This is a genomic window from Cupriavidus sp. Met-2, assembly GCF_049843575.1.
Classification (GTDB): domain Bacteria; phylum Pseudomonadota; class Gammaproteobacteria; order Burkholderiales; family Burkholderiaceae; genus Cupriavidus; species Cupriavidus metallidurans.
The window spans coordinates 228,774-285,870 of the sequence record NZ_JBBHZL010000004.1; the positions used below are offsets into that span (position 1 = coordinate 228,774).

Consider the following 57,097-nt stretch of genomic DNA (forward strand, 5'->3'; position numbering starts at 1 on the left):
CGTGCCGTTCCACCCGGGCCTGGGCAGCTTTGTCTCCTGCGACGACCTCAAGTGGGAATTCGGCGACTGGCATAGCGTGCAGACCGTGGGCCTGCATGCTGGCCTGAAGCGCCCGGGCAGCCCTACGTACGAGAAGTGGCACGAGGCTGTGTTGCGCTTCAACAACGGGCAACTGCCGAAGCACGGCGCGATCTGGCTGACCTACTTCCCCAACATCATGGTGGAGTGGTACCCGAATGTGCTGTGCATTTCGACGCTGCACCCGTTGGGCCCGCGCAAGACGCGCAATATCGTCGAGTTCTACTACCCCGAGGAAATCGCGCTGTTCGAACGCGAGTTCGTCGAGGCCGAGCGCGCTGCCTATATGGAAACGTGCATCGAGGACGACGAGATCGCCGAGCGAATGGACGCCGGCCGCCTGGCGCTGATGAAGCGCGGTATCAGCGAGACCGGCCCCTACCAGTCTCCGATGGAAGACGGCATGCAGCACTTCCACGAGTGGTACCGCCGCGTGATGGACTACAGCAGATAACAGGCGTGCGCTGATCGCCCGTTATCGGTGGATGCCAGCAAACGGACCGCGAGAGCGGTCCGTTTTGCATTGGTGCGGCCGCCGGAGCACTGCTAGAATCCGTCTCTTATTCGTTGCTTTTACAACGGTTTGCCCGCCTTTGGCGCCGTGTCGACACCGGCACACGCCTCCGTTCCGCCCCCTCGCCCTCACCCGCCATCATGCAATCGCTCTGGATGTTGTTCGCCGCCTTCTCGTTCTCGTTGATGGGGGTGGGTGTCAAGCTGGCGGCCGAGTTCTACACCACGGGCGAGATCGTCTTCTATCGCAGCCTCATCGGCGTGACGATCATGTGGATCATGCTGGCCTCGCGCGGAGTGCCGGTGAGCACGCCGCACATGACCACTCACATCAAGCGCAGCGTGTTCGGCGTGACTGCGCTGCTGCTCTGGTTCACCTCGATCTCGATGCTGCCGCTGGCCACGGCCATGACGCTCAATTACATGTCGCCGGTCTGGATCGCGCTGATCCTCGGCGCCAGCGCCGCGCTTGCCGGCACGGCCGGGGCGGCGGACCGCAAGCTGATCGGCGCGATCCTGCTGTCGTTTGCCGGCGTGATCTGTCTGCTGCAACCCTCGGTTGGCCAGGACCAACTCACTGGCGGCCTGATTGGTTTGATCTCGGGCGTGTTCACGGCGCTGGCCTATGTCGAAGTGCGCCAACTCGGCCAACTGGGCGAGCCGGAAGGCCGCATCGTGTTCTATTTCTCGGCCGTGGGGCTGGTGTGCGGCCTGGTCTGGATGCTGTTTACCGGCGTGAGCCCGCACACGTGGCATAGCGCGGGCCTGCTCCTGGCGATCGGCATCCTCGCCACGCTTGGCCAGACGTCGATGACGCGCGCCTACAAGCGCGGCAACACGTTGCTGACCGCCAACCTGCAGTACGCGGGCATCGTGTTTTCCAGCCTGTGGGGCATCCTGGTGTGGAGCGACAAGCTCAACTGGATCTCGTGGCTGGGCATGGCACTGATCGTGGCCAGCGGCATCGCCACCACGCTCACGCGCGCACGCGCCACAGACAAACACCCCACGCCGGCCACCCCGGTCAAGTCACTCGAGGCCGAGGTGCATCCGGAGGTGTAGGCCGGTGTAGCATTGGCGGCATGTTCCGACACGTAACGCAGACAGGACTTTCATGCCGACTCCGCTGATCACCGCCACCGAACTCGACCAACTGCGCGCCGCCGGCAAGCCGCGCGTGGTCGTCTTCGACTGCTCGTTCGACCTGACCAACCCCGCCGCCGGCCGCGATAGCTATCAACAAGGCCATATCCCCGGCGCGTATTACCTCCACCTCGACAACGAACTCTCCGGACCGAAGACGGGCCTCAGCGGTCGCCACCCGCTGCCTGATGCCGAACTGTTCGCAGCGCGCCTGCGCGTGCTGGGCGTCGATGACGATACGCTGGTCGTGGCCTATGACGGACAAGGCAGCATGTATGCCGCACGGCTCTGGTGGATGCTGCGCTGGATCGGCCATGCCGCGGCGCTCGTGCTCGATGGCGGACGCAATGCGTGGGTGGCGGCCGGGTTGCCGCTGGAGCATGGCGCAACGGCCGAGCCGGAGATCGGCGGTAACCTGATGCGCCGTGCGTCGCTGGTGAAGACCGTGGATGCCGACGCGCTGGTGGCGAACCTGAGCCAGCCTTCGCTGCTGGTCGTCGATGCCCGCGCCGCCGACCGCTTCCGTGGCGAAAACGAAACGCTCGACCCGGTGGGCGGCCATATTCCCGGCGCCGCCAATCGCTTCTTCAAGGACAACCTGACGGCTGACGGCTACTTCAAGCCGGCCGATCAATTGCGCGCCGACTTCGGACAGGTGTTCGCGGGCAAGGCCCCGGCGCAGACGGTGATGCAGTGCGGCTCGGGCGTCACGGCCTGCCACAATCTTCTGGCATTGGAAGTCGCCGGCCTGACCGGCGCGGCGCTCTATCCGGGCTCATGGAGCGAGTGGTGCGCTGACCCGAAGCGGCCAGTCGCCACCGGCAGCTAAGCCGGAATTCCCGCCAGCGACATCAGTTCGATGTCACGCCAGCAGCGGTGCGCGAGTGGCGATGCCCGTGTTGCTCGTGCACGCCATTCGTGATGAAAACGATGGCCGCAATGCCGGCCGCCACCAACACCACCTGCACCGCCGACTCCTTGAGTCGCGGCTTGCGCTGCATCTGCGGCATCAGATCGCTCACGGCAATGTAGAGGAAGCTGCTCGACGCGATCACCAGCACGTACGGAATCCAGCCCGTGAGCTGGTCGAGCAGAAAATATCCGACCAGCCCGCCGATGATGGCCGCCAGGCTCGACAGCAGGTTGAACGCAAACGCGCGCGCCTTCGAGAACCCGGCATTCAGCAGCACGATGAAGTCGCCCACTTCCTGCGGGATTTCGTGCGCGGCAATCGCCAGCGCGGTGACGATGCCGATATGCGGATTGGCAAGGAACGCGGCAGCAATCACGATGCCATCGGCAAAGTTGTGGAAGGTATCGCCCACCAGGATCGTCAGGCCGCTACGCCCTGCTTCCTCGCGGTCATGCCCGTGATGGTGATGATGCCCGTCGCCCTCGTGGTGATGCGAATGACGCAGCAGCGAGATCTTCTCCAGCAGGAAGAAGCCGAGAAGTCCCGCCAGCAATGTGCCGAACAGCGCACGCGTATCAGCACCGGATTCGAAGGCCTCGGGCAGCGAATGCAGCAGCGCGGTGGCCAGCAGCACCCCGACTGAAAAGCTCACCATGCGCTCCACCACGCGCGACGCGACGGTCAGCGAGAGCAGCGCCGCGCCAAAAATGCTGCCGACGCCCGAGATCGTCGCGGCCAGCAGGATGTACAGAAGCGTGGAATGGATGATGGGCTCCCCGGAACCGGTGTCCGCCCGGAGTCGGGCAGGCGCCACCGATTAACGCAACAATGTTGCAAAAACGTGAAAGCGGCATTGTACGTACGTCCGCACAGTCTTTGCAATGACCGTAACGCCGGAAGGGCCAGATGGACATGATGGCCCTTCCGGCGAGTCAGGTCAGGCGACCTTGTGTTGACGGAGCCAGTCGAGGCAGCGTTGCCAGCCGTCCTTGGCAGCCGACTCGACATAGCTGGCGCGATAGTCGGCGTTGAACGCGTGCCCGGCTTCCGGGTAGACCACGAACCGCGACGCCTTGGCGTTCGGATTGGAAGAGGCGGCCAGCGCAGCCTTCATCCGTTCCACTTGCTCCTGCGTAATGCCAGTGTCCTTGCCGCCATACAGACCCAGCACCGGCGCATCGAGTTCGTTGACGATATCGACCGAATTGCGCGGCTTGAGCGCTGTCGGCTCGCCTACAAGCTGCCCGTACCACGCCACACCGGCCTTCACGCGATTGTTGTGTGCCGTGTAAAGCCACGTAATGCGACCTCCCCAGCAGAACCCGGTAATGGCCAGACGGCTCAGGTCGCCACCGTTGGCGCCGGCCCAGGTCACGCAGGCGTCGAGATCGCCCATCACTTGGGCGTCGGGCACCTTCTGGATGATATTGGCCTGCAACTCCTGGATCGTGCCGTAGCTGCTCGGGTCGCCCTGACGCGCGAACAGCTCGGGCGCGATCGCCAGATAGCCCAGCTTGGCGAAGCGGCGGCAGATATCCGCGATGTGTTCGTGCACACCGAAGATCTCGCTGATCACCAGCACCACCGGCAGGTTTGTCTTGCCTTCGGGCTGTGCGCGGTAGACCGGCATCTTGAAACCATTCGACTCGACCGTAACCTCGCCAGCCGTCAGGCCCTTGAAATCAGTCTTGATGGTCGTGGCGTGGACCGGCAGCACGGCGGCCGCGAAAGCCGATCCGAGTGCGGTCTTGACGAAACTGCGGCGGTCGAACGTCTGACCGGGAACGAGGCTTTCGACTTCGGGCTTCAGCATGGGGCGGTCTCCTTGATCACGGGAAATCAGGTAAGTGATGCAGACATCGCCGCCAATTCTAAGCAATCCTGGACCAAGTGGGGCCGGCGGCACGCATCCCGCGCGGCGCCGGCCTCCGCCCGCTGCGCCTAGTGCAGCTTCACGCGCGGGCTGGTCTTGCTGCGCAGCCAGTGCGTGATGGTGTCCAGCCCCATGCCAATGGCCCCATGCAGCGCCAGTACATGCATCCGGTACAGCGACGTGTACATGAAGCGCGCGAACAGCCCCTCGATGAACATCGAACCACCGATCAGGCCACCCATCAGACTGCCCACGGCGCTGAAGTGGCCCAACGACACCAGCGAGCCGAAGTCCTTGAAGCCGAACGTCGGCAGCGGCTTGCCAGCCAGCCGCGCACGAATCGCGTCATAGAGGAATGTTGCCTGCTGGTGCGCGGCCTGAGCGCGCGGCGGCACTGTGGTCTGCTTCTCGGGCCACGGCGCGGCAGCGCAATCGCCGAACGCGAAGATGTCCGGATCCGTCTCGCACTGCAGCGTCGGGCCCACGACGATCTGGCCCATCTTGCTGACCGGCAGGCCGAGCGTGCGCAGCACACCCGGCGCGGTAATACCCGCCGCCCACACCGTCAGATCGGCATCGACATGCTTGCCGCTGGCAGTCAGCACGGCGTCCTTCGTGACTTCGGTCACGCGCTCCGAAGTGAACACGTCGACATCGAGCTTGCGCAGCAGCTTGGTTGTCTCGGCCGATACACGCTCCGACAGCGCCGGCAGGATGCGCGGGCCCGCCTCGACGATATGGATGCGTACGTCGCGACGCGGATCGAGCTGGTGCAGCCCGTACGCATTGAGCACGTGCGCTGTATTGCGCAACTCCGCTGACAGTTCCACCCCCGTCGCGCCGGCGCCGATGATCGCCACGTCGACCCGTGGGCGGCCATCCTCCCCGACTCGGCCCCGGCCGTTCTGCGCGCGCACGCACGCGGCAATCAGCTTGCGCCGGAAGCGCTCTGCCTGATCGACCGTATCGAGCGCGATCGCGTTCTCGGCTGCTCCAGGCACACCGAAGAAATGCGTGACGCAACCGATGGCGAGCACGAGCGTGTCATACGGCAATTCCCGGGCAGGCAGCAATTCCGCGCCATCCTGATCGAGGCACGCCGCCACCTTGACAAGCTTGCGCTCCCGGTCGATGCCGGTCAGTTCACCTTGCTGGAATTCGAAGTAGTGCCAACGCGCCTGGGCCACGTACTCGAGCTGGTGCGTGTTCGGGTCCATGCTGCCCGCCGCCACCTCGTGCAGCAGCGGCTTCCAGATGTGCGTGGGCGAGCGGTCGACCAGCGTCACCTGCGCCGTGCCGGACTTGCCAAGCTTGTCGCCCAACCGCGTGACAAGCTCGAGCCCGCCGGCTCCGCCACCGACCACGATGATCCGGTGTGCCTGCTTCTCCGATCGTGCCACCGTGCTGGGCTGAGTACTTACGGTTGCCGCCTCCCTCTGCGTGCTGTCCTCTTTGTCGTATGCGTGACTCATGGTCTACCCGATGTTTTCAATTTGAAAACCGGCAGGCCTCGTCGGCGACTTTCTATTGTCGTCTTGCGCCGCGAAGCCGATGTTCTTGCAGCATTTCTTGATGTACCGCAAATGCGTTCATTGTTGCCAGTGTGCTGCAGAGCAGCACCCCTGACAAGCCTTCCGCAGTCGCTTCAATCAGTACTCTTATGCATACATCGGCATCGCGTTGAGGACATCCTCTTCGCGAGGATCAGTGGGCCTCTTCCCAGTTCGCGCCACTACCCACTTCGGCAACCAGCGGCACATTGAGGGTGGCCACCGCGCACATCAGCTCGGGCAGCTTCACGCGGACAAGTTCGAGTTCGGCCTGCGGCACTTCGAGCACCAGTTCATCATGCACCTGCATGATCTGGCGCGTGCCGAGACGCTCGCCTTCGAGCCAGTCCTGCACGGCGATCATCGACAGCTTGATCAGATCGGCCGCGGTGCCCTGCATCGGCGCGTTGATGGCCGCGCGTTCTGCGGCCTGACGGCGCGGGCCATTGCCGCCGTTGATGTCCGGCAGCCAGAGGCGGCGGCCGAACACAGTCTCGACATAGCCCTGCTCGCGCGCCGTCTGGCGCGTCTGCTCCATGTAGTGCGCCACGCCGGGGTAACGCATGAAGTAGCGGTCGATATAGTGCTTGGCCGCCTCGCGCTCGATGCCAAGGTTACTGGCCAGCCCGAACGCGCTCATGCCATAGATCAGACCGAAGTTGATCACCTTCGCATAGCGGCGCTGCTCGCTGCTGACGGCTTCGCGCTCGACGCCAAAGATTTCGCCAGCCGTGGCACGGTGAATATCCTCGCCATTGGCGAACGCGCGCAGCAGGTTCTCGTCGCCCGAGATATGCGCCATGATGCGCAGTTCAATCTGCGAATAGTCGGCCGAGACGATCACGTTGCCGGGCGCGGCGATGAACGCCTCGCGAATGCGGCGACCTTCCTCGGTGCGCACCGGAATGTTCTGCAGGTTCGGATCGGTCGATGCCAGGCGCCCCGTCACCGCAGTGGCCTGCCCGTAGCTCGTATGCACGCGCCCGGTATTCGGGTTGACCATCTTCGGCAGCTTGTCCGTGTAGGTGGACTTCAGCTTCGACAGGCCCCGGTAGTCCAGCAGCAGCTTGGGCAGCGGATAGTCGTCCGCCAGCTTCTGCAGCACCTCTTCATCGGTCGACGGCGCGCCGCTGGCGGTCTTCTTGACCACCGGCAGCTTCATCTGGTTGAACAGGATCTCGCCGATCTGCTTCGGCGATCCGAGATTGAACGGCTGGCCCGCCGCATCGTGCGCGGCACGCTCGAGGTCCATCATGCGTAGACCCAGCTCGGCGCTCTGCGCGGCCAGGCGGTCGGCATCGATCAGCACGCCGTTGCGCTCGATCTTCTGCAGCACCACCGAGACCGGGATCTCAATCTGTTCGTAGACGTACTTCAGCCCTTCCGATGCCTCGAGCTGCGGCAGCATCTTGCGATGCAGGCGCAGTGTCACGTCGGCATCCTCGGCCGCATATTCGGTGGCGCGCGGCAGGTCGATCTGGTCGAAGCCGATCTGGTTCGCGCCCTTGCCACAAACTTCCTCGTACGTGATCGTCTTCAGGCTCAGCAGGCGCTCGGCCAGGCTGTCCATGCCGTGATTGCGGTACGAAGCCAGCACGTAGCTTTCCAGCATCGTGTCATGCGCGATGCCGCGCAGCGCTACGCCGTGGTTGGCAAACACGTGCGAGTCGTACTTCAGGTGCTGACCGAGCTTCGGACGCGTCGGATCCTCGAGCCATCCGCGCATACGCTCGAGCACGTACTCGCGCGAGAGCTGACCATGGTTCTCGAGACCCGCGACGTCCGGGCCGCGATGCGCCACGGGAATATAGGCAGCCGCGCCCGGCTCGACGGACAGCGAGATGCCGACGAGCTGCGCCAGCATCGGATCGAGCGAGGTCGTTTCGGTGTCGATGGCGACGATCGGCGCATCGGCGATCTTGCGCAGCCATTCATCGAGCGCGGCCTCGGTGGTCACGGTCTCGTAGCTGATCTCGGCCGGGGGCACATCTTCGGCCGGGGCGTCGGCCTGCGCCGGCGCATCGAACAGCCCGCCCTGCGCCGGCGCGGCCTTCGGCACCGCGCGCGCTGCCGCGCGTGCGTTCGGCAGCGACTCACCGGTTGCCTCGCGCAGCCACGACTTGAATCCGTAGCGCTGGAAGAACGCGATCAGCTTTTCCTTGTCTTCGCCAAGGTCGTGCAGCGCCTGGAAATCGGCAACGGCACCGCTCAGGTCGCAATCGGTCTTGACCGTGACCAGTTCCCGCGCGCGCGGGAGCCATTCGAGCGTGTTGCGCAGATTCTCGCCTACCACGCCCTTGATCTTCTCGGCGTTACCCATGATGTCGTCCAGCGTGCCGTATTCGGTCAGCCATTTGACCGCGGTCTTCGGACCGACCTTCGGCACGCCGGGCACGTTGTCCACGGCGTCACCGATCAGCGACAGGTAGTCGACGATGCGCTCGGGCGGCACGCCAAACTTCGCCACCACGCCCGGCGGGTCGAGAACCTCGCCGCTCATGGTGTTGACCAACGTGACGGTGTCATTGACGAGCTGCGCAAGATCCTTGTCGCCCGTAGAAACGACCGTGTTCACGCCCTGCTGCGACGCCTGGAGCGCGAGCGTGCCGATCACGTCGTCGGCCTCCACGCCTTCCACGACCACGATCGGCCAGCCAAGCGCGCGCACGGCCTCGTGGATCGGCTCGATCTGCTTCGCGAGGTCCTCGGGCATCGACGGGCGATGCTCCTTGTATGCCGGATACATGTCATCCCGGAACGTCTTGCCCTTGGCGTCGAACACACAGGCGATATACTGTGCCGGGTAATCATTGCGCAGCTTGCGCAGCATATTGATCATGCCGTAGATTGCCCCCGTGGGCAGACCTTCGCCATTCCTCAGGTCCGGCAGAGCGTGATACGCGCGATATAGATAGCTCGATCCATCGACGAGCAAGAGTGTTTTTGGACTATCCGACATTCCCATGGACTCAAAATTGACTGGTGCCCCCGCAGGCGGTGCTGACGCCGCCCCCCTTGCCGCTACAGACACTGCTGACGTTGCCGGTAACAAGGCAGACCAGCGGGCCGAGAAAACGGCCGCACATGCTGCTGCCATTGCCGCCATGGCCGATGCCGCCGAGGCAGGCAAAGGCCCCGACGAGCAGGAGGCTGCCGCACGCGATGCGGCAGCGCGCTCGAATCCGCGCAAGATGATTCCAAGCCTGCGCGCGCTGGCCGACGAAGACCGCGCCACTGCGAAAAAGGCGCGCGCCTCGTGGCAAATGTTCACGATTATGGCAGAGTTCATCGAGGCGACCGAGTACCTTTCGGAGATCCGCCCGGCCGTCTCGATCTACGGCAGCGCGCGCCTGCGCGAGGACTCGCCTTACTACCAGAAGACCATCGAAATCGCCCGTCTGTTCTCGGATGCCGGCTTTGCCGTCATCTCCGGCGGCGGCCCCGGCATCATGGAAGCGGCCAACAAGGGCGCGCACGCGGGCAAGTCCGCCAGTGTCGGCCTGAATATCGAATTGCCCCACGAGCAGCAGGGCAATCCGTACCAGGACATCGCCATGCGGTTCCGCCACTTCTTCACGCGCAAGGTCACGTTCGTGAAGAATTCGGATGCATTCATCGTTATGCCGGGCGGCTTCGGCACCCTGGACGAACTGGCCGAAGTGCTGACGCTGGTACAAACCGGCAAGTCTCGTTCCGTGCCCGTGGTGATGTACGGCAGCCGCTTCTGGAAGGGCCTGCTCGACTGGTTCCGTTTCACGCTGCTGCCGATGGGCCTGATCGCCGAGCACGACCTGGACCTGATGAAGATCGTCGACGAGCCACAGGAAGTGCTCGAAGCCGTCTACGAGTACTACGAAAAGCGCGGCGGAGAGCATCCGATTCCGCCCAAGGAAGAAATGTTCTATCTGTAAGGCATGGACGCCCGTCGGCGAAGCTGGCGGGTGGACGCTAGGGCACGAGAGCGGCCCGGAACCGACAGGAATTGCTAGAATGGAAGCATTCTCCTGCCGGATCCGGCACCGTCGGGTCCTTGCAGGCCAAATCCGCGTCGCTGGGCTGCCGGCCCGCACGCACAGGAGCCCCAGATGACTTCCCCTTCGCATACGGGTGCCAGGCTCGCCAATGTCCCGACGGCCATTGGCCGTCATGGCTACCTTCTTGCGCTTGCCGCAGCCGCGCTTGCACTGACTGTGACCACCCATGCCGTGGCCCAGGACAACGCGGAAAGCAATGCGCTGACCCAGCAGGAACTGAACGAAATCAACAACCAACCGATCGCCCCTGCCGCGAAGAGCGAGATCAACAAACCGCGCGAGCCGAGCTTCGTGCTGCGCGAGCGCGATGGCACGCAGGTGACCGAGTACCGCAACAAGGGTCGGGCCACCGATATCCAGGTTCAGTCCGGTTTCGGCACCAAGTACGAAATGAGCAAGCCCGAAGACAGCTCGCCCAAGATTCGTGACCATGACGTGAACCGCGTGCCGTCCGTGAACCTGAAGTTCTGATACGGCAGCCTTTCCCGTTATCCTGATTGTCTTTTTACCCACGATCCTCGCCGGGCGCCCGCGCCTGGCGAAGGTCGCGCCGGCCCTCCGGCAGTGATGCCGCGGCGGCGAACCGCCATTGCCATCCGCCCTCGGTTCGTCGCGTCCCGAATTGCACCAACAGAACAGTATGGCCGTTTTCACCACGGTCTCGCAGGACGAGATCGCCCGCTGGCTGCTTGACTATGACCTTGGCGAAGTGCGCGCGCTGCGCGGCATTGCCTCGGGCATCGAGAACAGCAACTTTTTCCTGACCATGGAGCAGGATGGCGTCACACGTGAGTACGTACTGACGATCTTTGAACGGCTGCAATTCGACCAGCTGCCGTATTACCTGCACCTGATGGACCATCTGGCACGACACGGCATCTGCGTGCCGGCGCCGATGCCAGCCCGCGACGGCGAGATCCTGCGCGAACTGAAGGGCAAGCCGGCGACCATCGTCACGCGCCTGCCCGGCGCCTCGCAACTTGCGCCGCAGCCCGACCATTGCGCCGAAGTCGGCGCAATGCTGGCGCGCATGCATATCGCCGGTCAGGACTATCCACGCAAGCAGCCGAATCTGCGCAGCCTGGCGTGGTGGCAGCAAACCACCCCGGAAATCGCACCTTTCCTCGACGCCGCGCAGCGCAAGCTGCTGACTGAGGAAATCGCGCACCAGACCGCGTTTTTCGGCAGCGGTGACTACGCCGCGCTGCAGGGTGGCCCTTGCCACTGCGACCTGTTCCGCGACAACGCGCTGTTCGACACCGACAGCGCCGGCAACCACCGGCTCGGCGGCTTCTTCGATTTCTACTTTGCCGGCGACGACAAATGGCTGTTCGACCTGGCCGTCACCGTCAACGACTGGTGCATCGACCTCGCGACCGGCACCATCGACATGGAACGTGCGCAGGCTATGCTGCGGGCTTATCATGCAGTCAGGCCCCTGACGGCAGTGGAGGCGGCGCACTGGCAAGATATGCTGCGCGCTGGCGCACTGCGCTTCTGGGTATCGCGCCTGTGGGACTTCTACCTGCCGCGCGAGGCCGATATGCTCCAGCCGCACGATCCGACCCACTTCGAACGCATCCTGCGCCGCCGCATCGACGACGCCGCAGCGCTCCCCTGGATCTGATTCGCCATGCAACTACTGGAAGTTTCCGCCAAGGAAGGCTACGTCTGGTTCCGCCAGGGCATCTGGCTGTTCCGCAAGAACCCGCTGGCATTCCTGATGCTGTTGTTCATCTATCTGATTGCCGCGCAATTGGCGATCTTCGTGCCGCTGTTCGGCATCATCGCGCTGCTGGTGTTCACCCCGGGCCTGTCCGTGGGCGTGATGACCGCCTGCCGCGACGTCATCCAGAACAAGCGCGTGTTGCCCACGGTATTGCTGTCGGGCTTCCGCACGAACGGGAAACAGGCCACCCGCAACCTGCTGGTGCTGGGTGGTATCTACGCGGTGCTGGTGTTCGCGCTGAGCTTCATCGCCACGGCCGTGGTCGACATCAGCGCACTGGCGCCGATGGTGCTCAAGGGCGAGGAGCCCTCCGGCGAAGCGGTACGGCAACTGTATTACGCGCTGCTGATCGGCGCGCTGCTGTACACGCCGGTGGCAATGATGTTCTGGTTCGCGCCGATGCTTGCCGCCTGGCATGGCGTGCCGCCCGTCAAGGCGCTGTTCTTCAGCTGGACCGCCTGCTGGCGCAACCGTGGCGCGTTCTTCACCTACGCCCTGCTGTTCGCGCTGCTGCTGGTGGTGGTGCCACTGTTCCTCGAGGCAGTGTTCGCCTCGATCGGCGCGGATACCGTACTGTCGTTCCTGATCACGCCGTACTCGCTGCTGATGCTGGCGATCCTCTACTGCTCGTTCTACGCGACGTACCGCGGCTGCTTCAACATCGCGCCGCCGGGTGAGACGGCAAACGATAGCGTAGCGCAGTCCTGACCCTCTTTTCTCCCCGCTTCCATATGCGGAAGTGGGGAGAAAATCCCCTCCTCAATCAATCGCGTCCAGCTTCGCCACCGACAGCGCCAGCCACTTGGTGCCGTGACGCTTGAAGTCGATGTTCGCGCGCGCATCGGCGCCCTCACCTTCCAGCGCCTTGATCTTGCCTTCCCCGAACTTGTTGTGGAACACGCTCTGGCCCACGCGGAATCCAGTGGCCGCGGCGCGCTTCTCTTCGGCGTAGTTCTTGCCGGTGTCCATGCCGCCGGTCGGCTTGACGCCGGTATAGGGCACGTCCTCGGCACGCTTGAACCAGTCACGGCCCCAAGCGCTTTCGCGCTCAGATGACTGGCGTCCGCTACCTGAGCCATAGGCACCATAGGCCTGGCCCTGCGGAGTGATCCACTTCAGCGAAGCCTCGGGAAGCTCCTCGAAGAAGCGCGACCGCACGTGATAGCGCATCTGGCCGTGCAGCACGCGGCTTTGGGCGAACGACAGATAGAGCCGTGCCCGCGCGCGCGTGATGGCCACATACATCAGGCGGCGTTCTTCCTCCAGACCGTCGGCTTCCATCGCGCTGTTCTCGTGCGGGAACAGGCCTTCCTCGAGCCCGGTGATAAACACCACATTGAACTCGAGCCCCTTGGCCGCGTGCACGGTCATCATTTGCACCGCATCCTGGCCGGCCTGCGCCTGGTTGTCCCCCGCCTCCAGTGATGCATGGGTCAGGAACGCCACCAGCGGCGTCATCACCACCGGCAACTGTTCGGGGTCCAGCACCTGCTGGTCCTGTTCGCCCTGCGCCAGCGCCGGCATGGCATCGCGGTTCGCCGGCAGCATGCGGCCCAGCGCCTCGAGCCCGTAGCCTTCCTCGACCACGAATGCCTGCGCGGCCGTCACCAGTTCCTGCAAGTTCTCGATGCGGTCCTGGCCTTCCTTCTCGGTCTGGTAATGCGTCATCAGGCCGCTGGTGTTGGTCACGTACTCGACCGTTTGCGCCAGCGTCATCCGGCTGGTCTCGGCACGCATCTGCTCGATCAGCCGGATAAAGGCGCCCAACGAGCTGCCGGCCTTGCCAGGCACGTAGGCCACGGCTTCGGCCAGTGAACAGTTGTACTGCCGCGCTGCGTCCTGCAGCACTTCGAGCGACTTCGCGCCGATGCCGCGCGTGGGGAAATTGACCACCCGCCCGAATGCGGCGTCATTGCGAGGGTTCTCGATCAACTGCAGGTAGGCCAGCGCGTGCTTCACTTCGGCGCGCTCGAAGAAGCGCAGGCCGCCGTACACCCGGTACGGGATACCCGACGAGAACAGCGCGTGTTCGATGACCCGCGACTGCGCATTGCTGCGATAGAGGATCGCGATCTCCGAGCGCGACATGCCCTGCGCGATCTGGTCGCGGATTTCCTCGACGATCCACGAGGCTTCCTGGCCGTCCGAACCTGCCTGGAACACGCGCACCGGCTCGCCGTGCCCGGCGTCGGTGCGCAGGTTCTTGCCCAGTCGGCGCGCATTGTGCGAGATCAGGTGGTTGGCCGAATCGAGAATATGCCCGTGCGAGCGGTAGTTCTGCTCGAGCTTGATCAGGTGGCGAACGCGGAATTCCTGCTCGAAGTCGCGCATATTGCCGACGTTGGCGCCACGGAACGCGTAGATGCTCTGGTCATCGTCGCCCACGGCGAACACTGCCGCGGCATTGCCCGAGCCGTAGCCGGCAAGCAGCTTGAGCCACTGGTACTGCAGCACGTTGGTGTCCTGGAACTCGTCGACGAGCACATGGCGGAAACGGTGCTGGTAGTGCTGGCGGATCGCGTCGTTGTAACGCAGCAGTTCGTAGCAGCGCAGCAACAGTTCGGCGAAGTCGACCACGCCCTCGCGCTGGCACTGCTCGTCGTAGGCCGCGTACAGGTCGACGAAGCGACGATTGAAATCGTCATTGGCTTCGACGTCGGCCGGGCGCAGGCCCTGCTCCTTGGCGTTGTTGATGAAGTACTGGAGATTCTTGGGTGGGTACTTCTCGTCGTCGACATTCAGCCCCTTGAGCAGCCGCTTGATCGCCGAAAGCTGGTCCTGGGAGTCCAGGATGGCAAATGTCTGGGGCAAGCCGGCGTCACGGAAATGCGCACGCAGCATCCGGTTGCAGAGGCCATGGAACGTGCCGATCCACATGCCCCGGGTGTTGATCGGCAACATCGACGACAGCCGGGTCTGCATCTCCTTGGCGGCCTTGTTCGTGAAGGTCACCGCCAGGATGCCGGCCGGGGACACACGGCCGTTCTGGATCAGCCACGCGATCCGCGTGGTCAGCACACGGGTCTTGCCACTGCCCGCACCGGCCAGGATCAGGGCCGGCTCGTCAGGTAATGTGACGGCGGCGAGTTGTTCAGCGTTGAGATTGGCGAGCAGACTGGACATCGGAGCGGGGCCGGAAGGATAGGCCGCAATTATACCGATGGCCCCCGTCGCGTCCTGGCAGCAACGACAGCATCCACTCGCCCGGACCACCTTCCGGCGCCGAAATGCGCACCGGGACCCCGCCTCCCCTATAATTTGATGTTTTCCCGGCCCAATGCCGCGGCGCGCCGATCCGCCTGCCGGCCAGAGCCCTGACCCGCACACCTCGACATCCCAGCATGACCGCAGAAGACCAGTCCCTAGCCAAGAGCTTCGAACCCGCCGCCATCGAGGCGAAATGGGGCCCAGAATGGGAGCGGCGCGGCATTGCCCAGCCCACGTTCGACGCCAATCGCCCCGATTTCGCCATCCAGCTGCCGCCGCCCAATGTGACCGGCACGCTGCACATGGGCCATGCGTTCAACCAGACGATCATGGACGGCCTGACCCGCCATGCACGTATGCGCGGCGCCAACACGCTGTGGGTGCCGGGCACCGACCACGCCGGCATCGCCACGCAGATCGTCGTGGAACGCCAGCTCGAGGCGCAAGGTGTATCGCGCCACGACCTGGGCCGCGCCAAGTTCACCGAGAAGGTCTGGGAGTGGAAGGAAGAATCGGGCTCGACGATCACGCGCCAGGTGCGCCGCATGGGCGCGTCGATCGACTGGACGCGCGAGTACTTCACGATGTCGCCCGAGATGTCGAAGGCCGTGACCGAGGTGTTCGTCCGCCTGCATGAGCAAGGCCTGATCTACCGTGGCAAGCGGCTGGTGAACTGGGATCCGGTGCTTGGCACTGCCGTGTCCGACCTGGAAGTCGACAGCGTCGAGGAAGACGGTTCGCTGTGGCACATCCATTACCCGCTGGCCGAGCCGGACACCGTACGCGGCTTGACCCACCTGACCGTAGCTACCACCCGTCCCGAGACGATGCTCGGCGACACGGCGGTGATGGTGCACCCAGAGGATGAGCGCTACGCCCACCTGATCGGCAAATTCGTACATCTGCCGCTGACCGATCGCAAGATCCCGGTCATCGCCGACGAATACGTGGACCGCGAGTTCGGCACCGGTGTGGTCAAGGTGACCCCGGGCCACGACTTCAACGACTACGCCGTGGGTCAGCGCCACAACCTGCCGCAACTGTCGATCCTGACGCTCGACGCGAAGATCGTCGCCGATGCGCCGGCCGCCTACGCCGGCATGGATCGCTTCGACGCGCGCAAGAAGATGGTGGCAGACCTTGAGGCGCAGGGCCTGCTGGGCGAGGTCAAGAAGCACAAGCTGATGGTGCCGCGCAGCGAGCGCACCAGCAGCGTGATCGAACCGATGCTGACGGACCAGTGGTTCGTGGCCATGAGCAAGCCGGCCCCGGAAGGCACATTCAACCCGGGTCGCTCGATCGCCGAAGTCGCGCTCGAGGCCGTGCAGAGCGGCGAGATCAAGCTCGTGCCGGAAAACTGGATCAGCACGTACAACCAGTGGCTGTCGAACATCCAGGACTGGTGTATCAGCCGCCAACTCTGGTGGGGCCACCAGATTCCCGCCTGGTACGACGATGCCGGCAACTGTTTCGTGGCGCGCACCGAAGAGGAAGCATGCGCGAAGGCCCAGGCCGCCGGCAGCACCGGCGCGCTGCGCCGCGAGGAAGACGTGCTCGACACGTGGTTCTCGTCCGCGCTGGTTCCGTTCTCGTCGCTGGGCTGGCCCGAGAACACGCCCGAGATCCAGCACTTCCTGCCGTCGTCGGTGCTCGTGACCGGCTACGACATCATCTTCTTCTGGGTGGCGCGCATGGTCATGATGACCAAGCACTTCACCGGCAAGGTGCCGTTCCACACCGTGTACGTGCACGGCCTGGTGCGGGACTCCGAAGGCAAGAAGATGAGCAAGTCCGAGGGCAACACGCTCGATCCGGTGGACCTGATCGACGGTATCGCGCTCGAACCGCTGCTCAAGAAGCGCACTACCGGCCTGCGTCGTCCGAAGGATGCGCCGAAGATCGAATCGAAGACGAAGAAGGAATTCCCGGACGGCATTCCCGCATTCGGCGCCGACGCGCTGCGCTTCACGTTTGCGTCGCTGGCCACGCTGGGTCGCAACATCAACTTCGACACCGGCCGTTGCGAGGGCTATCGCAACTTCTGCAACAAGCTCTGGAACGCCACGCGTTTCGTGCTGATGAACACCGAGGGCCATGACTGCGGCATGGGCCCGTGCAACAACGATTGCGGCCCGGACGGCTACCTGCACTTCTCGCAGGCCGACCGCTGGATCGTATCGCTGCTGCAGCGCGTGGAAGCGGAAGTCGAGAAGGGCTTCGCCGAGTACCGCTTCGACAACATCGCCAGTGCGATCTACAAGTTCGTCTGGGACGAATACTGCGACTGGTACCTGGAGATGGCCAAGGTCCAGATCCAGACCGGGACCGAAGCCCAGCAACGCGCCACGCGCCGCACGCTGCTGCGCGTGCTGGAAACGGTGCTGCGCCTGGCCCACCCGATCATCCCGTTCATCACCGAGGAACTGTGGCAGAAGGTGGCCCCGCTGGCCGGCCGTGCCAAGGGCGATGGCAGCGAGTCGATCGCCACGCAGGATTACCCGCTGAGCGCCGCGGCCAAGATCGACGAAGCCGCCGAAGCCTGGGTGGCCCGCCTCAAGTCGGTGGTCGACGCCTGCCGCAACCTGCGCGGCGAGATGAATATCTCGCCGGCCCAGCGCATCCCGCTCTATGCTCAAGGAGACAGCGCGTTCCTGAAGGAAGCGGCGGCGCAAATCCAGGCGCTGGCGAAACTTTCCGAGGTCAAGGTGTTCGAAGACGAGGCCACGCTGCAGAAGGAAGGCGCCGGCGCCCCTGTGGCGATCGCCGACGGCAACCACCTGCTTCTCAAGATCGAGATCGACGTGGCTGCCGAACGCGTGCGCCTGGGCAAGGAGATCGACCGTATCTCCGGCGAAATCGGCAAATGCCGCGGCAAGCTGTCCAACGAGAGCTTCGTCGCCAAGGCACCGCCGGCCGTCGTGGCTCAGGAAACGCAGCGTTTGTCCGATTTCGAACAGACGCTGGTCAAGCTTCAGGATCAACTACAGCGATTGCCTGCCTGAGCGCAAAAAGTGCTTCCCCGGTTTCGTGCCGACTGCAGCGTCGGACGGAACCGGACAGACGGCACCCCTACCGTTACGGCACGGTATCACTCCGGATAAACAAGGAAGGCTGAAATGGAAAACCGCGTCACCAAGGCCGTCTTTCCCGTTGCAGGGCTAGGCACCCGGTTTCTGCCCGCCACCAAGGCGAGCCCCAAGGAAATGCTGCCCGTGGTCGACAAGCCACTGATCCAGTACGCCGTGGAAGAAGCCATGGCCGCAGGCATTACCGAGATGATCTTCGTCACCGGGCGCTCCAAGCGCGCCATCGAGGATCACTTCGACAAGGCTTACGAACTGGAAGCGGAACTCGAGGCCAAGAACAAACAGGCACTGCTCGATGTGGTGCGTTCGATCAAGCCAGCGAACGTCGAGTGCTATTACGTGCGCCAGCCCGAGGCACTGGGTCTGGGCCACGCGGTGCTTTGCGCCGCCAAGCTCGTGGGCGACACGCCGTTTGCCGTGATGCTCGCCGACGACTTGCTCGACGGTGGCAAGGACCTGCCCGTGATGAAGCAGATGGTGGATATCTACAACCACTACAACTGCTCGGTACTCGGCGTGGAAGAGATCGCGCCCGAGCAAAGCCGCTCGTATGGCGTGATCGACGGCCGCGAGTGGGACGACCGCGTGATCAAGATGTCCGCCATCGTCGAGAAGCCGGCACCCGAGAAGGCACCGTCGAACCTGGGCGTGGTGGGTCGCTACATTCTCACCCCGCGCATCTTCGACCATATCCGCGAGCTTAAGCCGGGCGCCGGCGGCGAGATCCAGCTCACCGACGCCATCCAGTCGATGCTCGACCAGGAACAGGTGCTGGCCTATCGCTACAAAGGCGTGCGGTACGACTGCGGCAGCAAGCTCGGCTATCTGAAGGCGACCGTCGAATTCGCCCTCAGGCACCCCGAGGTGCGCGACGAGTTCAGCGCCTATCTGTCGCAGCGCTGCACCAGCCCGTCAAGCGTACCCGCCTGACATCCGCCTGAAAAAACGAAGCCGCCCCGGAAGAGGCGGCTTCGGCAGGAAGGCAGAAAAAAACCCCGCTTTGTTACCGAAGCGGGGTTTTTCTTTATTCCGGGGCGGTCAGAAACCGATCGCCGCGCTGCCGACATCCACACGCACCTTGTCGCGATCTAGCAGCCGGCCGGCGTGCCGGGCATAGTCCTGCGCCCATTCCGGATGGGTGGCAAAGCGATTCTCGCCAGAGAACTTCGCCACGTTCAGGATCTTGTCGATCACCAGAACCTTGCCGACCGGACTCGACGCCTGGCAATCCAGCTCGGCGTATTCGCGGTCAAACCAGCGCCAGGCGGCATCCTCGGTCACCGCGGCGAGTTCACTGTCGCCCAGCGTGAATTCAAATTCCTTGCCACTGCCGAACACTACGGTCAGGGTACGCGCCATTGCCGGTTCTCCGAAAATCTCCGAGGATGAGGCCCCTATTGTAGTGACTTGCCGCCGGATCGGGGCGGGCGGAAGAACTAGGCCGTTGGAACAAACCGTTGCCGACCGTTGCCTTGTACACACACCCCTACTGGCATCTGTGGTTTCCTTGCGACGCATCAATGCGCTTTGGATTATGCTGTCAGACATGGCCATTACACGACAGGACCTCGAATCGGACAGGCTGCGCACATCATTGTGCAGCACGCCGGTCGCGTCCTCGTTGTTGCCAGAAGCCGATGTGGAGCGTTCGCTCTGCGACGCGCTCGGCGCCCGGCCCGAGACACCCGGCCTGAACGGCGATGTCTGGCTGTTTGGCTATGGTTCCCTGATCTGGAATCCGATGGTGGTCCATACGGATCGCAGGCTGGCCACCGTGCATGGCTACCATCGCGGCTTCTATCTCTATTCCCGCATCAATCGGGGCACGTGGGACAATCCGGGCCTCGTGCTCGGCCTGGATCGTGGCGGTTGCTGCACCGGTATGGTATTCCGCATCCCCGGGCACGTGATCGAGCAGGAATTCCGCGTGCTGTGGCGCCGCGAGATGCTGACCGGCGCCTATCATCCGCGCTGGCTGCGCGTGAGGGTCGGCAACGCGCCGGATGCACCCGAGCAGCGGGCGCTGGCCTTTGTCATGAACCGCGAGCATTCGGCCTACGCTGGCCGCCTGCCAGACGAGCGCGTGGTGGCCTGCCTGCGCCATGCCTGTGGCCTGTATGGCCCGGCGCGCGAGTATCTCCAGCAAACCCTGCTTGGCCTGACAACGAATGGCGTGGACGATCCGTACCTGGGACGCCTGTGGCGCCAGCTCCAGGAAAGCGATGCCGCCGAAACCAACGGCGCCGCAACGCGGGCGAGTGTCGCCAGCGCTGACGCTGCCGAGTCTATTATCCAGCCGCACGAAACTGTCTGATCGATCCTGTCACCTGCCAACATGACGCGCTCCCAGACCCGTCCCCGCCGCCAGGCACTTGCCGAGATACTCGGGCTGATGGGATTACTGGTCGCTGGGGGGTTGCTGGCCGGCCAGGGCGGGCAGACGCTGGCCCGCTCGGTGGGTGGACTGGGCGGCGCATCCGCGCCGATGCCTTCTCGCCCGTGGCACGGCAGCAATCACACACCCCTGCCGTCGCGCGGGGACGGCATGGCCGCCCTCGACCACAACCTGATCACGGCAGCCAGTATCGGCGACCTCGACCTGGTCAATCGGCTGCTCAAGGCCGGCGCATCAGCCCAGGCCACGGACGAACGCGGACGTACCGCTCTGCTCGCGGCGGTCTACAACCGTCGGGGCGATGTCATGCGGGTGCTGATTCAGGCTGGGGCGGACGTCAACCGCAAGGACGATGAAGGCAACAGCCCATTCCTGCTGGCCGCGGCCACCAACCAGATCGACGTGGTACGGCTGGCCCTGTCGCACGGCGCGGATCTGAACAGCACCGATCGCTACGATGGCACGGCGCTGATCGCCGCCAGTCAGCACGGCAATGTGGAAATCGTGAAGCTGCTGATTAGCGCAGGCGTGCCGGTGGACCGGGTGAACCAGCTGGGTTGGACGGCACTGCTGGAAGCCATCATCCTCGGCGACGGCAGTTCGCGCTATGAGGACATCGTCCAGGCATTGCTGGACGCCGGGGCCGATGCCAACCTGGCCGACCGCGAAGGCGTCACGCCCTCGCGCCATGCGCGGGAGCGTGGCTACAAGACGATGGTGCGGATGCTGATGCGGGCCCGCGGCCACTGAGTTTCCAGTGCCGCGGGGTGTAACGCCTCACCGGCTCAGCCAGCCTGACGCGCGTTTTCCGTTTCCTGCAGCTGGCGCCACATCACCTTGCCGGTGCCGGACTTCGGCAGGGCATCGACGAACTCGACCACGCGCGGATACTTGTACGCGGCCATGTGCTCCTTGGCCCATTCGATGATGTCTTCCGGCTGGGTCTTGCCCTTGGCATCCGCGCGCAGCACCACCACCGCCTTCACCGTTTCGCCGCGATAGGCATCGCGCGTGCCGATGATGCAGGCTTCCTGCACGGCCGGATGCTTGTACAGCAGGTTTTCCACTTCCGCCGGCCACACCTTGAAGCCAGAGGCATTGATCATGCGCTTCAGACGATCGGTGATGAAGAAGTAGCCTTCCTCGTCCATGCGGCCGAGGTCGCCGGTGCGGAAGTACGTCTGGCCCTCGAACTCGATGAACGCATCGCGCGTAGCGTCAGGCTTGCCCCAGTAACCCTTGAACACCTGCGGACCGCGCACGATGATCTCGCCCACCTCGTTCGGCGCCAGTTCCTTCAGCGTGACCGGATCGACCACGCGCGCGTCGGTGTTGAACGTCGGCACGCCCAGGCATTGCAGCTTCGGCCGGTCGGCCGGGTTGCTGTGCGTCGGCGCCATCGTTTCCGACAGGCCGTAACCTTCCAGATAGTTCAGGCCGAACTGAGTCTTCAGGCGCTCCGCCACGGCCTGCGGCATCGCCGCGCCGCCTCCGCCGATATAGCGCAGGCTGCTCATGTCGAACGACGCCAGGTTCGGGCTGCCCAGGAAGTCGATCACCATCGTCGGGATATTGGTCCAGTGCGTGACCTGGTAGCGGGAGATCAGGTGGCCAGCCACTTCGCGATCCCAACGCGGCAGCATCACCACCGTCGCGCCGCTGTAGATCGGACCATTCATGCCGTACTGCATCCCCGTCACGTGGAACAGCGGCAGCACCGACAGGATCACCGATTCCGCGCCGCTGCCCGACCACGTCGAGCCGCCGACGATGTTGTGCATCACCGAGCGATGGGTATGAATACAACCTTTCGGGAAGCCGGTGGTGCCAGAGGTGTACGGCATCACGGCCATGTCATCCGGTCCGGCGGTATGCGGGCCTGGCTTCAGGCCGGCGGCAAGCGCCTTGGCCCACGGCGTGGCGTTGTCCGGCAGCGGATGCTCGGCGGTGAGCCAAGCCGGCGGTGCGTCCTCCGGATGCACGTGGGTCGGCGGCAGGGCATCGGTGTATTGGGTCACGAGCAGATGCTGGAGGCGCTCATCGGCTGACAGTTCGGCATCGGCCTGCATCACGCCAGCGGCCAGATCCGCCGTACAGATGGCCACGCGCGCCTGGCCGTCGGTCACGTAATGCTTGAACTCCTCGGACCGGTTCATCGGATTGACCGGTACCACCACGGCATCGGCACGCAGGATCGCGTAGTAGCTGATGATGAACTGCGGGCAGTTCTGCATGTAGAGCAACACACGATCGCCCTTCTTCACCCCTGCCTTCTGCTGCAGCCAGCCTGCCAGCGCGGTGGCTTGCGCCTCCAGTTCACGGAACGTGATCGCATTGCCAAAATAGCGGATCGCCGCCTTGTCCGCATAACGGTGCGCCGAGACTTCGAGGTTGTACCAGAGCGAAGTCTCCGGCAGCACGATGCTCGTCGGCACCCGTTTGGGCCAGAACTGGAAATGGGGGCGAACGGACGGCGTTGTGGTCATGGTGTCTCCTGCGGACGGTCGGGCGTCGACCGGATTTCTGGAATCGCTAGCGTCGCGAGGTAGGCCTCGCGTATCGGTCAAGCAATATAACTGAACGACCGTTCTATTTTCAACAGGATGTTTTCCCGCCCCTCCCGTACGTGGGGTTGCTGAGGTTGTTTTCGGCGCTTACGCCCTCACAATAAGAAGGTCAGGCCGTACCCGACGGCCCTTTCAATTCCGAGGTGCAGAACAATGAGCGACGTCACCCTGCAGAACTTTGAAGCCGATGTCATTGAGATGTCGCGCCAGGTCCCCGTGCTGGTCGACTTCTGGGCGCCGTGGTGCGGCCCGTGCCGCACGTTGGGACCGATGCTGGAAAAGCTGGAGGCGGAATCTGGCGGCAAGTGGCGGCTGGCAAAGGTCAACGTCGACGAGAACCAGGAACTCGCCGCCCATTTCGGCGTGCGCAGCATTCCGCATGTGGTGGCATTTGCCGACGGGCAGGCCGTCGACCAGTTCATCGGCGTGCTACCGGAATCGCAACTACGGGAATTCCTGGATCGCCTGACGCCGAATCCGGGCGAGTTGGCGCTGCGCGAAGCCGTCGAACTGGCCGCCGCTGGCGACCGCGAAGCCGCGCAGGCATCGTTCCAGGCCGCACTGGCCTACGATCCGGGCGCAGACACCGCACGCCTGACGTACATCGGGTTCCTGCTGGACGGCAACAAGATCGCCGATGCGGAAACCGAGTTCGGCCTGCTCTCTCCGCGCGCCGCGCAGGAAGATGCGTATGCCGCGCTGCAAACGCGCCTTGAAGCCATGAAGGGAGTGGGCGATCTGCCCGATGGCGCCGATCTGAAGGCGCGGGTGGCGGCGAATCCGGCCGATCTGCCAGCGCGACTGGATCTGGCGCATGTACTGATCGCCCGTCGCGAGTACGAAGCCGCGCTTGAGCAACTGCTGGAAATCGTGCGGAGCGACCGCGGGTTCGAAGACGACGTTGGCCGCAAGACCATGCTCTCGGTGTTCGAGCTCATGGGCGACGACCCGGCGGTATCACGGTGGCGCCGCCAACTCGCCACCGTCCTGAACTGAATTTGAGGTAGCTGACGGTCCAGTCGGACCGTCAGGCCGCAGGTGCCTCGACCAGCGAGAAGCCGTTGGCTTTCATGTGCTCGACCATCATCGTATCCATCGACTTCACGTGATTGTCGAACCAACCCGACAACTCACCCGTCAGGCGTCGACCCAGCGACAGCGCGCCCTTGCCCGGACCCTCTGGGTCAGCCCGTTCCTCCACGATCTTGTCGCGCACGGCCTTGGCCACGGACATCACGCCCTGATGCTCGTTGGTGTGGCAGAAGCGCGGGCCGAACTGCATCGCTTCCATCCACTGCTCCTCCTGCTCGAAGTGGTGGCGCGTATGCTCGATCCACTCCTCGAAAGCGGCCAGGAAACCGGCATCGTCGGCTTTTTCCATGGCCGCGAGCAACTGGAGGAATTCGGCGTGCGTGGCATCGGTGACGGGCTCGCCAAGGCGCAGATCGTCGGGCAGGCCCTCGGCCGAGAGGCCGGCGTAGGGGTCGGCGTAGGAGTCGGTATTGGTCATGGAACCGCAGGATAAGGAAGCCGTGAACAGTCGGCAAGCATACCCATTCCGCACCAGTCTGGTCTGATTTCCCGCAAACGGCGCTACAAATGACGTTATCCTTGCGACTCATGCCTCACGCTGGACACGTGCAATGCCACGATTGATTTTCTTCTGCGGCCATGCCGGTACCGGTAAGACCACCCTCGCCCACAAGCTGATCGGCCCGCTGATGCAGGCCACCGGCGAACCCTTCTGCCTGCTGGACAAGGACACGCTCTACGGCCGCTACAGCGCCGCCGCGATGCGGGCGATCACTGGCGATCCGAACGATCGCGACAGCCCCGCCTATCTCGACAACCTGCGGGACCCCGAATACGAAGGCCTGCTCGATACCGCTCGTGAAAACCTGATGCTCGGTATCAGCGTGATCGTGGTCGGCCCGCTCTCGCGCGAAATCCGTGCACATCAGCTCACCGACCCCTCGTGGCTGCGTGTACCCGAAGGCACGCAGACCCATGTCGTCTGGGTGCACCTGCCCGAAAGCGAAGCCCAGGCCCGGATCGTCCGGCGCGGCAACCCTAACGACGCCTACAAGCTTGCCCACTGGGACGCCTATCGCACGCGCCGCTTCCTGCCCGAGCCGGCCGAATATCCCGAATTGATCTACTTCGACAACGTCGCGCCCCAAGAGGCGGACGTCAATCGGCTGCTCGCGGCATTAGCCGCCTGAGGCAATTGCCCCGATCACAGCCGAAGCGGCCACAAAGCCGAACACGGCAGTCACTGCCACCGAGGAGCCAAAACCCGCGCAGGCCAGCCCCTGCGGGCCCTGGCGTGGCGCGGGCGGCACCTCGTCGATCTCGCACGCCTGCTGTTCGGGTTCGGGGTAGCGCAGCGGTTCGTCCGAGTAGACCGCCTGGATGCCGAACTTCTTCTTCGGATCACGCGGAAAGCCCCACTGGCGGCGCAGGTTGCCACGAACCTTGGCCAGCAGCGGGTCCTGGATCGTACGGGCCAGGTCCTCGATGCGCACGCGCGTCGGGTCGAGCTGGCCGCCCGCCCCGCCACACGTGATCACGCGAGCGCCCTCACGGCGCGCCCACCCAAGGATCGCGGTCTTGACCTTCACGGCGTCAATAGCGTCGATCACGTAGTCAAACCCCGACAACAGGGCCTGCACGTTGTCCTCGGTCACGAAGTCGTCCACGGCCGTCACGCGGCAGCGCGGATTGATCGCCACGATACGTTCGGCCATCGCGTCCACCTTGGAACGGCCATAGGCGTCGCCCAGTGCATGGATCTGTCGGTTGGTATTCGATGCCGCGATATGGTCCAGGTCGATCAGCGTCAGGCGGCCCACGGCGTTTCGGGCCAATGCCTCCGCTGCCCAGCTTCCCACCCCGCCGATGCCGATCACGCAGACGTTGGCCGTTTCGAGCCGCGCCAGGCCTTCGGCGCCATACAGGCGCGCGACGCCGCCAAAGCGGCGATGATAATCATCGTCCTCGGGGCTTTCGTGAGACAACGGCGCAGGCAAGTCCTGCGCCGCGAGAGGCGTGGGGGTAAGGGTCATGCGTTCTTGTTGCTGTGTCTGCCGGCACCGGCTGCCGACGAACCGTGCCGGCATTTTATGCCAGCCGCCGCCTCCGGGTCGGCGCCAGGATTCTGAAAGTCAGTCAAAGGCGGACAAACGCATTGGCATTGCCTCCCTACAATAGGCATAGTGGTTGATCCGCCGCATGGCTGACACCAGGAGATAACGTTCCCATGCCCGCCTCGCACCGCCGCCGCAAGATTGCTCTCTGGAGCCTGTTCACGCCACTGGCGCTGATCGCGCTGGTGGTCGTCGTCGTCCTGACCTTCGACTGGAACCGCGTCAAGCCGTGGCTCAACGACAAGGTCACACAGGCCATCGGCCGGCCATTCGCCATCAACGGTGACCTGACGGTGACCTGGAGACGTGCCGAGGGCGAGGCCGGCTGGCGCGCGCTGGTGCCGTGGCCCCGCCTGTCGGCCAAGGACATCACGGTCGGCAACCCGGACTGGGCCAAGCAGCCGAGCCTCGCCACCATCCGCGAGCTGATCTTTATCCTGCGGCCAGCCCCGCTGCTGACGCACGAGATCAGCGTGCCTACGATCGTGGTGGACAGCCCCGCGGTCTGGCTCGAACGCCTGGCCGACCGCCGTAACAACTGGACATTCGATACCGGACCGGAAACCGGCGAGTCGCCGTGGCATCTCGATGTTGGCGAAATCGTGCTGGAACGCGGCAACCTGTCCCTGAACGATGGCGCGGAGAAGATCGAGTTGCAGGCCACACTCGACACGATCGGCGACCAGCCACTCTACGATCAGGAACGCGACGGCGCGCTCGCCCCGTCCGCTGACGCCTCGGCGGCTTCCGCGCCCGCGGGCGCGTCAAACAAGACGGAAAGCAAACCCGAGAGCCGTTATGGCATCCGCTGGAAGGTCGTCGGCCATTACAACCAGGCCACGATCAATGCGACGGGCAAGGCCGGCACCGCGCTGAGCCTGCGCGACACCCGCAAGCCTTTCCCGCTCCAGGCCGACGTACGCGTCGGCGGCACGCGGGCCCGAATCGAGGGAACGCTGACCAATCCGGCGGAACTGGGTGCGCTGGACGTGAGTCTGGTGCTGTCCGGCGACAACATGGCGCGGCTCTACGCGCTGACCGGCGTGGTGCTGCCATCCACGCCGCCGTACGAAACACGCGGCCGGCTGGTGGCCACACTCAAGAAAGGCGCATCGTCCTATACATACCGAAATTTCACGGGCAAGGTTGGCAGCAGTGACCTCGGTGGCACGCTGACGTTCGCGCAGCGCGCGCCACGACCGTTGCTGTCCGGTGAGCTGGTGTCGAAACAGCTGCTATTCGCCGATCTCGCGCCGATCATCGGCGCCGAGGCCAAGCCCGGCCAGGCCGCCGCGGAAAGCGCGGTCAAGCAGCCCGCAAACAAGGTACTGCCCGTGGCACCCTTTCATACCGAGCGCTGGGATGCCATCGATGCCGACGTGACATTCACGGGAGAGCGCATCGTTCGCGACGAAACGCTGCCGATCACGAAACTGACCACGCACGTCAAGCTGACCGATGGTGTGTTGCGGCTCGACCCCCTCAATTTCGGACTGGCCGGCGGCAACCTCGTCTCGACAATCCAGCTCGATGGCAAGCGCGCGCCGATGGCTGCCATGGTCGACATGCACGCACGCCATCTGCAGATCCGGCAGCTCTTCCCGAAGATCGAATCGATGCACGCGAGCGTTGGCGAGGTCAATGGCGGTGCCAGGCTGACCGCCACCGGCAACTCGGTCGCGGCGCTGCTCGGCTCGGCGAACGGCGAAGCCCGGCTGCTGGTCGAGAATGGCACGGTCAGCAAGTTCATCCTGGAGGCAATCGGCCTGAACGTCGGCAGTGTGGTGATTTCGAAGCTCTTCGGCGACAAGCCGGTGCAGATCAACTGCGGCGTCAGCGCGTTCGGCATCACCAATGGCGTGGCCCAAGCGCAGACATTTGTGCTCGACACGCAGGATGCCGTGATCACGACCGAAGGCGCGATCGACTTCAAGGACGAGGAACTGGCCCTGACGATTCATCCCGATTCCAAGGGATTGCGCATCCTCTCGCTGCGCTCGCCGCTCTACGTCGGCGGAACATTCAAGAAGCCGTCCGTCAGTCCGAACTACGCCATCCTGGCGCTGCGCGCCGGCAGCGCGCTGGCGCTGGCATTTACGGCGCCTGTCGCACTGGTGGTCCCCCTGCTCGACATCTCGCCGGCAGAGGACAGCCAGTGCGGCAAGCTGCTGGCGAACCTGAAAAAGCGGCCTGTCATTGCCACGCCGCCGGGCAAGCCCGGTCCAAAGAACCGGCAGCCCGCATCCACCCCATCTGTCCCCGCTGCACCGCACAATCTGTCGCGTCCTACCAACGATGCGCAGCTCTTCCAGGGGGGCTGAAGGCCGGCCATGGGTTACGCATGGCTTCCACGCAACAGATCGCAGCAAGAATCTGTTGCGGATTTGCACTTCCCCCCTTCACCAACGTTGTGCATGACCGACGTCAGTCGCATAATCAAACGGCCATTGACTAAGCAAGCATTTAACACAATGGCGAACAACGGTTGCCGTTGCTGGTCCAGTCCAGCCATTGACGACCTTGTCTGGTGCGGCCTCGCGCCGCACTGGTTTTTCTTTCGCGCGTCTTATCGCCTGGGCCCCTGAATCGTTGCCGGCGGCGCGAACCACCCCATTGCCACCGCGCCCCCATGACGTTGCCCCACGCCGCCGTCCCCCCGATCAGTTGGCTGATCGCGCTGACGGTGTGCAACCATTTGGCGTTCAACGCCAGTCGCGTCGTCGTTTCCCTCTTTGCCATCTCGCTGAAGGCGTCCACCGTGACGCTGGGCATCCTCATGTCGCTCTACGCGCTATTGCCGATGTTCCTGGCAATTCGCGCCGGCAAGCGCATTGACGAGATCGGGCCACGCCTGCCGATGACGGCGGGCTCGCTGATGGTGGTGGCCGGCACGCTGCTGCCAGCGGTCTGGCATGACATCGCCTCGCTGTACGGTGCCTGCGCGCTGATCGGCGTGGGCTTCATGCTCGTGCAGGTGGCCATGCAACTGCTAATCGGTCAGGTATCGACCAACGAAACCCGCCTGCGCAACTACACGCTGCACGCACTGGGCCTGTCCATCTCGGGCACGCTGGGTCCCGTGGCGATGGGCTATATGATCGAGCACGCCGGATACCGTGCGGCATTCTGCGTGCTGGTGGTCATCGCGCTGGTCGGCCAGGCTGGCCTGCAGTACGTGCGTCCGCGCCTGCCGGCGCAAGGCGGCAACGCAGGCAGGATCGCCATCGAGGACGGCTCGCGCCGGTCGACGCTGGATCTGCTGCAGCACCCCGAGTTGCGTGCGGTGTTCATCGCCAGCGCCGTGCTTTCGGCCGCGTGGGATCTCCACGCGTTCCTGATTCCGATCCAGGGCACGCATATCGGCCTGTCTCCGTCGTCGATCGGCTGGGTGCTCGGTGCGTTCTCGATCGCCACGCTGGCGATCCGCGTGGCCATGCCGATGGTGTCGCGCCACTTTTCCGAATGGCGGATCATCCGCCTGGCGCTGACCGTGGGCGCGATGGCATATCTGGTCTACCCGTTCGTGTCGCACTTCTGGCTCATGTGCAGCCTGGCATTCGTGCTCGGACTCGCGCTGGGCAGCGCCCAGCCGAACGTCATGAACATCCTGCACACGGTGTCGCCGTCGGGCCGCGCCGGCGAGGCGCTTGGCCTGCGTTCGGCGGTACTGAACACGAGCCAGGTGGTGTGGCCGCTGACCTTTGGCGTGGTCGGCACGGCGCTTGGCATGTTGCCGATCTTCCTGTCGATGGCCGGCGCGATGGGCATGGCGGGTTACTACTCGCGCAAGCAGTCGCGCAAGATCGCCCTGCCCGACTGAAGCACCCTGGGCGCCCCGGGGTGCCCCGAGCGCGTTGCGGCAACGCAAATGCAGCGTGCAGCGCATTCGCTATACTCGAAGTACGCTTATCCGCGCGATTCGTGCGCGGAACGCAAACCTTCCTGATACGCGACATGACCCAACTCGCAGACCTGCGCCGCAACTACATGCTGAGCGCGCTTTCCGAAACCGACGTCGCTCCCGACCCGATTCGCCAGTTCCAGTCGTGGTTCGACGAAGCCATGCAAGCCAAGCTGCCCGAGCCAAACGCCATGACGCTGGCCACCGTGGGCGCCGACGGCCAGCCGTCCGCGCGCATCGTGCTGCTCAAGGGCATGGATGCCGACGGCTTCACATTCTTCACCAATTACGAAAGCCGCAAGGGCGTGGACCTGCTGGCCAACCCGCGCGCGGCGCTGTTGTTCCATTGGGTGCAGCTCGAGCGGCAGATCCGCGTCGAAGGTATCGTCGAGAAGGTCGAGGACGCAGAGAGCGACGCCTACTACGCGTCGCGGCCGCTCGGTTCACGCCTGGGTGCCTGGGCATCCGAACAGAGCCGCGAGGTTGCAGGGCGCGACGTGATCGAAGCGCGCGAAGCGGATTTCCGCAGCAAGTTCGGCGAGAACCCGCCGCGCCCGCCGCACTGGGGCGGCTACAGGCTCAAACCGACTTGGATCGAGTTCTGGCAAGGCCGCCCTTCGCGCCTGCACGATCGAATCGCCTATCGCCAGAACGCTGATGGAAACTGGCAAATCGTGCGGCTCTCGCCCTGACGCCATCAGCGTCTGCGAGGTCTGATAGACATTTGTCCAATGAAGGACCTGCACTGCACAATTTCAAAAATTGGCGTAAAGTTTGACGGTTGCTGCACCGGCTATGCACCGGTGCGCACCCCAAGGCCAGCGCTGCGTATGAGCGCGCAGTGATCGCAGCAGACCGTGGGGCATTCGTTCGAGAGGGATAGCCAACCAATCGGGAGAAAGCCGCATGTTTTTCAAGCAGACCCTGGACAAGCAACTCGATAGCTGGATTGCCGATGTGCGCGAGCACTCGAATTTGCCCGTCAAGCTCCGACTCTGGAATGGCAGTGAATATCAGCTCGGCAGCTTTGACAGACCCGCCGTCACGCTGACCGTGCGCGAAGCCTCCGCGCTGCCGTTCTTGCTAGTACCCAGCCTGGACAATCTCAGTGAAGCGTATGTCCAGGAGAAGATCGACCTCGATGGGCGCCTGGCCGACATCATCAAGGTGGGATACGGTCTCTCCGCCGCCGCCGCACGCCGTGCGGGCGGCGTGCTGAACAAGGTGGCGCAGCATTTCACGCACACCAAGGCCGAGGACAAGGCGTCGATCCAGTATCACTACGACGTTTCCAACGACTTCTACAAGCTCTGGCTCGATCCGAACATGGTCTATTCATGTGCGTACTTCGAGAACGGCAACGAAGACCTGGCCACCGCGCAGATCAAGAAGATCGACCATATCCTGACCAAGATCCGCTTGGAACCTGGGCAGACGCTGCTCGACATCGGTTGCGGCTGGGGCGCGCTGGTGCTGCGGGCCGCGCAAAAGTTTGGCGCCAGGTGCGTGGGCATCACGCTGTCACAGAACCAGTTCGATCTGGCGACCGCGCGCGTGAGGGCTGCGGGCCTGCAGGACCGCATCGAGATCCGCCTGCAGGACTATCGCGACATCAGCGGGCAATTCGACCGCATCACGAGCGTCGGCATGTTCGAACACGTCGGCAAGGATAACTTGCCGGGTTATTTCGCCCGTATGCGCGACCTGCTGGCCGAAGGTGGCGTGGCGATGAACCACGGCATTACCGCCACCGACCCAGACAGCGGCGAGATACCGATGGACGGTTCGGGCTTCATGGATCGCTATGTGTTCCCGCAGGGCGAGCTGCCGCATATCGGCATGGTGCTGACCACGATGCAGAAGGGCGGCCTCGAAGCCTTCGACGTGGAACTGCTGCGCCGCCACTATGCGCAGACGCTGCGTCACTGGGCGGAGAATTTCGAGACCAATGCCGATACCATCCGCGAGATGGTCGGCGAGAAGAAATTCCGCATCTGGCGCATCTATCTGGCGGGCTGCTCACATGCATTCACAAGCGGGAAGATGTCGATCTACCAGGTGGTATGCCAGAAGGCCGATCGCAATGCCGACACATTCCCGACGTCGCGGCGTTATATTTACGCGTCTCCGATCGGTACGCCTTCCTGACGCTTGACTGAGAACCTCGACCTATTCGGCGATGCCCCGGCATCGCCGCCCGTTGCGAAGCCCACTGCCCGACCTGCGGCGGGCGATCCCGAAAACAAGAAGCCCGTTGGCAAGATCGTCCAGCCTTGGACGCCCGACGCCGCGTTGCAGGCGCTCGCGAAGCAACTGCCGCCAAACCTCTACTTCGGCACCTCGTCCTGGTCCTATCCCGGCTGGCACGGCATTACCTACGACGGCCAGTACACCGAGAGCCTGCTGTCACGCAAAGGTCTGCGTGCCTGTGGCCAGCATCCGCTGCTGCGCGCGGCTGGCATCGACCGCGGTTTCTACGGCCCGATTCCATTGGCCGATTACCTGAACTACGCCTCGCAGGTGCCCGAAGACTTCCGCTTTCTGGTCAAGGCGCCCGCCAGCGTGTGCGACGCATGGCTGCGCGGCCCCGATGGCGCCGGTCGGCTGCAGAACGCCGCGTTCCTCAATGCCGAGATCGCAATCCGCGACTTCATCGAGCCGGCCACGAGCGGGCTCGGCCCGCGCTGCGGCCCCCTGCTGTTCCAGCTTTCGCCGCTGGCTGGCATGGCTGACGACGGCCCCGCTTTCCTGGCACGGCTCGACGCGTTCCTTGCCGAACTGCCCGCGCTGGACCGCGCGGTGACGCCAAATGCCTGCTATGCCGTGGAGATCCGTGACGCGGCGCTGCTGACGCCACGCTACATCCGTATGCTGCGCGAGCGCGGCGTGCGTTTCTGCCTGGCCGCGCGTGACCGTCTGCCACCCGTGCAACGTCAGGCTGCGGCGCAGGCATTGATGGACGATGGCGCGCCCGGCCCGCAGGTCTTGCGCTGGATGCTGCGCGAAGGCCGGTCCTATTCGATGGCCGAGCAGGCATTCTCGCCATTCGACAAGCTCGTGGACGAAGACGCCGAAACGCGCCACGCCATCGCTGACGTGGTCGTGCGCACGCTGCGCGCCGGCCAGCCCGCCTATGTCATCGTCAGCAATAACGCCGAAGGCTGCGCGCCGTTGAGCATCGCGCGGCTCGCTGAGGCAATCGCCGGGAAGCTGGCGACCTAGCGCCGCATCCGGTGCGAGAAATCGCGCCGGAATTTCGTCAGCTTCGGCGAGATCACGAACGCGCAGTACCCTTGCGCCGGGTGCTCCTGGTAGTAGTTCTGGTGGCTGGCCTCGGCGGGCCAGTAGGGTTGCTCCGGCTCCACCTGTGTCACGATCGGCGCATCGTAGACATGCTCGGCAACCAGCTTGCCAATCACATACTCGGCAACCGCGCGCTGCGCCTCTGAGTGCGTGAAGATGCTGGAACGGTACTGTGTGCCGACATCGTTACCCTGCCGGTTCAGTTGCGTCGGATCGTGGATCGAAAAGAAGATTTCAAGGATCTCGCGATAGTTGATCGCGGACGGGTCGAATGTCACCCGCACCACTTCGGCGTGCCCGGTATCTCCCGCGCAAACCTCGTGATAGGTGGGCTGGCTGACGTGCCCACCCGTGTATCCCGATTCCACCGCGCGCACACCGGCGACCTGTTGGTAGACCGCCTCCAGACACCAGAAGCAGCCGCCACCGAGCGTGGCGATTTCAAGGCCATGGTCCATTTGCTCGTCCCCCTTCCAGTCGCGGACGCCACGCTGGCTCGCGCAGGCGTCCTGTCTAGGATAAGCACTTGGCGCGCTTGCTGCCGACTTTAAAGCGCCCGGACGGCTTCCAACGTCACTTCAGCGGTGATTGGCTGGACTCCGCTACAATCGCAGGCAACGTTGGCTCGCCTGCTTTGTGCGAAAAACCACCGAAAACATCGCAAACGCGGATTAGGTTGATACGCGTTGAATGCATGGCGGCCATCCCGATATGAAGATCATGGATTTGTGTGAAGCCCGAGACATGGGCATACCCGAGGCCGAGACCCCAATCATGGCGCGCAAGGCCACCGCCCCCGATTTCGATAGCCAGCATTTCAAGCGGGCGCTGTCGCAGTTCGCCACCGGCGTGACCGTGATCACGACGCGCGCGGCCGGCCACCCGCACGCCAACGGCGCACCATTCGTCGGCATCACCGCGAGTTCGTTCAACTCGGTATCGCTCGATCCGCCGCTGGTGCTGTGGAGCATGGCAACCCGCGCCAACAGCCTGCCGATGTTCCGCGACGGCTCGCACTACATCATCAACGTGCTGGCGGCATCGCAGCTCGACCTCTGCCAGCGCTTCGCCACGCTCAAGGGCGACCGGTTCGCCGGCGTCGACTATCGTCTTTCCGCCACCGGATTGCCCATCCTTGCCAACGCGCTGGCATGGTTCGAATGTCACAACCGCAGCCGCTATGACGAAGGCGACCACGTGATTTTCGTCGGCGAGGTCGAACGTTGCGGCATATTCGATACCGGCGGACAGCCGCTGGTATTCCAGGGCGCCCAGTTCTCCACGCTTTCGCCGCTCGACCGCTAGGCTAGCCGCCCGCTTCCTTCACGATCGCCAGCGGCGATCCGTCGGTCTTGATCCGCTGCAGGACGATGTTCGAGCGGATATCCATGACACCCGGCGTGCGATAGAGCCGGTTCACAATGAAGTCCGAGTAGTGCTTCAGGTTGCGCGCCTGAACACGCAGGATGTAGTTGCTGTCCCCCGTGATCACATAGGCCGTGAGCACTTCCGGCCACGTCTGCACGACCGCGTTGAACGTGTCGTGCCACCCCTCCACGTCGTGCCGCATCGATACCTGCACGATGGCCTCGATCTCCAGCCCGAGCTTTTCGGCGTCGAACCACGCGTGGTAGCCGCCGATTACGCCACTCTCTTCCAGCAACCGCACGCGCCGCAGGCACGCCGACGGCGACAGCGCCACGCGGTCGGCCAGATCCTGGTTGCTGATGCGGCCGTTCTCCTGCAGGCACGTCAGGATGCGCAAATCGATCGAATCAAGGTTCATTTCGCAGAATCCACGAATTTCTAGAATTGATACGCAATTTTATGCGAAAGAAGGCCAAATCGACGGCCCATTTCGCAAGGCTTTTTTCGGGTAGTTTGACTATGATGCCCACACACACCGCGCCCGAAAAAAAGCGCAGACGCGAGACACCATGCCCCAAGCCCCCCAACTCCACGACGGTCGCCGCATCTGGGATATTTCCCCAGCCGTTTCGCCCGCCACGCCGGTCTGGCCTGGCGACACACCGTTCCAGCATGACCCGGCCTGGCAACTCGACGAGCATTGCCCGGTGAATGTCGGCCGCATCACGATGTCGCCACACACCGGCGCCCATGCCGACGCCCCGCTGCACTACGCGGCGGATGGCGCGCCGATCGGAGCCGTCCCGCTGGACGCCTACCTGGGCCCGTGCCGGGTGATCCACTGTATTGGCGCAGCACCGCGCGTGGAGCCGCAGCACATCGCGCACGCATTGGCCGGCACGCCACCGCGCGTGCTCTTGCGCACCTACGCGCAAGCGCCGCAAGGCAGTTGGGATTCCGCTTTCTGCGCCGTGGCGCCGGAGACGATCTCGCTGCTGGCCCGCCATGGCGTCCGGCTGATCGGCATCGACACGCCGTCGCTCGATCCCGAAACCTCGAAGACGATGGACGCGCACCACGCCGTGCGTGACCACCAGCTTGCCATTCTGGAAGGCATCGTCCTCGACGAGGTGCCGGCCGGCGACTACGAACTGATCGCGCTGCCGCTGCGCCTGGCCACGCTTGATGCGAGCCCGGTGCGCGCCGTGCTGCGCGAGCTCCCCTGACATTCACGAACCGATTTCGAACGGACGAAGACCGCATGACAACGCTGACCCGAGCACACTGCCAGACGCTGGACCGGGATGACCCGCTCCGCGCACTGCGCGAACAGTTCGCCCTGCCCGAGGGCGTGATCTACCTCGATGGCAACTCGCTGGGCGCACGCCCGCGCGCCGCCGCCGCGCGCGCCGCGGAAGTCGTGAGCGAGGAATGGGGCAATGGCCTGATCCGCAGCTGGAATACCGCGGGCTGGTTCGACCTGCCGCGCCGCCTGGGCAACCTGCTGGCTCCGCTGATCGGCGCCGGCAATGACGAGGTAGTGGTCACCGACACGACATCGATCAACCTGTTCAAGGTGCTGGCGGCCGCGCTGCGCGTGCAGCGCCAGCGCGATCCGGCCCGGCGCGTGATCGTGTCGGAGGCCAGCAACTTCCCGACTGATCTCTATATCGCCCAGGGCCTGGCCGATCTGCTGCAGCAAGGCTATGAAGTCCGGCTGGTCAACAGCCCGGACGAGATCGACGCCGCCGTAGGCGCTGACACCGCCGTGCTGATGCTCACGCACGTCAACTACAAGACCGGCGAGATGCTCGACATGGCCGGCCTGACCGAGCTGGCGCACGCGCGCGGCGTGCTGACCGTTTGGGATCTGGCCCACTCGGCCGGCGCCGTGCCCGTGGCGCTCAATGTGGCCAAGGCCGATTACGCGATCGGCTGCACTTACAAGTACCTGAACGGCGGCCCGGGCTCCCCGGCTTTCGTCTGGGTAGCACCCGCGCTGCGCGACCAGTTCTGGCAGCCGCTGTCGGGCTGGTGGGGCCACGGCGCGCCGTTCGCGATGTCGCCGCAGTACGAACCGGTGCAGGGCATCGGCCGCTTCCTGTGTGGCACGCAGCCGATGACGTCGCTGGCCATGGTCGAATGCGGCCTGGATATCTTCGCGCAGACCAGCATGACCGCGCTGCGCGCCAAGTCGCTGAAGCTGACCGATCTGTTTATCGAACTGGTCGAGGCCCGCTGCGCCACGCACCCGCTCTCGCTGGTCACACCGCGCGACCACACGAAGCGCGGCAGCCAGGTCAGCTTCGCGCACCCCGACGCCTACGCGCTGGTAGCCGCGCTGATCGAGCGTGGCGTCATTGGCGACTATCGCGAGCCGGGCATCGCCCGCTTCGGCTTCACGCCGCTCTACACGAGCTTTACTGAAGTGTGGGACGCCGTCGAGATCATCCGCGACGTGCTCGACAGCGGCGTCTATCGTGACGCGCGCTTTGCCGTGCGGACGGCGGTGACCTGAGCGGGAGTCGATCATGAGCGAATTCAAGGGATGCCCGATGGGGCACGGAGCCGCCCCGCAAAACGGTGATGGCGGTGATAGCGGTGATACCGGCAATGGCTGGCACGGCGCGCAAATGGATTTCGCGCGCGACATGAGCTATGGGGACTACCTGGGCCTGGACCAGATCCTGAGCGCCCAGCATCCGCTGTCTCCGGATCACAACGAGATGCTGTTCATCGTCCAGCACCAGACCACCGAACTCTGGATGAAGCTGATGCTGCACGAGCTGCGCGCGGCGCGTGATGGCGTCAAGTCGGATCAGCTTCAGCCGGCATTCAAAATGCTGGCGCGCGTCTCGCGCATCATGGATCAGCTCGTGCAGGCGTGGAACGTGCTGGCGACGATGACGCCGCCCGAGTACTCGGCGATGCGCCCATACCTGGGGGCATCGTCCGGCTTCCAGTCATACCAGTATCGCGAGATCGAGTTCATCCTCGGCAACAAGAACGCAGCCATGCTGCGTCCGCACGCGCATCGACCCGAACATCTCGAACTGGTGGAGACCGCGCTGCATACGCCGTCGATGTACGACGAGGCCATCCGGCTGATGGCCCGCCGCGGCTTCCAGATCGACCCCGAGGTGGTGGAACGCGACTGGACCCAGCCGACGCAGTACAACGCATCGGTGGAAGCGGCCTGGCTCGAGGTCTACCGCAACCCGTCGGCCCACTGGGAGCTCTACGAACTCGGCGAGAAGTTCGTCGATCTGGAAGACGCGTTCCGGCAATGGCGCTTCCGCCACGTGACCACAGTCGAGCGCGTAATCGGATTCAAGCGCGGCACCGGCGGCACCGAAGGCGTCAGCTATCTGCGCAGGATGCTGGACGTGGTGCTGTTTCCAGAACTGTGGAAACTGCGGACAGACCTGTAGTACCTGCTGGTTTGCTCCCCTCCCCCCAATTCATGGGCGAGGGGAGCGCATAGCTGCGGCACTCAGACTTGTCGCCCGGCCGGGTCCGACAGCCGCGTGGCCAACGCCTGCAACGCAGGCGCCAGCTTCTCCCGAAACACCTCCTCGCCGACGGCGCCATACGATGCGCTGCAGCTGAGCATGTGCAAATCCTTCTCCCCCACCGGACGAAACGCCACCGCGCACGCGTGAATGGCGGGATGCCAGTCACGGAACGACGCCGCATAGCCGTCGCGCTCCGCCGTCGCCAATGCCGCGCGCGTCAGTGCTTCCTGTGCCTTCCATTGTTCCGGGAACGCCTGCGCGAACTCGGCCAGCACGCGATCGCGCCGGGCCTGCGGCAGCGCAGCCAGATAAGCCCGCCCCATCGAACTCGATACCAGCGACAGGCGCGATCCCACGCCCAGGCCGAGCATCGCGCCCGCGTCGTTCCGGATCGACTCCAGGTAGATGACTTCCAGCCGCTCGCGCTTGCCCAGTGACACCGAGACACCGTGCTGCTGCGCGAATGCCAGCATGTGCGGGCGCGCCAGCGCCACCACGCCGGAGGCCGACAGGTACGAGAACCCGAGTGCCAGCACGCCGGCATCGAGCGCATACTTGCCCAGGCTGTCGTCATAGCGAAGGTAGCCAAGCTGCACCAGCGTGCCGGCCAGGCGGCTGACCGTCGCCTTCGGGAAGCCGGTGCGGCGCACGAAATCCTGATTGCCGAGCATGGTCTCGCCCGTGCGGAAACAGCGCAGCAACTCCAGTCCGCGCGCCAGCGCAGTAACGAAGTTCGGATCGCTTTCGCGTTCACGCGGCGCCGGCTCCGCGGCTGGCGCGACGGATTCGGATGAAATGTCCAAGGCGAAACTCCAGATGGGGTTGGTCGATTGCCGAACGCAAATCTCCGGGGCGCGAGATTTCCCCTGTTGCGCCGCGGATCGGTTCGGCTATACTAGCTCATCGGAACAAGGTTCCGCAATGCGGAACTTAAGAAATTCCACCCGATTTCCATTTCGTGTCGTTTTTCCCGGATTGTGTGAAGGCTACAGGCCTTCCTCGCCACACCAAAGAAGGAGACCTCCATGGCTGCCAACGCCGAATTCAACTGGGCTGACCCGCTGTTGCTCGACCAGCAACTGACCGCCGACGAACGCATGGTGCGTGACGCCGCCGCGGCTTACTGCCAGGACAAGCTGATGCCGCGCGTGCTGCAGTCCTTCCGTAACGAGAAGACCGATGTGGAGATCTTCCGCGAGATGGGCGAACTGGGCCTGCTCGGCCCGACCATCCCCGAGCAGTACGGCGGCCCCGGCCTGAACTACGTCAGCTACGGCCTGATCGCGCGTGAAGTGGAGCGCGTGGATTCGGGCTACCGCTCGATGATGAGCGTGCAGTCGTCGCTGGTCATGGTCCCGATCTACGAGTTCGGCACCGAAGCCCAGAAGCAGAAGTACCTGCCCAAGCTGGCCACCGGCGAGTGGATTGGCTGCTTCGGCCTGACCGAACCGAACCATGGCTCGGACCCGGGCTCGATGGTCACGCGCGCCAAGAAGGTGGCTGGCGGCTACGAGCTGACCGGCGCCAAGATGTGGATCACCAACTCGCCGATCGCCGACGTGTTCGTGGTGTGGGCCAAGCTGATGGGCGACGATGGCAAGGAAGCCATCCGCGGTTTCATCCTGGAAAAGGGCTGGAAGGGTCTGTCGGCCCCGGCCATCCACGGCAAGGTTGGCCTGCGCACGTCGATCACCGGTGAAATCGTGCTGGACCAGGTATTCGTGCCGGAAGAGAACATCATGCCGGGCGTCAGCGGCCTGAAGGGTCCGTTCACCTGCCTGAACTCGGCCCGATATGGCATTGCCTGGGGTGCGCTCGGTGCTGCCGAATTCTGCTGGCATACCGCACGCCAGTACACGCTGGACCGCAAGCAGTTCGGCCGCCCGCTGGCCGCCACCCAGCTGGTGCAGAAGAAGCTGGCCGACATGCAGACCGAGATCACGCTGGGCCTGCAAGGCTGCCTGCGCCTGGGCCGCATGAAGGACGAAGGCACCGCCGCGGTGGAAATCACCTCGATCATGAAGCGCAACTCGTGCGGCAAGTCGCTCGACATCGCCCGCGTGGCGCGTGACATGCTCGGCGGCAACGGTATTTCCGACGAGTTCGGCGTGATCCGCCACGTGGTCAACCTCGAGGTGGTCAACACCTACGAAGGCACGCACGACATCCACGCGCTGATCCTGGGTCGCGCGCAAACTGGCCTCCAGGCATTCTTCTGAAGCTGGAAGCATGAAAAAAGCCCGGTCTTGAGTCATCAAGCCGGGCGGAAGCACACTACCAAGGAGACGACGGGCAAGCCCGCCGTTTTACGACATCATTCGAAAGGTCAGTGGCACTGAACCGGGCCCGGGGGCAAACCCCGGGCCCGGTTTTTTCACTTGTTGGGCTGCGGCGTCAGACGCAGGTACGGACGTACGGCCTTGTAACCCTTCGGGAATTTCTGGCGGATGACCTCTTCGTCCTTCAGCGAGGGCACGATCACCACGTCGTCGCCGTCCTGCCAGTTTCCCGGCGTGGCCACGCTGTGATTGTCGGTGAGCTGCAGCGAATCGATGACGCGCAGGATCTCGTTGAAGTTGCGGCCGGTGCTGGCAGGGTATGTAATGATCAGGCGGACCTTCTTCTTCGGGTCGATCACGAACAGCGAACGCACCGTCAGGGTTTCGTTGGCGTTCGGGTGAATCATGTCGTATAGCTCGGACACCTTGCGGTCACCGTCGGCCAGGATCGGGAAGTTGACCGTGGTCGACTGGGTGTCGTTGATGTCCTGGATCCAGCCGTGATGCGATTCCACACTATCCACCGACAGGGCGATCGCCTTGACGTTGCGCTTTGCGAACTCTTCTTTCAGCCGAGCGGTCAGGCCCAGTTCGGTCGTGCACACCGGGGTGTAGTCCGCCGGATGCGAAAACAGGACACCCCAGCCATCGCCGAGCCAATCATGGAAGCGGATGCGGCCTTCGCTCGATTCCTGTTCAAAATCCGGTGCGATATCGCCAAGACGCAGTGCCATCGGGGGTCTCCTGAAACAACAGTAAATAAACGTAAGGAATGACGTGCAAACACAGGGAACCGAGCTTAGTTGGATTGCCTTCCAACCCAAACGAATATAAAGTCACTACAAAATCACTCGAAGTCATAAAGACTTGCGGTGACCACGCTTTGACGTCCCCCTGCCCTGGCTCGCTACGGCCGAAACAAGGGCGTGGCAAGTGACAGCAGTATGGATTTGCGGATTCAGGCTTGAAACGATGGCAGGCCGCCACATATGCTACTTGGACGACAAGAAACGCCACAAGCCAGGGCTGGCAAGGCAAAATGTCACTACTTGAACCAACCGCCCGCAAACAGGAGAAACTAATGAGCGATGTCAAGACCGTTCTGTCCGATGCCGAGGAACTGCTGAAGCAAGCGGCCTCGACCACCGGGGAAAAAGCTGCCGAACTGCGCGAGCGTGGCATGGGCCTGCTGAAGCAAGCCAAGGAAAAGGCCCAGGATCTGCAAGATGCCGTGGTCACCAAGAGCAAGGCCGCCGCACGCGCCACCGATGACTACGTGCATGACCACCCGTGGCGCGCCGTGGGCGTGGCAGCCGGTGTGGGCCTGCTGATCGGTCTGCTGCTGAACCGCAAGTAATACCTATCGCAGCACGGCGTCCTGGCCGCGCATCTGCGCCGGACGCCTTGGCCCGAGGCCCGGTCCGCGGCACTGCCCGCCGCACCGGGACCTTTTCATTGCAGATGCCGCCACTGCGGGCGCATCGATCCTTCGCCGGAGCCGCATGAGCGAATCCCCTTCCCCCAAGTTCCTGGAGTCCGTTCGCAACCTCGCCAGTTCCGTGGTGTCGATGCTCCAGACGCGCCTGGAACTGGCCAGTGTGGAATTGGCCGAGGAGCGCGGCCGGCTGATGAAGGTTGCGCTGCTGGCGTGCTTCGGACTCGTCTTCTTCAGCATGGCGCTGATGACGTTCACGCTGCTGGTCGCCATCGTATTCTGGGAAACCTACCGCTGGCAGGCCCTCGGCATCATCATCCTGGCCTACCTCGCCTGCGCCGCGATCTGCCTGTTGCTGGCGCGCCGCATGGTCCGACGCGCGCCGCCGCTGTTCGAAGCCACGCTGGCCGAGCTCGACAAAGACAGGGAGATGCTGCGCCGATGACCACGCCCGCCGACGATTCGACCAACCTGGGCCAGCGCCACGAGCATGCGCGTCCGGTCCGATTCTCCAAGGAAGTCCGGCTGCCGCTGGAGATCCGCAAGGAACTGCTGATCACTCGCGCGGCGCTGGAACGCTACGACGCCGTGCAGGCGCTGCACAACGTCAAGGGCGGCGTACGCCGGATGACCAGCCTCGGCAACTGGCTGCCAAACCTGACCCACACACCCGGCTGGCTCAAACTGCTGGGTCTGACGCGCGAATATCCGATGGTCAGCACGGCGATCACGCTGGCGCTACCGCTGCTGCGGCGCACACCGATCGGCCGTGTCGCCTGGAAGGTCTCGAAGCTTGGGGTCGTGGCCGGCGCCGGTTATTGGGCCATCAAGACCTGGCAGTCCGTGCGGGGCGTACCGGCGAATGCTGGCACATCAAAAGCGCCTACGCCAACCGCACCGACCGAGGTCGTCGACACCGGCTTCCGCGATCCGCTGGTGAAATCTCCACCGGCAACCTCCACCCCACCCCAATCCTGACTAGCTGACCTCCACGCGATTGCGTCCGGCACGCTTGGCCCGATAGCAGGCCACATCGGCGGCGCCGAGCGCGTCTTCCGTGTTGGAGGTCCGCTCATCGAGCCGGATCAGCCCCACGCTGACGGCGACCGAGAACACATGCCCCCGGCAGATAAAGCGGAACGCAGCAATCGCCTGACGCAGGGATTCCGCCACCCGTTCGCCATCACTCGGCAAGCAGTGTTCGAGCAGCACCGCGAATTCGTCGCCACCCAACCGCGCCAGCGTATCGCTACGGCGTAGCTGCTGGCGCATGAGATCGGCGATCTGGCAGAGCAGTTCGTCCCCGGCGGCATGGCCACACGTATCGTTGACAGCCTTGAACCGATCCAGGTCGAGGTACATCAGCGTGTGCGTGCACCCCTCCTGCCGGGCCCGCAAGATTGCCGTTTCGAGCCTGCGCTCGAACTCGGGCCGATTCACCAGCCCGGTCAACGGATCATGGCTGGCTTCATAGGCCAGCTGGGCCGCCTGCGCGCGTTCCAGGCTGACGTCGTGGAGCACGACCACCACGCCGATGGCCTGCCCAACCTTGTCCCGGATCAGCGCCACGGAAGGTTTGACGACCACTCTCGCCGAAGACTCGCCCGCCGAACGCCGGCTCAGCACCGTGACAGTCTGGCTCGGCCACGTCCCGGCCAGCGCGCGTGGCACCAGATCGGTCACCAGATCGCATGTAACTTCATCGGTCAGCGGACAAACCTGAGGCAGGAAACAACCGGCCGCTTCGGCCTCGGTCCAGCCCGTCATCGCCTCGGCCACCGGGTTGAGCGATTCAATCCGTCCCCAGACATCGGTCGTGATCACTGCCTCGCCAATTGCCTGGAGCGTGACCTGCGCCCGCTCCTTTTCCGTATGCAATTGCGCCTCGAAGCGCTTCCGGTCCGAGATGTCGCTGAGCGAGCCTGCCATGCGCACGGCCTTGCCAACCGCGCTGCGCACCATGCGGCCCCGCGCCCGCATCCAAAGATATCCCCCTGCCTTCTTCCGTAGTCGCAGCTCGATGTCATACGGGGTGCCCTTGCGCATGTGCCCCGACAGGCGGCGCCCCAGCTCGGTGACGTCATCGGGATGGGTCAGTGCCATCAAGGTCTCGACCGCGTGCGGGAGTTCGTTGGCGCGATAGCCGAGCATTTCCGCGCACCGAGGGGAAAAATAGAGTTCTCCGCGATGCGGATGCCAGTCCCACAGGCCGTCGTTGCTGCCGGCCACCGCCAGTTGCAGGCGTTCCTCACTGGTCGACAGTGCGGCGCGTAGCTGCCGCTCCTTGATCATCATGCTGCGTGACACCCACGTGACCCACGCAAGCAACGTCACCGCCACCGCAATCGAGCTCCACGTCAGCAGCGCGCGCACGCGCCGCGAAGCTCTGCCTAGAGTCGAGGAGAATGCCGCCTCCTGGGGTGTCAGCCGATTGTCGATATCGACGATCTCGCGCCGGATAGGCGCCACGCAGCGGGCATCGCAGTCGCCAGCACGAAAGCGCCCGCGCAATGTCCGGGACAGCGTGTCGAGCCGGGCGATATCGACATCGGCTGCCACCCAGATCTCGATAGCTTCGTCGATCTCCGCGACGCCGCGGAACGTGCGGTAGAGCCGGATCATTCCGGAGATGTCGTCGGTATGATTGCCGCCGATCAGCAGCCCTTCGACCGCCCGCGTATGGTCATAGCGCGAATGCTTTTCCAGTTCGATACGCGCCTGACGATCGCCAAGCGGCACGGCGATGGCAGCAAGGTATGCGTCGTAATCGGTATCGAGCTGGCTGCGGGAATAGTTGAGCAAATGCAGGACCGCCGCCTTCTGTCCCTTGGTCCAGAGGCTTTCCCCGGCGACGAAGCTGCGCGCGGCAGATAGCACATCCACGCTGGCAATGCAGAACAAGGCCAGCGCCACAACCACCGGAACGAACGGCCAGATGAGGCTCGACACTTGCTCACCGGCCGGCAGACTACCTTCACCAGCTCGCCGCATTGGAGACTTCCCGTGCCGGACGTTCCGGCACCATCAAACGACTGCGCCGCACCAGATGCGGCACGGCGCAATCATTGTCAGCGAGCCCGCCCGGGGTGTCTCTACCTCAGACTGGGTAATTGAAACGGTTCAACCGCCATGTCAGCCCATCAACACCATAACCAGCATGACGCCATTGACGACGGCGAGCGCGCCGAGGACGAACGTCGCATGTGACATGTGATGCAACCGGTCGGCCAGCAACCGAACCGATGTTGGCGCCACGTTGCGACCCCTGCCGTGTGCCAGTACCCAGGCACACATGCAGAGAACGGCCACCGGCAGGATCAGCCAGGCGAGCACCCAGGGCGGAACGTCACGCGTCGCACGTGCTTGGACGACGGATGTCGCAAGCGTCACTGGCTCATTACGGACAGGGGGCGAGAGCGCCGGGGGCGGCTCCGTCGGCGCAACGGACAATGCCTTGATCGCTGGCGACAACATCGGCGCCGGCGCGGGTACCGGTGCAGGTGCAGGTGCAGGTGCGGCAGTCGGCGGACGGTTCGCCGTCGAAGCCATGGTCCTCGCGGCCGCGGGATGCTCGACAGGTCGCCGAGCAGGCATTCGCCGCCAGTCCGCGAACACCTCGTCGACGCACGTGACCGTCTCGCAGGCGTTGCGCTTCCTGCGCCAGGCCGCGAGATCGGCCGTGCTCAGCGTGCCCGCGTGCAGCATCCGCTGCTGGTCCGCGTAGATGCGTTCGTAGGCAACGTTGAGCATCGCGTACTCGCAGATCAGCCGCTCGCCAGAGGCCAGCCGGGCAGCCGGGCGCGCGCAGTAACTGACCGACGGATCGACACATCGGACGGTACTGGCCTGGTAGTTAGGCGGACAGACGATCTCGGACGCCCGCGCGCTGCTGATGGCTGCGAGGCCCAGGGCAAGAAGAATGGCCAGCCGGCCTGCGAGCCGCTTCATGACATCCTCTCATCGGTCCTTCGCCATGTTGCTTGCGACGACCAGCCTGGAGATATCCGGATTAAATACCATGATCGACTGCGAGCCAAAGCCCGAGACGCTGCCACGCAAGTAGCGCGCGATTGCCGCAACGATCACTTGTGACGTTGCCTGCCCAGCAAGCTCCCGGCCTTCGTTGGCACACGGACGCCGATCACGCCCATCACGCCCGAAGCGCCATCAGCGGCGATGCAATCGGACTCGCACCCCATTGCCCGAGCGGACTGTGACGCGCCCCACCACCTTGGGCACGTGCGTAGGGTCCGCATCCACCCGATAACGGCGCACGATGCTGGCCAGGATCAGTTCGGAGCCAGGCCCCACGATGTCGCTTTGATAACAACCATATTTGCCGCGAAGGGTGCCCGCACCGTCCGCCGCGCCAAGCCACGCGCCTCACCGTTGGCACTTCGTTGACAGCGCCAAAACAAAAAGGGCCTGTGACTTTCGCCACAGGCCCTTCGTAATACTGGTGGGTCGTGCGTGACTCGAACACGCGACCAACGGATTAAAAGTCCGCTGCTCTACCGACTGAGCTAACGACCCGCAAAAACTGAATCGGCGATTATAGGGATGCTCCTACCGACTGTCAAGCCTGACGACTCGCCCGTCGCTTCAGGCCATGCGTTCGAGCCGCCAGATCTGGTACTTGAACGCCAGCACTGCCCCGACGATGATCGCGGCGAAGGCGATGAACGAGCCGACTGCCAACGTCGACACGCCCGACAGCCCCTGCCCCACGGTGCAGCCCAGCGCCGTGACGCCGCCAGCGCCCATCAGGATACCCCCGACCATATGGTTGGCCACATCCTCGGCATTGCCGAATCCCTCCCAACGGAACGTGCGCGAGACCAACGCATAGGCTGCCGCGCCAGCGATTACGCCAAACACGCTGACAATGCCGATCGTCAGCACCTTGCTCTTGTCGCTGAACATCATCAGCCAGTCGAGGGTGTACGCATACGGCGCCACGAAGCTCAAGCTTTCCATGCGACCGCTGTTGCTGGCCACGAACAGCTCCTCGAGCGTGTTCGGGTCCTCGGACACATAGCCGATATGGCCCGATACGTACCACATGCCGACGATGATCAACCCAACCGCCAGACCGCCCAGCAGGTTGTCGAACGTGCGAAAGCCATTGCCGAGCAGCGCCCAGATAACCAGCACGGCGCCGATCACCACACCCAGTGCCAGTTGCAGCGTGCCGCGCGCCAGGCCGGTGCCGTGCGCGATGAGCGACGGCAGATCCTGCGTCGCCGGCAGTGTGACAGCCACGGTATCGACGGTACTCACGCGCACCACGCCGAACAGGCCGCGCAACGTCATATAGGCCGAGAGCCCCAGGAAGACGAACACCACCAGTGACTTCAGGTTGCCGGCGCCAATCCGCACAAGCGTCTTGCTGCCGCAGCCCGACGCCAGCACCATGCCGAAGCCGAACATCAAGCCGCCCACTGCCGTAGACAGCCAGCCGAGCCTGGCCGAGGTGTAGATCGTCTTGGTCGGGTCGATCAGGCCAGCCCAAGCCAGCACGCCAGTGCCAATCATCGCCACGCCAATGGCCATGATCCACATACGCATGCGGCTCCAGTCACCGATGTTGACGATGTCCGAGACGGCGCCCATCGTGCAGAAATGCGTGCGCTGCAGGATCGCGCCAAACAGGAAGGTCAGGACGAAGGTGCTCAGCAGCACGGTGCGCATAAGCGCTGGGATATCGATATCGGGCATGTCGGACCGGGGGTGGCTCGTGGATTTCTGTCTGGAGGGGGCACTCTGGCGGCACCCCTCTCTTCTTTAATCAGTTGGGGGTCTGGTAACGGGTCGGGTCGGGCACGCCGGCGGCCTCGAAGCCGGCCCGGCGAATCCGGCACGAATCGCACACGCCGCACGCGCGGCCATCGTCATCGGCCTTGTAGCACGAGACGGTCAGGCCGTAGTCGACGCCGAGCTTCACGCCAGCGAGAATGATCTCGGCCTTGGTCATGTCGATGATCGGAGCATGCACGTGAAAGCGATCGCCTTCCACGCCAGCCTTCGTGGCCAGGTTGGCCAGCGCCTCATAGGCAGCGACATATTCGGGCCGGCAGTCCGGATAGCCGGAGTAGTCGACGGCATTCGCGCCGAAAAACAGGTCGCGTCCGCCGATTGCCTCGGCCCAGCCAAGCGCCAGCGACAGCATGATCGTATTGCGCGCCGGCACGTAAGTGATCGGAATTCCGCCTGCGGTGCCGTCGGTGGGCACGTCGAGCGCGTCATCGGTCAGGGCTGAGCCACCGAAACGGCGCAGGTCGAGGTCGATGATTTCGTGGCGCTTCGCGCCAAGTTCGGCCGCCACGCGTTTGGCAGCTTCAAGCTCGGACGAATGGCGCTGGCCATAGCGCATGGACAGCGCATAGGTTTCGAAGCCGGCCGCGTTGGCCATGGCGAGGACGGTGGCGGAATCAAGGCCGCCGGAAAGCAGAACGATGGCGCGTTTGGTCATGATGGTTGCGCGCGGAACAAGCGCGCTGTAATACGCCCGGATTGGGCGAAGCGCGTATTTTAGCGCGGCGGCCAGATCAACAGGATCAGGCGCGGCTGATGGCCTGAATCCCACGGCGATTGATATGCGGCAGCCCAAAGAAAAAGGCCCGCTCGCGCGGACCCTTTCCTGGACTACATACCGGTATCGGTTACTTCAGCGTCTTCAGCCGGTTGCTCGCGGCCTGGGCGCCTTCAGTCCCCGGATATTTCGCCACCACGGCTTCCAGTGTCTTCTTGGCCGCGGCCTTCTGGCCAGACTCGAACTGGTTGTTGGCGATGGCGATCATGGCGTCCGGCGCCTTCGGGTGCGTCGGGAAGTTCTTCACCATGGTATCCAGCACGTACGTCGACCCCTTGTAGTCGCGCTGCGCGTAGAGCGAATTGCCGAGCCAGAACTGCGCCAGCGGCAAGTACGGGCTTTGCGGATACTTCTTCGCAAACGCCGAGAAGGCATTGCCCGCGCCCTTGAAGTCGCCCGACTGGAACTGCTTCAGCGCAGCGTCGTACTCCGGCTTCTCGGTCGGTTGGGCGATGCCCTCGCGCCCTTCCACGGTCACCTGCTGCGGCTCGAATTTCTTCAGGCGCGCATCCAGGTCAGCGTAGTAATCCTTCTGCTGCTTCTGCAGCGTATCCACCGTGTTTTGCAGCACTTCATTCTGACCGCGCAGTCGGGCGACCTCTTGGCGCAGACCTTCGAGCTGGTTCTGCGCGTCGAGCAGGGTCCGGCTGTTCTGGTCGATGCGCTGGGATGCCGTGGCCTGGAAACCGTTGAACTGGTCCCGGATCTGGATCACCGCACGGCGCGCCTCGTCGTCGTCAAAGACGCCGGCGTGCGCGGGAATGGCTGCCAGCAGGCCACCGCCGGATACAGCGGCAAGCCATAGCAGCGTGGAAACGCGAGCATTCATGAAGAATTATCCGTGGATCAGTAAACGATATCGGCGCGACGGTTCTCGGCCCACGAGGCATCATCGTGACCGGTTGCCTTCGGCTTTTCCTTGCCCAGGCTCACAGCTTCCATCTGCGAGTCAGGCACACCCATCGCAGCCAGCGAACGGCGCACGGCTTCGGCACGCTTCTGGCCCAATGCCAGGTTGTACTCGCTGGTGCCACGCTCGTCGGTGTTGCCCTGGATCAGGATCTTGCGGCTCTTGTTGCTGCCCAGGTACTGCGAGTGGGCTTGCAGCATGCCTTGGTAGTCCTGCTTCACGGAGTAGCTGTCGAAATCGAAGTACACGCTGCGCTTGGCCAGCGGGCCGTTCGGGTCGTTCAGCGGGTCACGCGAAACATCGACCGGCGCCACATTGCGTGCGTCGGTGGTCGCGCCGGTGCCGGCGCCGGACTTCGATGCGTCGTCGAGCTTCACACCCGAGCTGCAGGCGCCCAGAGCCAGCAGAGCGGCAATGGCGAGCGATTTGGTCATCATTTGGGACATGGCGAGAGACTCCTCTTTTTTACTGCATGAAAGGCCCCCAGGACGGCTCTCGAACAGCGCCGGACTGGAGAGACAGAACCTGCTTGGTGCGTCCGTCCGTGGAGACTGCCGCCAGTACGGAGCGGCCGCCCACGCGGGTGGCATAGAGAATGTACTTGCCGTTGGCCGCGAAGCTCGGGGATTCATCGTTGGTCGTATCGGTGAGCGACGTCACATCACCGTTCGACAGGTCCTGTAGTTGCAGCCTGAAGCCACCGCTGCGCGAAATGTAGGCCAGGTACTTGCCGTCCGGCGATATACGCGGGCTGACGTTGTAGCTGCCCTTGAAGGTCACGCGCTGCGCTGCGCCGGATTCCTCGCCAGACGCCGGCATACGGTAGATCTGCGGCGCGCCGCCGCGATCGCTGGTGAAATAAATGCTACGGCCATCCGGGGAGAACTGCGGCTCCGTATCGATGGCGCTGCTGCGGGTCAGGCGACGCAGGCCTGAGCCATCGGCGTTGACCTGGTAGATCTGCGTGTTGCCGTCGCGGGAGAGCGACACGGCCAGGTGCTGGCCATCGGGCGACCAGGACGGCGCGCTGTTGTTGCCCTTCTGATTCGACACCACAACACGCTTGCCCGTTGCCAGGTCATGCACGTAGACCACCGGCTTCTTGGCTTCGAACGAGACGTAGGCCACGCGGCGGCCATCGGGCGACCACGCGGGGGAGATGATCGGTTCGGTGCTGGTCAGCGCGATCTGGGCGTTCTGGCCATCCGAATCGGAGATCAGAAGCTGGTAGCGATTGCCCACCTTCGACACATACGACAGGCGCGTCGCAAACACACCGCGCTCGCCGAGCAGCTTCTCGTAGATGTAGTCGGCGATCTTATGCGCGGTCACGCGGAGCTGGCCCTGCGTGACGGTGAATGCCAGACCGCCAAGGCTCTGCCCCTTGGCGGTGTCGTACAGGCGGAAACGCACCTCGTACTGGCCATTGCTGGTCGGCGTCACGCTGCCGGCCACGAACGCGTCGGCGCCCTTCGCCTTCCAGCTGCCCAGGTCCACCTGGGCCGATTCGGCCACGGTCGCGCCTGCGGGGTCGACGTTGCGGAAGCGTCCGCTGTTCGTCAGGTCGCTGCGGATGATGGCGGTCAGGTTCTGCGGGGCCTGGGCCTCGCCCTGGAAGTTGGCGGTCGCTACCGGGAACTGGTTCGAGCCGACTCCGGTGATCTCCACGTTCAGTTGCGCGTGCGCCGCGCCCGCCGACATCAATGCCGCAGCCAGCCACGCCATCAAGGCATGGCGACTCTGGTCGCGGGTGGGATTGGCGTTCTGGCGTCGGGATAGCCAGTTGGGGGCCCAAAGCTTTCGCATGCTGCTCCTCAGTCGATTTCAGGTTTCATCGTTGCGGCGGCACAGCAAACACGGCGAGACGGGCGACATGCGGCTTGGCATGGCCCCACAAGCGTACGTATTGCACGCTGCCGGCCGCGTCAGGCAACCATTCATGGTAGCGGTGGGACCTAACGCCCACGATGAAGGTTGCATTATGTTGCAAAACATGGCGTTATCGACACGGTTCGCCCGCTCAATCCTTCGGTTTGAACGTAATCGTGAAGTTTGCGGGTGCCTTGCCGTCCTCATCGCGCGGCAGCGGATCGGAGCGCTGCACTGCACGCAGCACGGCGTTGTCCCAGTCCGAATTACCGCTCGACCTGGTCAGTCGCGCCGACAGCAGCGAACCATCCGGCGCCAGCGAGACCGACACCACGGCTGCGGGATTGCCCTCGACATCGCCACCAAAAATGATGTTCGGCTTTACACGGCGACGCACGCGGTCGGCGTAGCCCGGCGAAGCCTTGCCTCCCGATCCGGCGCCCGAACCCGCGGCGCTGCCGACGCCACCGCCGGACGAAACGCCGCCACCGGCCATTGCCTGCAGGCGGGCCAGTTCGCTCTTGCGCTGGGCATTGGCCGCGGCGTCACGCTTGGCCTTGGCATCGGCGTCGGCCTTCGCCTTGGATTTCTGCTCGGCATCGGCCTTCGCCTTGGCATCCGCGTCAGCCTTGGCCTTCGCCTTCTGATCAGCCTCCGCCTTCGCCTTGGCGTCCGCGGCTTCCTTGCGTTCCTGGTCGGCCTTCTTCTTCGCGTCTTCCTTGCGCTGCGCCTCGATCTGCTGCTGACGCAGGTCTTCCTTGCGCTGGGCTTCCTTCTTTTCCTGGTCTTTCTTTTCCTGGTCTTTCTTTTCCTGGTCTTTCTTTTCCTGGTCTTTCTTTTCCTGTTCCTTCTTCGCCTGGTCCTTGCGCTCCTGCTCCTTGCGCGCGGCCTCCTGCTTCGCCGCTTCGCGCTCGGCGGCCTCTTCGGCCTGCTTGCGCTTCTGGCGTTCCAGGGCGATATCGGCCGCTTCCTCGACCTTGCTGCGCACGGCAGGCTCAGGCGGCGTGGGACGCGGCAGTTCCACCGGGCGCGGCGGAGGTGGTGGTGCAGGCGCGACGTCCGGCACCTCTTCCCAAAGCTCCGCCTCGGCACCCACCGGCGTGCTGCTCTGCCAGTGCACGCCGTAGTACAGCACGATGCCGAGCAGCAGATGCATCACCAGCGCCAACAGGAACGAGCGAAGCGTGCCGCGTTCCTTGACTGGCTGGTACGGATAGGCGGCGGCTTCCACCGCGCGCGCGGGCCGTTGATGCGGATGACGGGACGAAAGGCTGGCCACTTTGAGTTGCGACGTTGGGGCGCTTACTTGGACTTCACCATCAGGCCGACGCGCTTGACGCCATCGGCCTTCAACACGGACATCACGTCGAGCACGGCTTCGTACTTGACGGAGCGGTCGGCGGCGATCACCACCGGCTGGTCCGGATTTTCATTCTGACGCTGGCGCACGAAATCGATCAGGCCGCGCTTGTCGAGCTTGCGCTCGAACGCGTTGCCAGCGTTGTCCTTGCCACGCGCGGTCAGCTCGCCGTCCTCGTGCACGGTGACGATGATCGGCGGCGTCTGTTGCTGCGGTGTGGCATTGGCCACTGACGGCAGGTCCACCACGGCCGGGTTCACGATTGGTGCTGCCACCATGAAGATAACGAGCAGCACGAGCATCACGTCGATATACGGCACGACGTTGATTTCCGCACTGGCCCGACGGCGTGATCCGCCGCGGCGCTGAATGGCTGCCATGACTGGTGCTCCCCCGCTCTCGGTTTAACGCGTCTGGCGCTGAAGGATGTTCAGGAATTCTTCCATGAAGCTTTCGAACCGGATGGCCAGACGGTCGATTTCCGTGGCATACCGGTTGTAGGCGATCACGGCCGGGATAGCTGCAAACAGGCCGATCGCGGTGGCCACGAGTGCCTCGGCGATACCGGGCGCCACTGACGCGAGAGTCGCTTGCTGCACATTCGACAGGCCGCGGAATGCGTTCATGATCCCCCAGACCGTGCCGAACAAGCCGATATAAGGGCTGACCGAACCGACCGACGCCAGGAACGGCAGGTGGGATTCGAGCACGTCCATTTCACGCTGGTACGCGGCGCGCATCGCGCGACGGGCGGCGTCGAGCAGCGCGCCGGCCTCATTGCCGCGTTCGCGTGCCTTCAGGAACTCGCCCATGCCCGATTCGAAGATCCGTTCCAGGGCGCCGGTGTTGTGACGATTGTTGACCGCACTGTTATAGAGCGCCTGCAGGTCGCCGCCTGCCCAGAAATCGCGCTCGAAGCCCTCGGTCTGCGTGCGCGCGGCGCGCAGTGCCAGGTGCTTGCGGAAAATGTAGGTCCACGAGAACAGGGACATCACCAGCAGCAGGGCCATGACGGCCTGTGCCAGCAGACTGGCGTGAAGTACCAGCGAAATGATCGACAGGTCTTGCGTGACGGTCACTGGATTCATCGAGCGTTTTTGATAGTGGCGAGAACAGGGGCAGGAATCGGGGTCGGCCGGAACGTGCTTTTATCGACACATCCGACTCGAATTTGGCCGGCGGCCAGCATCAGCTCGCCACGCCAGGCTTCCTGGGCAAATTGGACCGACGCCGGTCCGACGCGTTCGATATGCGTACGGATCTCGAGCTGGTCGTCCAGCCGGGCGGGCGCATTGTATTCCACAGTGGTGCTGCGGACGATGAAGACCACGCCGGACGAATCCGCGAGGCTCTGCTGTTCGACGCCGAGCGAGCGCAGCCATTCGGTCCTGGCCCGTTCGAAGAATTTGAGGTAGTTGGCGTAGAACACCACGCCGCCTGCGTCGGTATCTTCCCAATACACGCGCAGCGGCCATACGAAATTTGGCATGGCGGGCATTGTAACGGAGTGCACTGGTAAACCCGTGTGTGACTTTGCAACAGCAAGTTGCGAGCCAATCCTCGCCAGGCCTTGCCGGATCAGGGCCGGGCGCACATCCGGGCCGGCCATCGTCTTGCAGCAAGCCGCTTGCTCGCGTAAACTCTGCGGCAACCATTCCACCTTGCGCGACTGGCGAAGTCAGTGGGTACTACCACGAGGAAGCGCAAGTTCATTGGGCGTGATATTCGATGCGCCTGCCGCTCGCCTGGGCAGCGAATGGGAAGCAGGGTGCGCCCTGCACCGGCTGGTCGCGTTTTCGCGCCCCCGGTGCTGGACGCCAGTGCCTTCCCCGCGCGCCCTAATACGCGAAAATCCCGCAATACAGAGTAGCGTCGACAGGCATCCGGTTTTCGTACCGGCCGTGCCATCCGCTCTCCCTTTTAAACAGACGAGTCACGCCATGTTTGAACGTAGCCGCTTCACGATCGAGCAGATCGACCCCGAAGTCTTTGCCGCGATCCAGAAGGAAAACCAGCGTCAGGAAGACCACATCGAACTGATCGCTTCCGAGAACTACACCTCGCCGGCCGTGATGGCCGCCCAGGGTTCGCAGCTCACCAACAAGTACGCCGAAGGCTATCCCGGCAAGCGCTACTACGGCGGTTGCGAGTACGTGGACGTGGTGGAGCAGCTCGCCATCGACCGCGTGAAGCAACTGTTTGGCGCCGAAGCCGCCAACGTGCAGCCGAACTCGGGCTCGCAGGCCAACCAGGGCGTGTTCTTCGCCATGCTCAAGCCGGGCGACACGATCATGGGCATGAGCCTGGCCGAAGGCGGTCACCTGACCCACGGCATGGCGCTGAACATGAGCGGCAAGTGGTTCAACGTGGTCAGCTACGGCCTGAACGCGCAGGAAGACATCGACTACGACGCGCTTGAAAAGCTGGCCCACGAGAAGAAGCCGAAGCTGATCATCGCCGGCGCATCGGCTTTCGCGCTGCGCATCGACTTCGAACGCATCGCCAAGGTTGCCAAGGCTGTTGGTGCCTACTTCATGGTGGACATGGCCCACTATGCCGGCCTGATCGCCGCCGGTGTGTACCCGAACCCGGTGCCGCACGCCGACTTCGTGACCACCACCACCCACAAGAGCCTGCGTGGCCCGCGCGGTGGCGTGATCCTGATGAAGGCCGAGCATGAGAAGGCCATCAACTCGGCCATCTTCCCGGGCATCCAGGGTGGTCCGCTGATGCACGTGATTGCCGGCAAGGCCGTGGCCTTCAAGGAAGCGCTGCAGCCGGACTTCAAGGCGTATCAGGAACAGGTGGTCAAGAACGCCGCCGCACTGGCCGAAACGCTGATCGCCCGCGGTCTGCGCATCGTATCGGGCCGTACGGAAAGCCACGTGATGCTGGTGGACCTGCGCGCCAAGAAGATCACCGGCAAGGAAGCCGAGAAGATCCTCGGCGACGCCCATATCACGGTGAACAAGAACGCGATCCCGAACGATCCGGAAAAGCCGTTCGTCACCTCGGGCATCCGCCTGGGCTCGCCGGCCATGACCACGCGCGGCTTCAAGGAAGAAGAAGCCCGCCAGGTGGCCAACCTGATCGCCGACGTGCTGGACAACCCGCACGATGAGGCCAACATCGCCGCCGTGCGCGAACAGGTTGCCGCACTGACCCGTCGCTTCCCGGTCTACGGCTGATTCGCCAGTCGATCGCGTTATAGTTAGCGCACACGAACGGCGCTGCCACCTCTGAGGTGGCAGCGCCGTTTCAACAACCAGCACGACCGCAACAGAAATCGAAGATGCAAAATGCGGTCAGGCTCTTACTTTCAGGTGGTCAGGCATGAAATGCCCCTTCTGCGGTCATTCCAGCACTCAGGTTCTTGACAGCCGCGTCTCGGAAGATGGCGATACCGTGCGCCGCCGACGCCGCTGTGAAGCCTGCGACCGCCGCTTCACCACCTACGAGCGGATCGAGCTGTTCTTTCCCGCCATCGTCAAGAAAAATGGCTCGCGCGTGGACTACGCGCGTGCCAAGCTCAAGGATTCGATGCGGCTGGCACTGCGCAAGCGGCCAGTTTCCGCCGAGGCCATCGACGAAGCGATCACTCGCATCGAAGAAAAACTGCTGGCTCTGGGCGAGAAGGAGATCCCGAGCAGCCAGGTCGGCGAACTGGTCATGCGTGAGCTTCGCAAGCTCGACAAGATCGCCTATATCCGCTTTGCCTCCGTGTATCGCAGCTTCGAGGACGTTTCCGAATTCCGGGAAATGCTCGACGAATTCTCGTCATCTACCCCACGAAAGGGGTAATAAGGACCGCAAAAAAGCTGGCTGATCACCACTTGCCGCTCTTGGCTAGAGACAGGCAAGCGAGCGCGCGTGCAAGTCCGCCTCATGGCGCGTGCGCAAACCCGGACCTCTAAAGCCCAACTTGCGTGATGCCACGCCCTTGGCGACTCTGGCACTCCCTCAGATGTTTCCGGGCTCGACTCGGAAACACACTGACACCAATCCTCCACAGCCAGACACGTCCTGACACCATCCCCGCCGTTATCGTGGCCTTCCGTTCTAATCGAACCGATACGCCATGGTTGCCCGCCTTCCCCCCCGTTCCCCTTCATTGACTTCGTGCCGAGGTCACGTTCTGTTCGAAGCATTGCTGAGCCTGGCCTTCATCGGCCTGGGCGCGATACCGCTGGGGATGCTCGGCACGGTCTCGCTGCGCTGGACCGCTGAACAGGAACGCCTGACCACCGCTCTGATGCGGGCCGCTGAACTGGCCGAAGCAAGTGCAATGGCATTGCAGCCACCCGGCAACGATGCGCTCCCGATCCCACTTT

53 protein-coding genes, 1 tRNA gene and 1 riboswitch (2 of these 55 only partly in view) are annotated in these 57,097 nt (G+C 63.9%); of the genes, 29 read left to right on the forward strand and 25 right to left on the reverse strand.

Features of this window, described 5'->3' with window-relative positions; genetic code table 11:
* From WD006_RS11570 to WD006_RS11580, 3 genes are all read left to right on the forward strand, one after another.
* Positions 1-532: the 3' end of an aromatic ring-hydroxylating oxygenase subunit alpha gene (locus WD006_RS11570; RefSeq protein WP_011517197.1), read on the forward strand. It extends 572 nt beyond the left edge of the window; only the last 532 of its 1,104 coding nucleotides appear in the window; its start codon lies beyond the left edge, outside the window; the stop codon is at positions 530-532.
* 200 nt (positions 533-732) lie between these two features.
* Positions 733-1,653, forward strand: a complete 921-nt coding sequence (locus tag WD006_RS11575) for a DMT family transporter (RefSeq protein WP_029307322.1) — start codon at positions 733-735, stop codon at positions 1,651-1,653.
* A 52-nt stretch (positions 1,654-1,705) separates the two neighbouring features.
* Positions 1,706-2,563, forward strand: a complete 858-nt coding sequence (locus tag WD006_RS11580; protein WP_029307321.1) for a sulfurtransferase — start codon at positions 1,706-1,708, stop codon at positions 2,561-2,563.
* 22 nt (positions 2,564-2,585) lie between these two features.
* Here the strand turns inward: WD006_RS11580 and WD006_RS11585 are convergent, their stop codons facing one another.
* The 4 genes from WD006_RS11585 to polA all read right to left on the reverse strand — a co-directional run bounded on the left by WD006_RS11585 (position 2,586) and on the right by polA (position 9,029).
* Positions 2,586-3,461, reverse strand: coding sequence for a ZIP family metal transporter (locus WD006_RS11585; protein ID WP_011517199.1), 876 nt, complete (start codon positions 3,459-3,461; stop codon positions 2,586-2,588).
* Positions 3,462-3,584: 123 nt separating this feature from the next.
* Complete coding sequence (locus WD006_RS11590) at positions 3,585-4,460, reverse strand: dienelactone hydrolase family protein (protein ID WP_011517200.1); 876 nt, start codon at positions 4,458-4,460, stop codon at positions 3,585-3,587.
* 128 nt (positions 4,461-4,588) lie between these two features.
* Entirely contained in the window at positions 4,589-5,992 is a 1,404-nt protein-coding gene (locus WD006_RS11595) for an NAD(P)/FAD-dependent oxidoreductase (RefSeq protein ID WP_035832506.1), read from the reverse strand.
* A 232-nt stretch (positions 5,993-6,224) separates the two neighbouring features.
* Positions 6,225-9,029, reverse strand: coding sequence for a DNA polymerase I (gene polA / locus WD006_RS11600; protein ID WP_029307319.1), 2,805 nt, complete (start codon positions 9,027-9,029; stop codon positions 6,225-6,227).
* A 145-nt stretch (positions 9,030-9,174) separates the two neighbouring features.
* Here polA and WD006_RS11605 point away from each other — a divergent pair, with 145 nt between their 5' ends.
* The 4 genes from WD006_RS11605 to WD006_RS11620 all read left to right on the forward strand — a co-directional run bounded on the left by WD006_RS11605 (position 9,175) and on the right by WD006_RS11620 (position 12,541).
* Positions 9,175-9,981 carry a TIGR00730 family Rossman fold protein gene (locus tag WD006_RS11605; RefSeq protein ID WP_017514685.1) on the forward strand — a complete coding sequence of 269 codons (807 nt, stop codon included), beginning with the start codon at positions 9,175-9,177 and terminating at the stop codon, positions 9,979-9,981.
* 174 nt (positions 9,982-10,155) lie between these two features.
* Positions 10,156-10,575, forward strand: a complete 420-nt coding sequence (locus tag WD006_RS11610) for a DUF2782 domain-containing protein (RefSeq protein WP_008649820.1) — start codon at positions 10,156-10,158, stop codon at positions 10,573-10,575.
* A 169-nt stretch (positions 10,576-10,744) separates the two neighbouring features.
* Entirely contained in the window at positions 10,745-11,731 is a 987-nt protein-coding gene (locus WD006_RS11615; protein ID WP_029307318.1) for a homoserine kinase, read from the forward strand.
* A gap of 6 nt (positions 11,732-11,737) precedes the next feature.
* On the forward strand, positions 11,738-12,541 hold the full coding sequence (locus WD006_RS11620; RefSeq protein WP_011517204.1) for a BPSS1780 family membrane protein: 804 nt from the start codon (positions 11,738-11,740) through the stop codon (positions 12,539-12,541).
* A 51-nt stretch (positions 12,542-12,592) separates the two neighbouring features.
* On the opposite strand, the gene WD006_RS11625 is transcribed toward WD006_RS11620, so the two are convergent.
* Positions 12,593-14,956: a UvrD-helicase domain-containing protein gene (locus WD006_RS11625; RefSeq protein ID WP_011517205.1), complete on the reverse strand. Its 2,364-nt coding sequence runs from the start codon at positions 14,954-14,956 to the stop codon at positions 12,593-12,595.
* 218 nt (positions 14,957-15,174) lie between these two features.
* Here WD006_RS11625 and WD006_RS11630 point away from each other — a divergent pair, with 218 nt between their 5' ends.
* Positions 15,175-18,042, forward strand: a complete 2,868-nt coding sequence (locus WD006_RS11630; protein ID WP_060784179.1) for a valine--tRNA ligase — start codon at positions 15,175-15,177, stop codon at positions 18,040-18,042.
* Positions 18,043-18,156: 114 nt separating this feature from the next.
* Complete coding sequence (gene galU / locus WD006_RS11635) at positions 18,157-19,056, forward strand: UTP--glucose-1-phosphate uridylyltransferase GalU (protein ID WP_011517207.1); 900 nt, start codon at positions 18,157-18,159, stop codon at positions 19,054-19,056.
* A gap of 108 nt (positions 19,057-19,164) precedes the next feature.
* Here the strand turns inward: galU and WD006_RS11640 are convergent, their stop codons facing one another.
* Positions 19,165-19,485, reverse strand: a complete 321-nt coding sequence (locus WD006_RS11640) for a hypothetical protein (protein ID WP_008649808.1) — start codon at positions 19,483-19,485, stop codon at positions 19,165-19,167.
* 187 nt (positions 19,486-19,672) lie between these two features.
* Between WD006_RS11640 and WD006_RS11645 the strand changes: the two genes are divergently transcribed.
* Both WD006_RS11645 and WD006_RS11650 read left to right on the forward strand, forming a co-directional pair.
* Positions 19,673-20,440, forward strand: coding sequence for a gamma-glutamylcyclotransferase (locus WD006_RS11645; protein ID WP_008649807.1), 768 nt, complete (start codon positions 19,673-19,675; stop codon positions 20,438-20,440).
* A gap of 21 nt (positions 20,441-20,461) precedes the next feature.
* Entirely contained in the window at positions 20,462-21,271 is an 810-nt protein-coding gene (locus WD006_RS11650) for an ankyrin repeat domain-containing protein (RefSeq protein ID WP_024569949.1), read from the forward strand.
* 35 nt (positions 21,272-21,306) lie between these two features.
* On the opposite strand, the gene WD006_RS11655 is transcribed toward WD006_RS11650, so the two are convergent.
* On the reverse strand, positions 21,307-23,007 hold the full coding sequence (locus tag WD006_RS11655) for a long-chain fatty acid--CoA ligase (RefSeq protein ID WP_029307315.1): 1,701 nt from the start codon (positions 23,005-23,007) through the stop codon (positions 21,307-21,309).
* 234 nt (positions 23,008-23,241) lie between these two features.
* Between WD006_RS11655 and trxA the strand changes: the two genes are divergently transcribed.
* Complete coding sequence (gene trxA, locus WD006_RS11660) at positions 23,242-24,084, forward strand: thioredoxin (protein WP_029307314.1); 843 nt, start codon at positions 23,242-23,244, stop codon at positions 24,082-24,084.
* 31 nt (positions 24,085-24,115) lie between these two features.
* Here trxA and WD006_RS11665 read toward each other — a convergent pair whose 3' ends face one another.
* Complete coding sequence (locus WD006_RS11665; RefSeq protein WP_029307313.1) at positions 24,116-24,598, reverse strand: bacteriohemerythrin; 483 nt, start codon at positions 24,596-24,598, stop codon at positions 24,116-24,118.
* A gap of 133 nt (positions 24,599-24,731) precedes the next feature.
* Here WD006_RS11665 and WD006_RS11670 point away from each other — a divergent pair, with 133 nt between their 5' ends.
* Positions 24,732-25,310: an AAA family ATPase gene (locus WD006_RS11670; RefSeq protein WP_011517214.1), complete on the forward strand. Its 579-nt coding sequence runs from the start codon at positions 24,732-24,734 to the stop codon at positions 25,308-25,310.
* Here WD006_RS11670 and tcdA read toward each other — a convergent pair.
* Complete coding sequence (gene tcdA / locus WD006_RS11675; RefSeq protein WP_029307312.1) at positions 25,299-26,153, reverse strand: tRNA cyclic N6-threonylcarbamoyladenosine(37) synthase TcdA; 855 nt, start codon at positions 26,151-26,153, stop codon at positions 25,299-25,301. The genes WD006_RS11670 and tcdA overlap by 12 nt on opposite strands.
* A gap of 194 nt (positions 26,154-26,347) precedes the next feature.
* Between tcdA and WD006_RS11680 the strand changes: the two genes are divergently transcribed.
* The 5 genes from WD006_RS11680 to WD006_RS11700 all read left to right on the forward strand — a co-directional run bounded on the left by WD006_RS11680 (position 26,348) and on the right by WD006_RS11700 (position 33,357).
* Entirely contained in the window at positions 26,348-28,555 is a 2,208-nt protein-coding gene (locus tag WD006_RS11680; protein WP_029307311.1) for an AsmA family protein, read from the forward strand.
* A gap of 308 nt (positions 28,556-28,863) precedes the next feature.
* Positions 28,864-30,054 carry an MFS transporter gene (locus WD006_RS11685; RefSeq protein ID WP_017510697.1) on the forward strand — a complete coding sequence of 397 codons (1,191 nt, stop codon included), beginning with the start codon at positions 28,864-28,866 and terminating at the stop codon, positions 30,052-30,054.
* Positions 30,055-30,188: 134 nt separating this feature from the next.
* Positions 30,189-30,827, forward strand: a complete 639-nt coding sequence (pdxH, locus tag WD006_RS11690) for a pyridoxamine 5'-phosphate oxidase (protein ID WP_017510698.1) — start codon at positions 30,189-30,191, stop codon at positions 30,825-30,827.
* Between the two features lie 214 nt (positions 30,828-31,041).
* Positions 31,042-32,283 (forward strand): SAM-dependent methyltransferase, encoded by a 1,242-nt coding sequence (locus WD006_RS11695; RefSeq protein ID WP_008646259.1) that lies wholly within the window; start codon positions 31,042-31,044, stop codon positions 32,281-32,283.
* A gap of 3 nt (positions 32,284-32,286) precedes the next feature.
* Positions 32,287-33,357, forward strand: a complete 1,071-nt coding sequence (locus WD006_RS11700; protein WP_029307310.1) for a DUF72 domain-containing protein — start codon at positions 32,287-32,289, stop codon at positions 33,355-33,357.
* Here WD006_RS11700 and msrA read toward each other — a convergent pair.
* A complete protein-coding gene (gene msrA / locus WD006_RS11705) occupies positions 33,354-33,896 on the reverse strand; it encodes a peptide-methionine (S)-S-oxide reductase MsrA (protein ID WP_008646264.1) in 543 nt (180 codons plus the stop codon). The genes WD006_RS11700 and msrA overlap by 4 nt on opposite strands.
* A 286-nt stretch (positions 33,897-34,182) precedes the next feature.
* Between msrA and WD006_RS11710 the strand changes: the two genes are divergently transcribed.
* A complete protein-coding gene (locus tag WD006_RS11710; RefSeq protein ID WP_024569952.1) occupies positions 34,183-34,743 on the forward strand; it encodes a flavin reductase family protein in 561 nt (186 codons plus the stop codon).
* A gap of 1 nt (position 34,744) precedes the next feature.
* On the opposite strand, the gene WD006_RS11715 is transcribed toward WD006_RS11710, so the two are convergent.
* Entirely contained in the window at positions 34,745-35,224 is a 480-nt protein-coding gene (locus WD006_RS11715) for an Lrp/AsnC family transcriptional regulator (RefSeq protein WP_011517222.1), read from the reverse strand.
* A gap of 151 nt (positions 35,225-35,375) precedes the next feature.
* Here WD006_RS11715 and kynB point away from each other — a divergent pair, with 151 nt between their 5' ends.
* The 3 genes from kynB to kynA are packed head-to-tail and all read left to right on the forward strand — an operon-like array spanning position 35,376 to position 38,237.
* Positions 35,376-36,032, forward strand: coding sequence for an arylformamidase (kynB, locus tag WD006_RS11720; protein WP_029307309.1), 657 nt, complete (start codon positions 35,376-35,378; stop codon positions 36,030-36,032).
* Between the two features lie 35 nt (positions 36,033-36,067).
* Positions 36,068-37,324 (forward strand): kynureninase, encoded by a 1,257-nt coding sequence (gene kynU / locus WD006_RS11725; protein ID WP_029307308.1) that lies wholly within the window; start codon positions 36,068-36,070, stop codon positions 37,322-37,324.
* Positions 37,325-37,337: 13 nt separating this feature from the next.
* On the forward strand, positions 37,338-38,237 hold the full coding sequence (kynA, locus tag WD006_RS11730) for a tryptophan 2,3-dioxygenase (protein WP_011517225.1): 900 nt from the start codon (positions 37,338-37,340) through the stop codon (positions 38,235-38,237).
* Positions 38,238-38,299: 62 nt separating this feature from the next.
* Here the strand turns inward: kynA and WD006_RS11735 are convergent, their stop codons facing one another.
* A complete protein-coding gene (locus WD006_RS11735; protein WP_011517226.1) occupies positions 38,300-39,124 on the reverse strand; it encodes an IclR family transcriptional regulator in 825 nt (274 codons plus the stop codon).
* 222 nt (positions 39,125-39,346) lie between these two features.
* Between WD006_RS11735 and WD006_RS11740 the strand changes: the two genes are divergently transcribed.
* Entirely contained in the window at positions 39,347-40,540 is a 1,194-nt protein-coding gene (locus WD006_RS11740; protein ID WP_008642309.1) for an acyl-CoA dehydrogenase, read from the forward strand.
* A 155-nt stretch (positions 40,541-40,695) separates the two neighbouring features.
* Here WD006_RS11740 and WD006_RS11745 read toward each other — a convergent pair whose 3' ends face one another.
* Positions 40,696-41,334, reverse strand: a complete 639-nt coding sequence (locus WD006_RS11745) for a peroxiredoxin (RefSeq protein WP_011517227.1) — start codon at positions 41,332-41,334, stop codon at positions 40,696-40,698.
* A 305-nt stretch (positions 41,335-41,639) separates the two neighbouring features.
* On the opposite strand from WD006_RS11745, the gene WD006_RS11750 reads away from it, so the two are divergent.
* From WD006_RS11750 to WD006_RS11760, 3 genes are all read left to right on the forward strand, one after another.
* A complete protein-coding gene (locus WD006_RS11750) occupies positions 41,640-41,957 on the forward strand; it encodes a DUF883 family protein (protein WP_029307306.1) in 318 nt (105 codons plus the stop codon).
* A 145-nt stretch (positions 41,958-42,102) separates the two neighbouring features.
* Positions 42,103-42,480 (forward strand): phage holin family protein, encoded by a 378-nt coding sequence (locus WD006_RS11755; RefSeq protein WP_008642301.1) that lies wholly within the window; start codon positions 42,103-42,105, stop codon positions 42,478-42,480.
* The gene (locus tag WD006_RS11760; protein WP_011517229.1) at positions 42,477-43,013 is read left to right on the forward strand and encodes a DUF3318 domain-containing protein; all 537 of its coding nucleotides are present in this window, start codon (positions 42,477-42,479) and stop codon (positions 43,011-43,013) included. Before WD006_RS11755 ends, WD006_RS11760 begins: the two co-directional genes overlap by 4 nt.
* Here WD006_RS11760 and WD006_RS11765 read toward each other — a convergent pair whose 3' ends face one another.
* From WD006_RS11765 to ybgC, 12 genes are all read right to left on the reverse strand, one after another.
* Positions 43,014-44,984, reverse strand: coding sequence for a diguanylate cyclase domain-containing protein (locus tag WD006_RS11765; RefSeq protein ID WP_227874039.1), 1,971 nt, complete (start codon positions 44,982-44,984; stop codon positions 43,014-43,016).
* A 183-nt stretch (positions 44,985-45,167) separates the two neighbouring features.
* Positions 45,168-45,983 carry a hypothetical protein gene (locus tag WD006_RS11770; RefSeq protein ID WP_029307304.1) on the reverse strand — a complete coding sequence of 272 codons (816 nt, stop codon included), beginning with the start codon at positions 45,981-45,983 and terminating at the stop codon, positions 45,168-45,170.
* 509 nt (positions 45,984-46,492) lie between these two features.
* Positions 46,493-46,568 (reverse strand) — tRNA-Lys (locus tag WD006_RS11775).
* A gap of 69 nt (positions 46,569-46,637) precedes the next feature.
* Complete coding sequence (locus WD006_RS11780; protein ID WP_011517246.1) at positions 46,638-47,753, reverse strand: YeeE/YedE family protein; 1,116 nt, start codon at positions 47,751-47,753, stop codon at positions 46,638-46,640.
* 70 nt (positions 47,754-47,823) lie between these two features.
* Entirely contained in the window at positions 47,824-48,507 is a 684-nt protein-coding gene (gene queC / locus WD006_RS11785) for a 7-cyano-7-deazaguanine synthase QueC (protein WP_029307303.1), read from the reverse strand.
* 190 nt (positions 48,508-48,697) lie between these two features.
* The gene (ybgF, locus tag WD006_RS11790; protein ID WP_008642274.1) at positions 48,698-49,456 is read right to left on the reverse strand and encodes a tol-pal system protein YbgF; all 759 of its coding nucleotides are present in this window, start codon (positions 49,454-49,456) and stop codon (positions 48,698-48,700) included.
* 17 nt (positions 49,457-49,473) lie between these two features.
* A complete protein-coding gene (gene pal, locus WD006_RS11795; RefSeq protein WP_011517248.1) occupies positions 49,474-49,983 on the reverse strand; it encodes a peptidoglycan-associated lipoprotein Pal in 510 nt (169 codons plus the stop codon).
* A gap of 19 nt (positions 49,984-50,002) precedes the next feature.
* The gene (gene tolB / locus WD006_RS11800; RefSeq protein ID WP_011517249.1) at positions 50,003-51,343 is read right to left on the reverse strand and encodes a Tol-Pal system beta propeller repeat protein TolB; all 1,341 of its coding nucleotides are present in this window, start codon (positions 51,341-51,343) and stop codon (positions 50,003-50,005) included.
* Between the two features lie 214 nt (positions 51,344-51,557).
* Positions 51,558-52,685 (reverse strand): cell envelope integrity protein TolA, encoded by a 1,128-nt coding sequence (gene tolA, locus WD006_RS11805; RefSeq protein WP_035832503.1) that lies wholly within the window; start codon positions 52,683-52,685, stop codon positions 51,558-51,560.
* Between the two features lie 23 nt (positions 52,686-52,708).
* Positions 52,709-53,146, reverse strand: a complete 438-nt coding sequence (gene tolR, locus WD006_RS11810) for a protein TolR (protein WP_011517251.1) — start codon at positions 53,144-53,146, stop codon at positions 52,709-52,711.
* A 24-nt stretch (positions 53,147-53,170) separates the two neighbouring features.
* The gene (tolQ, locus tag WD006_RS11815) at positions 53,171-53,854 is read right to left on the reverse strand and encodes a protein TolQ (RefSeq protein WP_011517252.1); all 684 of its coding nucleotides are present in this window, start codon (positions 53,852-53,854) and stop codon (positions 53,171-53,173) included.
* Entirely contained in the window at positions 53,851-54,255 is a 405-nt protein-coding gene (gene ybgC / locus WD006_RS11820; protein WP_008642267.1) for a tol-pal system-associated acyl-CoA thioesterase, read from the reverse strand. Before ybgC ends, tolQ begins: the two co-directional genes overlap by 4 nt.
* Before the next feature lie 166 nt (positions 54,256-54,421).
* Positions 54,422-54,524, forward strand: a riboswitch (ZMP/ZTP riboswitch).
* A 182-nt stretch (positions 54,525-54,706) separates the two neighbouring features.
* On the opposite strand from ybgC, the gene glyA reads away from it, so the two are divergent.
* The 3 genes from glyA to WD006_RS11835 all read left to right on the forward strand — a co-directional run.
* Entirely contained in the window at positions 54,707-55,954 is a 1,248-nt protein-coding gene (gene glyA / locus WD006_RS11825; protein ID WP_029307301.1) for a serine hydroxymethyltransferase, read from the forward strand.
* A 145-nt stretch (positions 55,955-56,099) separates the two neighbouring features.
* Entirely contained in the window at positions 56,100-56,567 is a 468-nt protein-coding gene (gene nrdR, locus WD006_RS11830; protein ID WP_011517254.1) for a transcriptional regulator NrdR, read from the forward strand.
* 277 nt (positions 56,568-56,844) lie between these two features.
* Positions 56,845-57,097, forward strand: partial view of a hypothetical protein gene (locus WD006_RS11835; RefSeq protein WP_029307300.1) — the 5' portion only. 137 nt of this gene lie beyond the right edge of the window; the window shows 253 of its 390 coding nt (coding positions 1-253); its start codon is at positions 56,845-56,847; its stop codon lies off the right edge, out of view.

Coding starts and splice junctions, on each gene's coding strand:
- pal (WP_011517248.1), bottom strand. CDS start 49,983: ATGTCCCAAATGATGACCAAATCGCTCGCCATTGCCGCTCTGCTGGCT.
- WD006_RS11715 (WP_011517222.1), bottom strand. CDS start 35,224: ATGAACCTTGATTCGATCGATTTGCGCATCCTGACGTGCCTGCAGGAG.
- WD006_RS11755 (WP_008642301.1), top strand. CDS start 42,103: ATGAGCGAATCCCCTTCCCCCAAGTTCCTGGAGTCCGTTCGCAACCTC.
- tolB (WP_011517249.1), bottom strand. CDS start 51,343: ATGCGAAAGCTTTGGGCCCCCAACTGGCTATCCCGACGCCAGAACGCC.
- WD006_RS11685 (WP_017510697.1), top strand. CDS start 28,864: ATGACGTTGCCCCACGCCGCCGTCCCCCCGATCAGTTGGCTGATCGCG.
- tolR (WP_011517251.1), bottom strand. CDS start 53,146: ATGGCAGCCATTCAGCGCCGCGGCGGATCACGCCGTCGGGCCAGTGCG.
- WD006_RS11625 (WP_011517205.1), bottom strand. CDS start 14,956: ATGTCCAGTCTGCTCGCCAATCTCAACGCTGAACAACTCGCCGCCGTC.
- WD006_RS11645 (WP_008649807.1), top strand. CDS start 19,673: ATGGCCATTACACGACAGGACCTCGAATCGGACAGGCTGCGCACATCA.
- WD006_RS11630 (WP_060784179.1), top strand. CDS start 15,175: ATGACCGCAGAAGACCAGTCCCTAGCCAAGAGCTTCGAACCCGCCGCC.
- kynB (WP_029307309.1), top strand. CDS start 35,376: ATGCCCCAAGCCCCCCAACTCCACGACGGTCGCCGCATCTGGGATATT.
- WD006_RS11590 (WP_011517200.1), bottom strand. CDS start 4,460: ATGCTGAAGCCCGAAGTCGAAAGCCTCGTTCCCGGTCAGACGTTCGAC.
- WD006_RS11620 (WP_011517204.1), top strand. CDS start 11,738: ATGCAACTACTGGAAGTTTCCGCCAAGGAAGGCTACGTCTGGTTCCGC.
- WD006_RS11610 (WP_008649820.1), top strand. CDS start 10,156: ATGACTTCCCCTTCGCATACGGGTGCCAGGCTCGCCAATGTCCCGACG.
- tcdA (WP_029307312.1), bottom strand. CDS start 26,153: ATGACCCTTACCCCCACGCCTCTCGCGGCGCAGGACTTGCCTGCGCCG.
- WD006_RS11595 (WP_035832506.1), bottom strand. CDS start 5,992: ATGAGTCACGCATACGACAAAGAGGACAGCACGCAGAGGGAGGCGGCA.
- queC (WP_029307303.1), bottom strand. CDS start 48,507: ATGACCAAACGCGCCATCGTTCTGCTTTCCGGCGGCCTTGATTCCGCC.
- msrA (WP_008646264.1), bottom strand. CDS start 33,896: ATGGACCATGGCCTTGAAATCGCCACGCTCGGTGGCGGCTGCTTCTGG.
- WD006_RS11780 (WP_011517246.1), bottom strand. CDS start 47,753: ATGCCCGATATCGATATCCCAGCGCTTATGCGCACCGTGCTGCTGAGC.
- WD006_RS11745 (WP_011517227.1), bottom strand. CDS start 41,334: ATGGCACTGCGTCTTGGCGATATCGCACCGGATTTTGAACAGGAATCG.
- kynU (WP_029307308.1), top strand. CDS start 36,068: ATGACAACGCTGACCCGAGCACACTGCCAGACGCTGGACCGGGATGAC.
- WD006_RS11680 (WP_029307311.1), top strand. CDS start 26,348: ATGCCCGCCTCGCACCGCCGCCGCAAGATTGCTCTCTGGAGCCTGTTC.
- WD006_RS11770 (WP_029307304.1), bottom strand. CDS start 45,983: ATGAAGCGGCTCGCAGGCCGGCTGGCCATTCTTCTTGCCCTGGGCCTC.
- WD006_RS11640 (WP_008649808.1), bottom strand. CDS start 19,485: ATGGCGCGTACCCTGACCGTAGTGTTCGGCAGTGGCAAGGAATTTGAA.
- glyA (WP_029307301.1), top strand. CDS start 54,707: ATGTTTGAACGTAGCCGCTTCACGATCGAGCAGATCGACCCCGAAGTC.
- polA (WP_029307319.1), bottom strand. CDS start 9,029: ATGTCGGATAGTCCAAAAACACTCTTGCTCGTCGATGGATCGAGCTAT.
- tolQ (WP_011517252.1), bottom strand. CDS start 53,854: ATGAATCCAGTGACCGTCACGCAAGACCTGTCGATCATTTCGCTGGTA.
- WD006_RS11615 (WP_029307318.1), top strand. CDS start 10,745: ATGGCCGTTTTCACCACGGTCTCGCAGGACGAGATCGCCCGCTGGCTG.
- WD006_RS11665 (WP_029307313.1), bottom strand. CDS start 24,598: ATGACCAATACCGACTCCTACGCCGACCCCTACGCCGGCCTCTCGGCC.
- WD006_RS11580 (WP_029307321.1), top strand. CDS start 1,706: ATGCCGACTCCGCTGATCACCGCCACCGAACTCGACCAACTGCGCGCC.
- WD006_RS11605 (WP_017514685.1), top strand. CDS start 9,175: ATGGCCGATGCCGCCGAGGCAGGCAAAGGCCCCGACGAGCAGGAGGCT.
- WD006_RS11710 (WP_024569952.1), top strand. CDS start 34,183: ATGGGCATACCCGAGGCCGAGACCCCAATCATGGCGCGCAAGGCCACC.
- trxA (WP_029307314.1), top strand. CDS start 23,242: ATGAGCGACGTCACCCTGCAGAACTTTGAAGCCGATGTCATTGAGATG.
- WD006_RS11740 (WP_008642309.1), top strand. CDS start 39,347: ATGGCTGCCAACGCCGAATTCAACTGGGCTGACCCGCTGTTGCTCGAC.
- WD006_RS11760 (WP_011517229.1), top strand. CDS start 42,477: ATGACCACGCCCGCCGACGATTCGACCAACCTGGGCCAGCGCCACGAG.
- kynA (WP_011517225.1), top strand. CDS start 37,338: ATGAGCGAATTCAAGGGATGCCCGATGGGGCACGGAGCCGCCCCGCAA.
- WD006_RS11655 (WP_029307315.1), bottom strand. CDS start 23,007: ATGACCACAACGCCGTCCGTTCGCCCCCATTTCCAGTTCTGGCCCAAA.
- WD006_RS11695 (WP_008646259.1), top strand. CDS start 31,042: ATGTTTTTCAAGCAGACCCTGGACAAGCAACTCGATAGCTGGATTGCC.
- WD006_RS11750 (WP_029307306.1), top strand. CDS start 41,640: ATGTCACTACTTGAACCAACCGCCCGCAAACAGGAGAAACTAATGAGC.
- WD006_RS11575 (WP_029307322.1), top strand. CDS start 733: ATGCAATCGCTCTGGATGTTGTTCGCCGCCTTCTCGTTCTCGTTGATG.
- WD006_RS11670 (WP_011517214.1), top strand. CDS start 24,732: ATGCCACGATTGATTTTCTTCTGCGGCCATGCCGGTACCGGTAAGACC.
- ybgC (WP_008642267.1), bottom strand. CDS start 54,255: ATGCCAAATTTCGTATGGCCGCTGCGCGTGTATTGGGAAGATACCGAC.
- ybgF (WP_008642274.1), bottom strand. CDS start 49,456: ATGAATGCTCGCGTTTCCACGCTGCTATGGCTTGCCGCTGTATCCGGC.
- WD006_RS11650 (WP_024569949.1), top strand. CDS start 20,462: ATGACGCGCTCCCAGACCCGTCCCCGCCGCCAGGCACTTGCCGAGATA.
- pdxH (WP_017510698.1), top strand. CDS start 30,189: ATGACCCAACTCGCAGACCTGCGCCGCAACTACATGCTGAGCGCGCTT.
- nrdR (WP_011517254.1), top strand. CDS start 56,100: ATGAAATGCCCCTTCTGCGGTCATTCCAGCACTCAGGTTCTTGACAGC.
- galU (WP_011517207.1), top strand. CDS start 18,157: ATGGAAAACCGCGTCACCAAGGCCGTCTTTCCCGTTGCAGGGCTAGGC.